At 71.2% G+C, this 56,304-nt stretch carries 54 protein-coding genes, 1 tRNA gene and 1 pseudogene (1 of these 56 only partly in view); 29 read left to right on the forward strand and 27 right to left on the reverse strand.

Annotated elements, in window-relative coordinates:
- Both BLR04_RS40870 and BLR04_RS25790 read left to right on the forward strand, forming a co-directional pair.
- Positions 1-441, forward strand: a 441-nt coding sequence (locus tag BLR04_RS40870) for a hypothetical protein (protein ID WP_218129156.1), incomplete at its 5' end; no start/stop codon positions are given.
- A gap of 43 nt (positions 442-484) precedes the next feature.
- Positions 485-751 (forward strand): hypothetical protein, encoded by a 267-nt coding sequence (locus BLR04_RS25790; RefSeq protein WP_090769950.1) that lies wholly within the window; start codon positions 485-487, stop codon positions 749-751.
- Between the two features lie 62 nt (positions 752-813).
- Here BLR04_RS25790 and BLR04_RS42820 read toward each other — a convergent pair whose 3' ends face one another.
- Positions 814-1,299, reverse strand: coding sequence for a peptidase inhibitor family I36 protein (locus BLR04_RS42820; RefSeq protein WP_143022196.1), 486 nt, complete (start codon positions 1,297-1,299; stop codon positions 814-816).
- Between the two features lie 309 nt (positions 1,300-1,608).
- On the opposite strand from BLR04_RS42820, the gene BLR04_RS25795 reads away from it, so the two are divergent.
- Positions 1,609-2,490 (forward strand): permease-like cell division protein FtsX, encoded by an 882-nt coding sequence (locus BLR04_RS25795; protein WP_143022197.1) that lies wholly within the window; start codon positions 1,609-1,611, stop codon positions 2,488-2,490.
- 207 nt (positions 2,491-2,697) lie between these two features.
- Here BLR04_RS25795 and BLR04_RS25800 read toward each other — a convergent pair whose 3' ends face one another.
- On the reverse strand, positions 2,698-3,204 hold the full coding sequence (locus tag BLR04_RS25800) for a hypothetical protein (RefSeq protein WP_090769954.1): 507 nt from the start codon (positions 3,202-3,204) through the stop codon (positions 2,698-2,700).
- Positions 3,205-3,910: 706 nt separating this feature from the next.
- Here BLR04_RS25800 and BLR04_RS25805 point away from each other — a divergent pair.
- The gene (locus tag BLR04_RS25805; protein WP_090769957.1) at positions 3,911-4,219 is read left to right on the forward strand and encodes a hypothetical protein; all 309 of its coding nucleotides are present in this window, start codon (positions 3,911-3,913) and stop codon (positions 4,217-4,219) included.
- A gap of 101 nt (positions 4,220-4,320) precedes the next feature.
- On the opposite strand, the gene BLR04_RS41925 is transcribed toward BLR04_RS25805, so the two are convergent.
- The 4 genes and pseudogenes from BLR04_RS41925 to BLR04_RS42825 all read right to left on the reverse strand — a co-directional run.
- On the reverse strand, positions 4,321-4,641 hold the full coding sequence (locus tag BLR04_RS41925) for a hypothetical protein (protein ID WP_245740514.1): 321 nt from the start codon (positions 4,639-4,641) through the stop codon (positions 4,321-4,323).
- 27 nt (positions 4,642-4,668) lie between these two features.
- Positions 4,669-5,613 carry an MFS transporter gene (locus BLR04_RS25810; protein ID WP_245740515.1) on the reverse strand — a complete coding sequence of 315 codons (945 nt, stop codon included), beginning with the start codon at positions 5,611-5,613 and terminating at the stop codon, positions 4,669-4,671.
- A gap of 235 nt (positions 5,614-5,848) precedes the next feature.
- Positions 5,849-6,352: a sensor histidine kinase gene (locus BLR04_RS41455; RefSeq protein ID WP_218129157.1), complete on the reverse strand. Its 504-nt coding sequence runs from the start codon at positions 6,350-6,352 to the stop codon at positions 5,849-5,851.
- A 36-nt stretch (positions 6,353-6,388) separates the two neighbouring features.
- A pseudogene (locus tag BLR04_RS42825) lies at positions 6,389-6,580 on the reverse strand (histidine kinase dimerization/phospho-acceptor domain-containing protein); the annotation flags it as partial.
- Between BLR04_RS42825 and BLR04_RS41930 the strand changes: the two are divergent.
- The gene (locus BLR04_RS41930) at positions 6,494-6,865 is read left to right on the forward strand and encodes an ABC transporter permease (protein WP_090769962.1); all 372 of its coding nucleotides are present in this window, start codon (positions 6,494-6,496) and stop codon (positions 6,863-6,865) included. The pseudogene BLR04_RS42825 and the gene BLR04_RS41930 sit on opposite strands and share 87 nt — an antisense overlap.
- A 147-nt stretch (positions 6,866-7,012) precedes the next feature.
- On the forward strand, positions 7,013-7,399 hold the full coding sequence (locus tag BLR04_RS39910; RefSeq protein WP_143022198.1) for a hypothetical protein: 387 nt from the start codon (positions 7,013-7,015) through the stop codon (positions 7,397-7,399).
- 127 nt (positions 7,400-7,526) lie between these two features.
- On the opposite strand, the gene BLR04_RS25825 is transcribed toward BLR04_RS39910, so the two are convergent.
- The 6 genes from BLR04_RS25825 to BLR04_RS25850 all read right to left on the reverse strand — a co-directional run bounded on the left by BLR04_RS25825 (position 7,527) and on the right by BLR04_RS25850 (position 16,931).
- Positions 7,527-9,326 carry a VWA domain-containing protein gene (locus BLR04_RS25825; protein ID WP_143022199.1) on the reverse strand — a complete coding sequence of 600 codons (1,800 nt, stop codon included), beginning with the start codon at positions 9,324-9,326 and terminating at the stop codon, positions 7,527-7,529.
- 148 nt (positions 9,327-9,474) lie between these two features.
- A complete protein-coding gene (locus BLR04_RS25830; protein ID WP_090769968.1) occupies positions 9,475-10,380 on the reverse strand; it encodes a magnesium chelatase ATPase subunit I in 906 nt (301 codons plus the stop codon).
- Positions 10,377-14,042 (reverse strand): magnesium chelatase subunit H, encoded by a 3,666-nt coding sequence (bchH, locus tag BLR04_RS25835; RefSeq protein WP_143022200.1) that lies wholly within the window; start codon positions 14,040-14,042, stop codon positions 10,377-10,379. The genes BLR04_RS25830 and bchH overlap by 4 nt, the downstream gene beginning before the upstream one ends.
- A gap of 5 nt (positions 14,043-14,047) precedes the next feature.
- Positions 14,048-15,058, reverse strand: coding sequence for an ABC transporter substrate-binding protein (locus BLR04_RS25840; protein WP_090769972.1), 1,011 nt, complete (start codon positions 15,056-15,058; stop codon positions 14,048-14,050).
- Positions 15,055-15,885, reverse strand: coding sequence for an ABC transporter ATP-binding protein (locus BLR04_RS25845; RefSeq protein WP_090769974.1), 831 nt, complete (start codon positions 15,883-15,885; stop codon positions 15,055-15,057). Before BLR04_RS25845 ends, BLR04_RS25840 begins: the two co-directional genes overlap by 4 nt.
- Positions 15,882-16,931 (reverse strand): FecCD family ABC transporter permease, encoded by a 1,050-nt coding sequence (locus BLR04_RS25850; protein WP_090769976.1) that lies wholly within the window; start codon positions 16,929-16,931, stop codon positions 15,882-15,884. The genes BLR04_RS25845 and BLR04_RS25850 overlap by 4 nt, the downstream gene beginning before the upstream one ends.
- 236 nt (positions 16,932-17,167) lie before the next feature.
- Between BLR04_RS25850 and BLR04_RS25855 the strand changes: the two genes are divergently transcribed.
- Both BLR04_RS25855 and BLR04_RS25860 read left to right on the forward strand, forming a co-directional pair.
- Positions 17,168-17,572: a hypothetical protein gene (locus BLR04_RS25855; protein WP_090769978.1), complete on the forward strand. Its 405-nt coding sequence runs from the start codon at positions 17,168-17,170 to the stop codon at positions 17,570-17,572.
- A gap of 99 nt (positions 17,573-17,671) precedes the next feature.
- Positions 17,672-18,778, forward strand: a complete 1,107-nt coding sequence (locus tag BLR04_RS25860; protein ID WP_090769980.1) for a serine hydrolase domain-containing protein — start codon at positions 17,672-17,674, stop codon at positions 18,776-18,778.
- Here BLR04_RS25860 and BLR04_RS25865 read toward each other — a convergent pair.
- Positions 18,775-19,797: a GlxA family transcriptional regulator gene (locus BLR04_RS25865; protein WP_090769982.1), complete on the reverse strand. Its 1,023-nt coding sequence runs from the start codon at positions 19,795-19,797 to the stop codon at positions 18,775-18,777. The two genes, BLR04_RS25860 and BLR04_RS25865, sit on opposite strands and share 4 nt — an antisense overlap.
- Before the next feature lie 231 nt (positions 19,798-20,028).
- Here BLR04_RS25865 and BLR04_RS25870 point away from each other — a divergent pair, with 231 nt between their 5' ends.
- A complete protein-coding gene (locus tag BLR04_RS25870; protein ID WP_245740517.1) occupies positions 20,029-20,658 on the forward strand; it encodes an HD domain-containing protein in 630 nt (209 codons plus the stop codon).
- A gap of 21 nt (positions 20,659-20,679) precedes the next feature.
- Positions 20,680-21,711 (forward strand): methyltransferase, encoded by a 1,032-nt coding sequence (locus tag BLR04_RS25875; RefSeq protein ID WP_090769985.1) that lies wholly within the window; start codon positions 20,680-20,682, stop codon positions 21,709-21,711.
- A 99-nt stretch (positions 21,712-21,810) separates the two neighbouring features.
- Here the strand turns inward: BLR04_RS25875 and BLR04_RS25880 are convergent, their stop codons facing one another.
- Positions 21,811-22,674: an LLM class flavin-dependent oxidoreductase gene (locus BLR04_RS25880; RefSeq protein ID WP_090769987.1), complete on the reverse strand. Its 864-nt coding sequence runs from the start codon at positions 22,672-22,674 to the stop codon at positions 21,811-21,813.
- Positions 22,675-22,888: 214 nt separating this feature from the next.
- On the opposite strand from BLR04_RS25880, the gene BLR04_RS25885 reads away from it, so the two are divergent.
- From BLR04_RS25885 to BLR04_RS25900, 4 genes are all read left to right on the forward strand, one after another.
- The gene (locus tag BLR04_RS25885; protein WP_176903283.1) at positions 22,889-23,998 is read left to right on the forward strand and encodes an acyltransferase family protein; all 1,110 of its coding nucleotides are present in this window, start codon (positions 22,889-22,891) and stop codon (positions 23,996-23,998) included.
- 88 nt (positions 23,999-24,086) lie between these two features.
- Positions 24,087-25,088: an aldo/keto reductase gene (locus BLR04_RS25890; protein ID WP_090769991.1), complete on the forward strand. Its 1,002-nt coding sequence runs from the start codon at positions 24,087-24,089 to the stop codon at positions 25,086-25,088.
- 68 nt (positions 25,089-25,156) lie between these two features.
- The gene (locus tag BLR04_RS25895) at positions 25,157-25,735 is read left to right on the forward strand and encodes a TetR/AcrR family transcriptional regulator (protein ID WP_090769993.1); all 579 of its coding nucleotides are present in this window, start codon (positions 25,157-25,159) and stop codon (positions 25,733-25,735) included.
- 42 nt (positions 25,736-25,777) lie between these two features.
- Entirely contained in the window at positions 25,778-26,257 is a 480-nt protein-coding gene (locus BLR04_RS25900; RefSeq protein ID WP_090769995.1) for a DUF5946 family protein, read from the forward strand.
- Here BLR04_RS25900 and BLR04_RS25905 read toward each other — a convergent pair.
- The 7 genes from BLR04_RS25905 to BLR04_RS25935 form a co-directional block, all read right to left on the reverse strand.
- Positions 26,245-27,969: a hypothetical protein gene (locus tag BLR04_RS25905; protein WP_090769997.1), complete on the reverse strand. Its 1,725-nt coding sequence runs from the start codon at positions 27,967-27,969 to the stop codon at positions 26,245-26,247. The two genes, BLR04_RS25900 and BLR04_RS25905, sit on opposite strands and share 13 nt — an antisense overlap.
- Before the next feature lie 224 nt (positions 27,970-28,193).
- Positions 28,194-29,438 carry a Gfo/Idh/MocA family protein gene (locus tag BLR04_RS25910; protein WP_090769999.1) on the reverse strand — a complete coding sequence of 415 codons (1,245 nt, stop codon included), beginning with the start codon at positions 29,436-29,438 and terminating at the stop codon, positions 28,194-28,196.
- Positions 29,439-29,451: 13 nt separating this feature from the next.
- On the reverse strand, positions 29,452-30,432 hold the full coding sequence (locus BLR04_RS25915) for an ABC transporter permease (RefSeq protein WP_090770001.1): 981 nt from the start codon (positions 30,430-30,432) through the stop codon (positions 29,452-29,454).
- A complete protein-coding gene (locus BLR04_RS25920; RefSeq protein WP_245740519.1) occupies positions 30,429-31,394 on the reverse strand; it encodes an ABC transporter permease in 966 nt (321 codons plus the stop codon). Before BLR04_RS25920 ends, BLR04_RS25915 begins: the two co-directional genes overlap by 4 nt.
- Positions 31,391-32,914 carry a sugar ABC transporter ATP-binding protein gene (locus BLR04_RS25925; protein WP_090770003.1) on the reverse strand — a complete coding sequence of 508 codons (1,524 nt, stop codon included), beginning with the start codon at positions 32,912-32,914 and terminating at the stop codon, positions 31,391-31,393. The genes BLR04_RS25920 and BLR04_RS25925 overlap by 4 nt, the downstream gene beginning before the upstream one ends.
- Positions 32,911-33,972: a substrate-binding domain-containing protein gene (locus BLR04_RS25930; protein WP_090770186.1), complete on the reverse strand. Its 1,062-nt coding sequence runs from the start codon at positions 33,970-33,972 to the stop codon at positions 32,911-32,913. Before BLR04_RS25930 ends, BLR04_RS25925 begins: the two co-directional genes overlap by 4 nt.
- A 122-nt stretch (positions 33,973-34,094) precedes the next feature.
- Positions 34,095-35,303: an ROK family transcriptional regulator gene (locus BLR04_RS25935; RefSeq protein WP_090770006.1), complete on the reverse strand. Its 1,209-nt coding sequence runs from the start codon at positions 35,301-35,303 to the stop codon at positions 34,095-34,097.
- Between the two features lie 81 nt (positions 35,304-35,384).
- Between BLR04_RS25935 and BLR04_RS25940 the strand changes: the two genes are divergently transcribed.
- From BLR04_RS25940 to BLR04_RS25950, 3 genes are all read left to right on the forward strand, one after another.
- The gene (locus tag BLR04_RS25940; protein WP_245740549.1) at positions 35,385-36,389 is read left to right on the forward strand and encodes an ROK family protein; all 1,005 of its coding nucleotides are present in this window, start codon (positions 35,385-35,387) and stop codon (positions 36,387-36,389) included.
- A 130-nt stretch (positions 36,390-36,519) separates the two neighbouring features.
- Positions 36,520-37,695, forward strand: a complete 1,176-nt coding sequence (locus tag BLR04_RS25945; protein ID WP_143022201.1) for a polysaccharide deacetylase family protein — start codon at positions 36,520-36,522, stop codon at positions 37,693-37,695.
- Between the two features lie 105 nt (positions 37,696-37,800).
- Positions 37,801-41,442 (forward strand): S8 family serine peptidase, encoded by a 3,642-nt coding sequence (locus tag BLR04_RS25950; RefSeq protein WP_218129158.1) that lies wholly within the window; start codon positions 37,801-37,803, stop codon positions 41,440-41,442.
- A 45-nt stretch (positions 41,443-41,487) separates the two neighbouring features.
- Here the strand turns inward: BLR04_RS25950 and BLR04_RS25955 are convergent, their stop codons facing one another.
- Complete coding sequence (locus BLR04_RS25955; protein WP_090770012.1) at positions 41,488-43,074, reverse strand: ADP-ribosyltransferase domain-containing protein; 1,587 nt, start codon at positions 43,072-43,074, stop codon at positions 41,488-41,490.
- A gap of 116 nt (positions 43,075-43,190) precedes the next feature.
- Between BLR04_RS25955 and BLR04_RS25960 the strand changes: the two genes are divergently transcribed.
- A complete protein-coding gene (locus BLR04_RS25960) occupies positions 43,191-43,859 on the forward strand; it encodes a macro domain-containing protein (protein WP_090770015.1) in 669 nt (222 codons plus the stop codon).
- Between the two features lie 4 nt (positions 43,860-43,863).
- Here the strand turns inward: BLR04_RS25960 and BLR04_RS25965 are convergent, their stop codons facing one another.
- A complete protein-coding gene (locus tag BLR04_RS25965) occupies positions 43,864-44,439 on the reverse strand; it encodes a TetR/AcrR family transcriptional regulator (protein WP_090770017.1) in 576 nt (191 codons plus the stop codon).
- 112 nt (positions 44,440-44,551) lie between these two features.
- Here BLR04_RS25965 and BLR04_RS25970 point away from each other — a divergent pair, with 112 nt between their 5' ends.
- Complete coding sequence (locus BLR04_RS25970) at positions 44,552-45,385, forward strand: SDR family NAD(P)-dependent oxidoreductase (RefSeq protein ID WP_176903285.1); 834 nt, start codon at positions 44,552-44,554, stop codon at positions 45,383-45,385.
- A 2-nt stretch (positions 45,386-45,387) separates the two neighbouring features.
- On the opposite strand, the gene BLR04_RS25975 is transcribed toward BLR04_RS25970, so the two are convergent.
- The gene (locus BLR04_RS25975; RefSeq protein WP_143022202.1) at positions 45,388-45,606 is read right to left on the reverse strand and encodes a hypothetical protein; all 219 of its coding nucleotides are present in this window, start codon (positions 45,604-45,606) and stop codon (positions 45,388-45,390) included.
- Positions 45,607-45,760: 154 nt separating this feature from the next.
- On the opposite strand from BLR04_RS25975, the gene BLR04_RS25980 reads away from it, so the two are divergent.
- Both BLR04_RS25980 and BLR04_RS25985 read left to right on the forward strand, forming a co-directional pair.
- Positions 45,761-46,549: a PAS domain S-box protein gene (locus BLR04_RS25980; RefSeq protein WP_143022203.1), complete on the forward strand. Its 789-nt coding sequence runs from the start codon at positions 45,761-45,763 to the stop codon at positions 46,547-46,549.
- Complete coding sequence (locus tag BLR04_RS25985; RefSeq protein ID WP_143022204.1) at positions 46,536-46,985, forward strand: hypothetical protein; 450 nt, start codon at positions 46,536-46,538, stop codon at positions 46,983-46,985. The genes BLR04_RS25980 and BLR04_RS25985 overlap by 14 nt, the downstream gene beginning before the upstream one ends.
- Positions 46,986-46,992: 7 nt before the next feature.
- Here BLR04_RS25985 and BLR04_RS25990 read toward each other — a convergent pair whose 3' ends face one another.
- Positions 46,993-47,979 (reverse strand): LLM class flavin-dependent oxidoreductase, encoded by a 987-nt coding sequence (locus tag BLR04_RS25990; protein ID WP_090770028.1) that lies wholly within the window; start codon positions 47,977-47,979, stop codon positions 46,993-46,995.
- Positions 47,980-48,053: 74 nt separating this feature from the next.
- Positions 48,054-48,635, reverse strand: a complete 582-nt coding sequence (locus BLR04_RS25995; protein WP_090770030.1) for a TetR/AcrR family transcriptional regulator — start codon at positions 48,633-48,635, stop codon at positions 48,054-48,056.
- A gap of 94 nt (positions 48,636-48,729) precedes the next feature.
- Between BLR04_RS25995 and BLR04_RS26000 the strand changes: the two genes are divergently transcribed.
- From BLR04_RS26000 to BLR04_RS26030, 7 genes are all read left to right on the forward strand, one after another.
- A complete protein-coding gene (locus BLR04_RS26000) occupies positions 48,730-50,529 on the forward strand; it encodes an MDR family MFS transporter (protein ID WP_090770032.1) in 1,800 nt (599 codons plus the stop codon).
- Positions 50,526-50,954: a hypothetical protein gene (locus tag BLR04_RS26005; protein WP_090770034.1), complete on the forward strand. Its 429-nt coding sequence runs from the start codon at positions 50,526-50,528 to the stop codon at positions 50,952-50,954. The genes BLR04_RS26000 and BLR04_RS26005 overlap by 4 nt, the downstream gene beginning before the upstream one ends.
- Positions 50,951-51,187, forward strand: coding sequence for an SPW repeat protein (locus BLR04_RS26010; protein WP_090770036.1), 237 nt, complete (start codon positions 50,951-50,953; stop codon positions 51,185-51,187). The genes BLR04_RS26005 and BLR04_RS26010 overlap by 4 nt, the downstream gene beginning before the upstream one ends.
- A gap of 12 nt (positions 51,188-51,199) precedes the next feature.
- Positions 51,200-51,667 carry a universal stress protein gene (locus BLR04_RS26015; protein ID WP_090770038.1) on the forward strand — a complete coding sequence of 156 codons (468 nt, stop codon included), beginning with the start codon at positions 51,200-51,202 and terminating at the stop codon, positions 51,665-51,667.
- Between the two features lie 29 nt (positions 51,668-51,696).
- Positions 51,697-52,428: a M15 family metallopeptidase gene (locus BLR04_RS26020; protein WP_245740521.1), complete on the forward strand. Its 732-nt coding sequence runs from the start codon at positions 51,697-51,699 to the stop codon at positions 52,426-52,428.
- Positions 52,429-52,439: 11 nt separating this feature from the next.
- Positions 52,440-53,285: an NUDIX hydrolase gene (locus BLR04_RS26025; protein WP_090770040.1), complete on the forward strand. Its 846-nt coding sequence runs from the start codon at positions 52,440-52,442 to the stop codon at positions 53,283-53,285.
- A gap of 65 nt (positions 53,286-53,350) precedes the next feature.
- A tRNA-Ser gene (locus tag BLR04_RS26030) sits at positions 53,351-53,437 on the forward strand.
- A gap of 44 nt (positions 53,438-53,481) precedes the next feature.
- On the opposite strand, the gene BLR04_RS26035 is transcribed toward BLR04_RS26030, so the two are convergent.
- Positions 53,482-55,770: a nucleotide-binding protein gene (locus BLR04_RS26035; protein ID WP_245740525.1), complete on the reverse strand. Its 2,289-nt coding sequence runs from the start codon at positions 55,768-55,770 to the stop codon at positions 53,482-53,484.
- A gap of 114 nt (positions 55,771-55,884) precedes the next feature.
- Between BLR04_RS26035 and BLR04_RS26040 the strand changes: the two genes are divergently transcribed.
- On the forward strand, positions 55,885-56,304 hold the start of the coding sequence (locus tag BLR04_RS26040) for an NAD(P)H-quinone oxidoreductase (RefSeq protein ID WP_090770042.1). 537 nt of this gene lie beyond the right edge of the window; the window shows 420 of its 957 coding nt (coding positions 1-420); the start codon lies at positions 55,885-55,887; the stop codon falls past the right edge of the window.

Here is a 56,304-nt window from a genome sequence, read left to right on the forward strand (position 1 = left end):
GCCCTGGTGCTGGTGAGCATTCCTCAAGCGATGGTGTGGAGCTCCCTCGCCGACGGGTCAGCCGAGTACTCGATCATGATTATGGACGGCAGCTGCTTCGGCAGTATGGAGGAGATCCTGCTAGGGCCCGCGGCGGCCGTTCTCATCCTGATCCCGCAGCCGATCGTGCTGGGGGTGGGCTTCGGGCTCTGGGCGCTACTGGCACTCACCGGGCACCGCCCGCTGGGCCGAGTGGTGGGCTGGCTGACGTTGGTGCCCCTCGTGGTCCGTGACCTGATGATGAACTGGATGCCCGTGCTTGGGTGCGCACAGTCTTCGGACAAGGTGACCGATCCCGTCACGATCACATGGGTCCTGTACACGCTCCTCCCTATCGTCCTGGTTCTGCTGGCGGTACGGGTGCGCCGAGCAGCGGCTCCGAAGGAGGAACAACCCGTATGAGGGCGCGCACGACCCCGCGGCCGTCACCGCCCGCCGAGAACGGGTGACGGCGTTCGACCTCGTCGCCGGGGAGGCGGACGAGCTGCTTCTTCGGTACGGGTACGGCGCATGCGACAGCGTTCAAGGGGCACGCGCTTACCAGGTGGTGGTTGTCGGCGTGGACGAGCGAAGGTCCAGCTCTGCTGGGATGTGCCCGGACGTACTCAAGACAGCCACGATCACCGTCACGCTCGCGCGGCTGCTGGGCGACCGCCTTGTGCTCGACCTCGGCACAGGGCTGCCGGTGTTACGTGGACTCGACAGGCGCTGATGGCCCGGCGACCGACCCGGAGCCCTGGCCGGATGCGCGGCTTTGTTCGCGAGCCGCATCGTTCAACATCTCGCCTGGATTCTGTCCATGCGAGGACCGAGCCTGTCGCTGTTGAGGTATTTCTCGCTCCAGTCCCTGAAGGAGACCTTGCGCCTTTCCGGTTTTTCGCTGTCCACAAAGCAGGCAGTAGTTTGGGCATCGAATGAGCCCACATGGTCGCGCAAATAGTCAGGGAGCGGGCCGTCAGGGGTGATTCCGGGAGACCATACCCATGATTTACCTCCGAATCCAGGCTCGGACCACAGGCAGATCGACCCACTTGCACATGTTGGGCGGTCGGGCGAAACACTCGCCGATGGAGTTGACGAGGCAGTGAGCGAAGCCGTCGCTCCATCCGGAGATGCGAACCGATCCCAGAGGAAGAATCCGGCGCCACCTACTGCGATAATCGTGCCGACGATCGCCCCTATCCCCTGCATGCGCGTCCATTTGAGGATGCCCTCTTTCTGGGCGCTCTGCGGACGTCCTTCGTCGTCGAATGTGCCCATATGGCCAAAACACCTCGCTGTACTGTCGCTCCAACGTCACGAGCATGGCAGCCAAAAGCTTCGCGAAGCAAGTGGAGCTCCTCTTGTCTCCACTCGCTATTTTCCGTTCAGTGGATAGGGAATGCATAGAAGGGCCGAGCACTATTCCGGCTTGGCTCACCTGAACGCCGTGAGAGCACTCCCATGCTCGGCAGGACGCTGTCGGGGATCAGATGCGATCATGCACTGTCCGGAACGGCCGGCGGCGAGGTCGAGGCGTCGATGTCGGCACAAGGTTCCGGGGACCCTGATCATGGAGTGAGGAGTTCGGTGAAGAGCTGGTTATGGCGGACGGCGGTCGCGACCGTCGTGGCGCTTTCTGGAATGGGCGGGCTGACCGGGTCGGCCATGGCGGACCCGGACATCACCATCACCGACAACTCGGAGATCGCGGTCTTCCTCTGTACGCCGTCTGCGTACGGGTGTCACAAGCGGTACGCCACGGCCAAGCAGCGGCGGGATGTCGAGACGTTCCTGAAGACCGTGCCCGAGGTGACCGAGGTGCGCTTCGTGAGCCGGGCCGCGTCGTACGCGAGTTTCCGCAGGGAGTTCGCCGGCCAGAAGAAGGTGCTGGCGGCTGTGCGGGCCGAGGACATGCCGGAGTCCTTCCGCGTACGGGTGTCGGGGGTGGCCGATCGCCTCCGGATCAGGGCCTTGGCGAATCGGCGGCCCGGAGTAGGGATCGCCGTCGACCAGGCAGAGATTCGTGCCATTGTTGCGGAATCCGAAAGCCCGGATATTTCGGTATTTCTGTGCATCAAGGACTCGGCCATGCCCGCCTGCCTGCGCGGACGGGGGAAGGCGAACAAGCTGCCGTCCACGGCCAAGGAGAAGCAGGCGATCGTGGCCGCCATCGAGCGGGTCCCCGGGCTCGTGTCGTACAGGTACGAGGATCAGGCGACCGCGTACCGGAACTTCGTCGAAAGCTACGCGGACAAGAAAGCGCTCATCGAGGCCACGAGATTGTCTGATATGCCGGACTCGTACCGGCTGTCGATGCGGCCCGAGGCCGACTGGGACTCCCCTTGCCGGCGGCTGGCGCGGATGCCGGGTGTGAGCATGGCGTACGACCAGAGCCGTTGGCTCCAAGAGGTGCGGCTGCATGCGGAGTACGGGCTTCCGGATGTCTGGCCGACCGGCATGTGCGCATGAGAACCCGGCGGGGCGGCCCTCCACGGGGCCCCGACCGGTTCCGCAGGAGGCCGGCCTTGTCCCGATCCCCAGCATGGACGGGGACAGAGCGACTGGCGAGGGGCGGCCCTGCGGAGGCCGCCCCTGCCGAATGCCGGGGCGGCCCCGGACATCCTCGGCATGTCACCCACGGGATCGTGGACGCCGAGCCGCCCGCTCTGTGGTGGTTCAGCGGGGACAGAAGTAAGGACTGTTCACTTCCCCGGCGAACCACCTACCGCGCGAGTCGTAGAACTTGACGAGCCCCCAGGCCTGGTAGCACTGGGTGCCGACGACGATGGAAGCCCCGTTGGTCCGGTAATAGCCGCGTCCCACGTAGCTGTTGTCGTTGGCGAGGTGCTGATTACCGCCTGTCTGGAGGTGGTCCTGGTAGTCGCGGCACGCGGCGACGGTGCGGCCGCATGCCCAGATCGCCACCGACATGGCCTTGGGGTAGCGCTCCGTCGCCAGGGTGGTGTTGGTGAAGGCGCAGACCCGGCTGCCGTTGCGGTAGACGTGCAGATAGGCCCCCTTGATGGTGGCTCCACCGCTTCTGGCGGTGATCGGGATGTGGCCGACGCGCTGCCCGACGCAGGGAGCGGCCGAGGCCTGTGCGGAGGCCGGGAGGAGGGCGCCGGCCAACACCATTCCCACGGCCAGGGCCGCGGTGGACGACAGACGCAGGAGGGTGGACATCGTAGACACGGTGGTCCTTTCTGTGGAGCGAGGCGAGAATATGGCGACCGGGTGAAAGCGGTCGTCCGGCCGTCATCGGTGCCTTTCGAGCCGGCCTGAGACCGATGCTGCTCATGCACCAACCCCTGCACCACCCCTTCAAGCTGCGCAAAGAAGGCAGCAATAACTGCAACAAACGCAGAGCGACGCGGAGGAGCACATGGCGCGAGGTGGACGCAAGGATCAACCGATCAACCGCGAGCAAGGACCGGTCGCGGAGTTCGTGGATGACCTGCGTCGGCTACGGGGTGCCCTGACCCTGAACGAGATAGGGCACCGCATGCAATACCACCCCAGCACCCTTTCTCGGCGACTCACTCCGAAGGAGTTGCCGCCGCAGGACTTCGTGGACTCCTACGTACGGGCATGCGGGCATGACCCTGGGCCGTGGATCGAGCGCCGGCGAGAACTCAGCCGATCTTCCACGGACCCGCAGGTGATCGAACCGGGCAGTGCGACTGAGACGCGGGAGGCGGCCACACCGTGGTGGAAAAGGCCTCATTATCTCGTTCCTGCGGCTGCCGTGCTTTTCGTACCGCTTGCTGTTTATCTGCTGCTCCCCGCCTCACCCTCCCTGGGGGACGAACAGAGCCCGGCGTCCGCTTCACGCGCCTCCGGCCCTCCCGTACCGGAGCCGGGCCGCGGCTTCCCCATCCGGATCGACCGGATGGCTTTCCGGATCTTCTCTCCCTGGTGGACCCAGACGAGTGCCGGCGACATCGAGTTCTGGTCGCTCAACGTCTGTCCGCAGGGCACCACGACCTACTGGGTGGCCGTGCACCCGACGCGCGAGGCTGTGCGGTTCGCCTGCAACACCTGGCAGTACCACAAATGGGCAGACGTCCCGGCGGGGACCTACCACCTGGAGATCTGGAAGGAGCACGACGGCCAGTCCATCAAGGGGTCCGGGGCCATGCGGTCCAGCGTGCCCATCGTCGTCCACCCCAAGTCGACCCCCACCCCGAGTTCGACCTGACCGGCGTCGGGCTGATCCGTGAGCGCTTCGGCGCCGGCAGAGCTGGAGCCGGCGGACGGACACGGCAGGTCGTCGAGTGCTTGCCTGCGCAGTGAGTCCGCCTATGCGGGCCCGGGGTGTGCGTCCGCCCCTGCGGCGTCGTGTTCGGATGGGGCGGCTTCTCCGGTGAAGGCGCGCAGTTCTCGGCTGAGTGCGGCAACGGCGGCGGTCATACCGATCAGGGCGCCCAGGAGGACGAGCGCCACCGCGCCGCCCAGTGCCGCAGCCAGTGCTCCGCCGAGGACCGGGCCGAACGGTTTGAGCGCCATGCTCCCCATGCTCAGGACAGCGCCCATCCGGCCAAGCATCTCTTCGGGGACCATCCGTGCGACCACCACGTTCAACACCACGTTCAGCGAGGGCGTGGACAGGGTGATGAACACCAAGGGAACCATGGGCCACCACGCGCCCTATGGCAGCGCCGTGGCCGCCAGCGCGGCGCCGAAGACCGTCAGGACGACCAGCAGCAGCCTGCCGGGCGGGAGGAGCTTTCCGAGGCGTCCCGACAGCAGCGCCCCTGCCAGTCCGCCGACACCGAGGCCGGCCAGGACTGCGCCGGTGGTGAGCGCACTACCGCCGCGTTCGCCGACAAGCACGATCAGCGGGATCAGGAACGCCCCGCCCAGCAGGTTGAGGACCATCACCGCCGCAGTGACCTCCCTCAGGCCCCGCCGGCGCCACAGCCAAGTGACGGCCTCGACCGCTTCCCGGCGCATGCCACCCTGGACCGGGTGCTGCTCTTCTCGTGTGGACGCCTGCGACCGGTTCGCCGGGCGACGCGGCACCTTCGCCAGAGCGTAGAAGATCGCGGCGGCGAGGAAGGTGACGGTGTCGACGACGAAGGGCACCGCACGCCCCAGGCTGTAGAGCAGGCCACCAAGCGGAGGGCCGACCAGCCCGGCGGCATGGGTGCGGGACTCCTCTTGAGCGTAGGCGCTGTGAAGTTGGCTTGTGGGGACGATCCCGCGAATGGCCGTGCCCACGACCGGCTCGATGAACGCAGCGCACAGCGCGTCGAGTACCGCCAGTGTGACGAAATGCCATATCTGCACCTGGTCGGCGAGAACCAGTGCTGCCAGCAGCGCTGAGACGACAGCCTGGAGGCCCTGGGCGGATATCAGCGTACGGCGACGGTCCCACCGATCCACCCAGACGCCAGCGGGTATCTGGACCAGCAGAAAGGCGACGGTGCGGGCTGCGGCAACGACGCCCGCCAGCCCTGGGGAGCCGGTAAGCGCGAGCACCAGCAGCGGCATGGCCAGTCTGGTGAGCTCTGGCCCCAGTTCAGACACCGCGCTGCCGATCCACAGCAACTGAAAACGCACGTTCCTGCGGAGCGGGACGATGTCGGTCACGGATCATCTTCCTTGGGCTGGGGGGGTGTGAGTCCTGGCCTGCGGTGTCGTTTCCGGATCAGGCTCCGGCTTCGAACAGGCGCGACCCGAGGCCGAGACCCGGAGAAGATACTCATCAGGCATGACGCTGTCCACTGAACAGCGCTGGCGGGCTATGCGCACTTTCGCGCCCGAAGCGAAGCTCGCGAAGAAGGTTCGGCGGTCAGATCGCCACGACGCGCGCCGGTGTGGGCGGTCAGGTGGAAGAAGAGCCCTCGGCACAGGGCGTGGGGCGTTCAGGACGTGAGGTTTTCGGTGGGAGGTGGCAGTGGACGGTCAGGCCGCCGCCTGGATTGGGTTGTGCCGTCACGGTCATCGCGTGGGCTCCCGCGATCGAAGCGACGATGGAAAGGCCCAGGCCGGAGCCGTTGGCGCTTCGCGTACGGTCGGGCGTCATCCGGCGGAAGGGCTCGAACAGCTCGGGAACGCGGTCCGGCGGGATCTCGGGGCCGGTGTTGGACACGACCAGCCCGTCATCCGGTGTCACGCGTACGTCCACGCTTCCGTCGGGCACATTGTGCCGGACCCCGTTCTCCACCAGGTTGGTCACCAACTGGGTGAGCAGTACGGGGTCCCCCGTCACGGTGGTGGGCCTGGACCGTAGCGTGACGCCGGGGAAGGCGGACACGACATCGGCGGCGACCCGGTCGAACCGCACGGCCTCGACCATGTCGAGGCCGTGGTCGCCGCGAGCCAGCACCAGCAGCCCGTCGATCAGGCGCTCCGTCCTCCGGTTGGCCTCCAGCAACTCCGCTCTGAAGCGCTCGATCCGGTCAGGTGTCGGGTCGGCCAGGCCGATCTGGATGGCCGCCCGCTGGATGGCGAGCGGCGTCCGCAGTTCGTGCGAGACGTTCGCGACGAATCCCTGCTCGTCGGCGGCATCGGCATAGCCAACGTCATGATCATCTCGGTGCTGGAACGCCGCCAGGAGATTGGCCTGCGCCGCTCCCTCGGGGCGACGCGTGGGCAGATCCGTCTGCAGTTCGTGGTCGAAGCGGTGGTTCTGTCACTGTGCGGGGGCGTCACGGGGACCGTCGTCGGGCTGGCCGTGAGCCTGCTCTTCGCCGCCGCGCAAGGCTGGCCCCTCGCCCTGCCCACGCAGGTCATCACCCTCGGTGTGACCGCGGCCGTACTGGTCGGCATCGTCTCCGGCCTCTATCCCGCCCGCCGCGCCGCCGCCCTCACCCCGACCGAAGCCCTGGCGACGGGATGAACGAACCCCTTCCATCGTCGGCTCGTCTCGGATGAGCAATGCTTCGCCTCGGGATGGCGGGCCGACGGCCCGTGCGGAAGAAGCGGCCTTGATCAGCCGGCTCCTGGCCCGAGATCATGACCGCTGGGCCGAGGAAGGGTTAGTGGCATGGCGCTGTCCCGTAAACACGTGCTACGCGACATTGTGGTCCCGCTCGTCGCCGGTTTGGCCACTCCACTCCTTCTGCTTGGCCTGCTTCGCCTCTTCTTCGGGCCCGAAGTACAGCGCGTGGACCCGACCGTGCTCAGAGAGTTACGCACTGTCGGCCGGGTCGTAGGCGAATACACCGAGACATTTCATCAGTACGAGAACTTCTACGTCGACAACACGTACCTCGTGGTGCATCTTGGCGGCAGCGCAAAGGGAGACGTACTCGACGAGGTCGGGCGGCGGCTGAAGCCCAAATGGCTGGGACACAGAAGAATGGGGGCCGCGCAAGCGCGAGCTTGTGCCGCCCAGAGAGACGTCCACCCTCGTTACGGTGCAGCCGCTTGAAACGGCGGACCTTGTGGATAGCGATTTTCGCGAGGCGGTCGTGGCCTCCAAGCTGCCTTGGGACGAGATGGTGTACATCACCCTCGCGGGTTAGAAAGCCCCGCCACACCCGGTAGCGGGCCTTTCATCAGTTGGTGAGGGCTTGGCGTAGCCAGCTTGTGGGGTCTGGGGCTCGGTGGGGGGTGACTGGGTCGAGGTGGATGGTTCGGCAGGTGGTGGCCAGGTGGCGGACCGTGCGGATGGCGTCGGACCTGGGGTCGCCGGTGAGGCCCACGTTGGCGCGGCCGTCCGTCAGGATCATGACGTCCACCTGCTCGGGGTCGTAGCGGCGGGCCGTCTGCGCGGCGAGGTCGAAGGCGGAGGCGAGGGGGGTTCCGCCGCCGGTGGGCAGGGCGCGCAGGGCGTCGCGGGCCCGTGTGGTGCTGCGGGTCGGCGGCAGGCCGGTGACCGCGTGCGGGCCGCGGGCCAGCACGATGCAGACGGTCGAGCGTTCCCGGTACGCGCGGTCGAGTTCGGCCATCGCGATGGCCTTGGCTCTGCGGATCATGTGCTGCGCCATGGAGCCCGAGGCGTCGACGATGACGATCAGGAGGCGTCCGCCGGGGAGTCGGCGGGTGCGGCCTCGCAGGTCCTGCGGGTGGACGATCAGTGCGCCGCCGGGGCGTCCTCCTCTGCCCCGCTGCCAGGGGAGGGCGGCGGTGAGGGTGGCGAGGACGTCCGCGCGACCTCCTGCTGCCTCGATGGGGACGACGCGCCGGCGGCGGCCGCGCGTCGGGTGGTCGCCGGGGGCTCCTTGTCTGCCGTCGAGGCGGTTGCGGACCGCGTGGTGGCGGGCGCGTCCATGACGGTGGTGTCCGGACGGGATCGTGCCTGGTGGCTGCGGAGGCTGCGGTGGTTGCTCGGGGGCTTCGGCGCTCTGCCGGTCGTCGGCGTTTCCGGTGGACGGGTCGGTGGCCGGTCCGGTCGGGGGTCGGCCGGTCGTGTCCGCCTCCGGAGCGCCATGCTCCTGCCCGGACTCGGAGCCGGGGTCGGGGTCTGGTTCGGGGTTCGGGCTCGGGTCGGGGTTGGGGCTGGGATCTGTGTCTGGGTCGGGGTTGTGGTCGTTGCTCGGGTCCAGGGTGGTGTCGGGGTTGCGGTCGCTGCTCGGGTTCGAGGTGGTGTCGGGGTGGGGGTTCTGGGCTGGGCTTGAGCGGGCGTGGCACACCACCCGTTCGATCGTGTCCAGGATGGTCGTGCAGCCCGTACGTACGAGTGCTTGGGCGAGGCGGCACGCGCCGAGGTCGATCGCGTGATCTGCCAGCCCGTGTCTCGTGAGGAGCGCGACGACCTCGTCCGCGCTTGGCGCGGACGTCGTGCCGGGCGGTTCGGCGTCGCGCGGCACGGACGGGTACGGCTCCGACAGGGCCGAGCGCAGGACGTCGGCGTCGCCCGGACGGTGGGGCAGATGGAGGACGGCGGTCAGCCGGGACGCCAGGGCGGCCGGGATGTCGGCCAGGGTCGGCGCCTGAGCCAGGATGCGCGGCGCGCGTGCCAGCGCCGCGGCCTGGGCGGGGCTGAGCAGGTGGGCCGTCGGCAGCAGGAGGGCGCCGTGGCGGGCGCGTTCCAGCAGGGCGCCGTGCCCGGCGTGTTCCAGCAGGGTGCCGTGCCCGGCGTGTTCCAGGAGGGTGCCGTGGCGGGCGCGTTCCAGCAGGCCGGGCTTCCGGGCGCCGGTCCACGGGTCCGTCTCCGTGTGCAGGTCGGAGAGGTCCGTGCCGGGTCCGGCCGACGGCGCGCCCTCGATTCCGGCGTGCTCGACGATGGCGTGCCAGACCCGCTCGCGCAGCATCGGATCACCGGTCAGCACAAGCCCGAAGCCCTCGCCGCCGATCCACGCCCGAACCACGGACGCCTCGACCGCCGTCACACCCGAGGTCCACAGTTGAGTCACGAAAACCTCCGCTGTCGTATCACCGGGCTCCGCACCGCGGTCACAAGCACATCGGTCGGCGTCTCGCCGGGGGGCCACGCTCGGGCCCAAGGCCCCTCGGCCGGCGCCTCGTCGGTGAGCCGCATCCCGCCCACGGGCTCCTCGGCGTTCACAGCAGGTCCGCCAGACGGGCGTCCACGTCGGAGGGGGTTTCGTACGGGGTGCGGGGGATGCGGTGGCGGAGGGCGGCCAGGGCTACGGCGCGCAGGTCGGTGGTGTCTGCCCTGTCTGCGCCGCGCAGGCTGGCGTGGGCGCGGGCCGCGCGGGCGAGGACGAGTTCCGCGCGGTGGCCCATCGCCTTGGCCGCCACGCACAGCCGGACCACCCGGTCGAGGAGGTCGTCCGGCAGGGCCACGGATTCCAGGCGGCGCCGCGCGTCCGCGACCGCCTCGCCCAGCGCCTGCTCCTGGGGCGCGTACCGGTCGAGGAACTCCTCGGGGTTCGTGTCGTAGGCGAGGCGGGCGCGGATGATCCGGGCCCGTACCTGCTGGTCGGCGATGGTGGAGACGGTGGTCGAGAGGCCGAAGCGGTCCTCCAGCTGAGGTCGCAGGTCGCCCTCCTCTGGGTTTCCCGACCCGATGAGGACGAAGCGGGCCGGATGCGTGTGGCTGATGCCGTCGCGTTCCACGCGGTTCACCCCGCTCGCCGCCACGTCCAGCAGCAGGTCGACGAGATAGTCGTCGAGCAGGTTGATCTCGTCCACGTACAGGAAGCCGCCGTGTGCCTCGGCGAGCAGGCCCGGCGCGAACCGCCGCTCCCCCTCGGCCAGTGCCGCCTGGATGTCGAGGGCGCCAACCACGCGGTCCTCGGTCGCGCCGAGCGGCAGGTCGACGACGGGCGCGGGCAGTCCGCTCCTGGACAGGAGCGCGCCGAGCGCACGCACCGTGGTGGTCTTGCCGGTGCCGCGGTCGCCGAGGGCGAGCACGCCGCCGATCCCGGGGTCGACCGCGCTGAGCAGGAGACACTGTTTCAGCTCGTCCTGCCCGAGTACCGCGGTGAAGGGGAAGTTGGTCATGCCACTCCTTCCGCGACGGCGTCGAGGTGTTCGACCAGCTCGTCGAGGTGTTGTGAGTCGTCGGTGGACGGCGTCCACAGGCCGCGGTCCCTGGCCTCCGCGAGCCGGTTGGCGAACCGCAGCACGGCGAGCGGGTTGCTCTCCTGCATGCGGGTGCGCAGGTCGTCGTCGAAGAGGTACGTGTGCGCGGCCGCGGTGAACACCCACTCCTCGACGGCGCCGGTCGTCGCCTGCATCCCGAAGGTGTTCTCCAGACGTACGGTCACCGCGTGCACGCCTTGGTACCCGTGGGCGAGCTGGGCCTCGTACCAGCGGGGGTTGAGCAGGCGGGTGCGGGCCTCGAGGTTCATCGTCTCGGTGAGCGTCCGCAGCTTGGGCCGGGCCTGGTAGCCGTCGGCGACGAGGACGTCCGGCTCCCGGCCCGCGGTGTGGGCGACGGCGGCGGTGAGCCCGCCCAGGTACTCGTAGTAGTGGTCGACGTCGCCGATGGAGTTCTCCGCGGAGTCGATGCTGTGGAAGGTGACGGACGCGGTGGCGAGGCTCGCGCGCAGCAGGTCCTCCCGCCGTTCGCCGAGGGCGTCCGCGCCCCAGGCGTGGCCCATGCGCCGCAGGTACACCTCGGCGAGGTCGCCCCGTTCGTCCCAGGCGGAGGCGTCCACGACGTGGTTGACGCCGGTTCCGTACTGGCCGGGCGGTGTCGACCACAGTCGCGTCGCCGCCTGGTCGAGGCTCAGGCCGAGCCGCGCGCTCTGCGCTCTGGCGTGGGCGCGCAGGTGGTTCCACTCGTCGGGCTCGTCGGCCGCCGCGACGGCCCGGAAGGCCCGGTCGAGCAGGGTGATGGTGGTGGGGAAGATGTCGCGGAAGATCCCCGACAGGGTGGCCACCACGTCGATCCGCGGCCGTCCCAGCTCCGCGAGGGGGATGAGACGGAACCGCTCGACGCGGCCGGCGGCGTCCGGGAGCGGTTCTACGCCCAGCAGGGCGAGGATCTGCGCGACGGTCTCGCCGCCGTTCTTGACGTTGTCGATGCCCCACACCACGATGGCGACGGTCTCGGGGTACGCGCCGGTCCGCGCGCGGGCCTCTTCGAGCAGCTTCTCCGCCATGGCGGCGCCGCGGAGCATCGCGGTCGGCGTCGGGACGCGCTGCGGGTCCAGGGCGTGCAGGTTGCGTCCGGTGGGCAGGGTCTCCATCCGGCGTGAGGGTTCGCCGCCCGGTCCCGGACGGACGAAACCGCCGTCGAGCGCGTGCAGGAGCGCACCTACCTCGTCGTTGTCCTGGAGCAGGTCGCGCATCTCCGTCAGGAAGCCGATCCAGCCGTCGCGCACCGACGGTGGAACGGGAAGCTCCGGAGCCGGGCCGTCGTCCAGGACCGCGCCGACGACGGCGTCGAGGGCGGCCTCCACCGCGAGGCGTCCTGGGTCGTCCGGCGGCAGGTCGGTGATGGCGGCGCCTTCGGTCAGCGCGGTCTCCAGCGCCTCGGTCAGCGCGGGCAACCGGCGCTCGGGGCGCGGGTAGTCGGCGCAGGCCCGCAAGGTCGCGCCCGCCTCGGACGCCGAGATGCCCCTGTCCACCACGTGCATGCCGAGCGGGATGAGCGTCTGCTCGATCTCGTCGACGGCGCTCTGCAGCGCGGCCAGCCTCGCGTGCGGGTCGTGCGGATGCCCCACCCGCAGTTCGGCCTCGGCGGCGAGCGCGTCGATCGCGTCCATCCTGGGGGTGATGTCACCGCCGCTCGCGGTGATGGCCCTGGCGTCGCGGATCTCGTCGCCGAGATCGGACAGGACGCCGTACAGGCCGGCGTTGTCGAGCGGCGGGGTGAGGTAGCTGACCAGCGTCGCGTTGGAGCGGCGCTTGGCGATGGTGCCTTCCGAGGGATTGTTGATGCAGTAGAGGTAGAAGTGCGGCACGGTGCCGACGAGCAGCGACGGCCAGTCCTCCGGCTTGAGACCGGCCTGGGCGCCGGGCATGAACTCCAGAGCGCCGTGCGTGCCGACGTGTACGAGGGCGTGCGGGTCGAACTCGTGGTGCAGCCAGGTGTAGAACGCGGTGAAGCTGTGGCTCGGGGACGCGTCCGGGGTGAACAGCAACGCCATGGGGTCGCCTTCGTAGCCGTGTGACGGTTGCACCCCGATGAAGACGTTGCCGAGCCGGACGCCCCGGATGCCGATGGAGACGCCGTCGGTGTCGAGTTCGCCGGGTGGGGGTCCCCAGAACCTGCTCACGCGCTCGACCTCCTCGCGGGCGGCGCGGTGGTAGCGGGCGGCCGGGTAGTGGTCGGCGATCGCGGTCGCGCTGCGCACGCCTCCTCCGTCGGAGGTGACGGCGAGGCCGAGGAGGTCCTCGGGGGTGTCCGGGACGTCCACGGTGTATCCGCTGTCGCGCAGGCGCAGCAGGGTGCGGTGGAGCGAGGCCCAGACGTCCAGGTGGGCCGCCGAGCCGACCGAGCCGCGGTCCGGCGGATAGCTGAAGACGACGAAGGCCACGCGCTTGTCGGCGGCGGGCATCCGGCTGAGCGCGACGGTGCGGGCTACCGTCTCGGCGATCCGCCGGATGTGTTCCTTCACCCCGGTCAGGGCGTCGCCGTCCTCGTCGCGTCCGGCGTGGACGAGTGACAGCACTCCGCCTTCGAGTTCGGGAATGGCGATCTGCATGGCGACGGATCTCGGGGCGAGGCCGACCGGCGACTCCCGCCACTGCTGCACGCTCTGGTGGAACAGCGGGACGACGGCGAAGTGGGGGGTGTCGCGTTCGGCGAGGAACCGTACGTCGAAGGCGACGTTCGGCTGACCGTGGGCGCCGGACAGGGTGAATCCGGTGGCGTTGACGCACACGTCGATGTCGGGGACCCGCGTCACAGCCTGGAGGTCGCCGTCCTGGTCGAGGGTGCCGAGCCAGCCGACCACGTCGAGTCCGTGCTGTTCGAGTGCGGCCACGAGAGCCCGCAGGTGCGCGTCGTTGCCGGACGTCACCTGCGTGGGGTAGCAGGTGAGCAGCACCCGGCCCGCGCCGGGCTTCGTGGTCGCGGGGGTCCACGTCTCGACCACTCCAGTGTCGGGGTGCCAGAAACCATGCTGCCGTACGGGTTCCGGCCAGCCCGGGTCGTCCTGCGCGTCCGGGCGCAGGACGTGGACGAGCGCCGCGACGCCGACGGCGACGTTCTCGGCGGTGAGCTGGTGGAAGGACGAGACGATCTGGGCCAGCCGCCGCAGGTCGCCCGCCTCCTCGGGCACCAGGGGCCCCAGCCGGCCGAGCGCGCCGAGCACGGTCGCCGCGTGCGGCGGCAGGGGGTCGGGAGCGGCTGCCGCGACGAGCCGGTACGCGGCCTCGGCGCGCGGCGACCCGGCGTCGAAGTCACCGAGCCGCGCGAGGCCGAGCACGTCGGCGGTGTTCGGCATGACGGGGACGACTGCCTTCGGGCCTGCGGCGATCTCGCACAGCGCGGACGCCTCCACCGGATCGTGGACGCCGCTGACCAGCAGGGCGTCCGCGCCGGACAGCGCCGCCGCGATCTCGGCCCGGCCTTCGTCGGTCGTCAGCAGGTCGCGGGTGAAGGCCCGCCGGTCGACGGGGACGGCGCCCGCATACCGGGCGAAGCCGTCGTGGAGGGGCAGCGCGGAGTGCCCTTCGAAGCCGATGGTGACGATGGTGGTGGGGGTCATGGCGGTCACCGGGTCGTGGTGGGGTGCAGCCAGCCGGCGATGTCCTTCAGGCCGTCCACGAGCTCCACCCCGCCGATGCCGTAGATCTTGCTCGCGCTGAACAGCCTGACCTTGCCGTCGCGTACGGCCGGGAGCTTCCGTACGGCCGGGTTGTCCATGACGGCGCTGAACGACTTCTCGCCGGCGCCCATCACGTCGATCAGCATGATCATGTCGGGGTCCGCCGCGACCACCTGCTCGGGGCTCACCGGCATCGTGTGGGTGTATCCGGCCTCGACCGCGGCGTTCACTCCCCCGGCCGCGTCGACGAGCGCGGACGTCAGCACGTTGGTGGCGCTCACGTACACCTTGCCGCCCATGTTCGGCATGATCAGCACGGACGGGCGCTCCGTGACGGAGGCCACCTGCTCGCGCACCGCGGCCATGCCGCTGTCGATGCGGGAGACCAGTTCCGCTGCCTTGGCCTCGGCGTCCAGTGCCCTGCCGATGAGCGTGATGTTGTCGGCGACGTCCTTCGGCGTCTGCCAGTTGTTGGTGAGGGTGAGGACCGGGACTCCTGCCTGGGTCAGCGCCGCCGACGCGTCGGTCTCCCCCGTGTGCCGTGCGGTGACGACGACGAGATCGGGGTTCCACGACAGGACCTGCTCGGGGTCGGGGTTGACGCCGTCCGGGATGACGTGGGGGACGTGGGCGAAGTCCTGCACGCGCACGCTGGTCGACGGGCGCTGGGACGAGCTGGGGACGGCGATGACCGGGCCGATGCCCACGAGTTCGTCGACGGCGGTGGCCGCGTCGGGCGAGAGCACCGCGATGCGTTCCGGCCGGGACTTCAGCACCAACGGCTGGTCCTGTCCCGGCACGGGGAGGGAGAGGGGATAGGCGGCTGTGGAGGTGGCCTGCGCAGGGGTGGCCTGCGTGGAGGTGGCCTGTGTGGAGCCGCATCCGGCGAGGAGGGAGACGGCCGCGACCGACAGCAGCAGGCGCCGGGCGGCCCTGCCTGGTGAGGTGAACATCATCTGATTTCCTGAATCTGACTGGCGCCGCCCTCGGGCGGCGCTGTTTCGAGGTTGTGCAGCGCGGTGACCCTGCGCGCGCGGGTGTCCTCGTCGTCGCGCACCGTGGCACGGACCCGGTAGGTCCCGGCGAGCCGCGCCTCCGTCAGGACGTGGTCCGGCTCGCCACTGGCACGGACCCGTCCCCCGTCGAGGAGCACGACGCGGTCGCAGAAGCGTGACGCGTGGTTGAGGTCGTGGAGGACGACCGCGATGCCGCGCCCCTGGGCGGCCTGGTCACGCAGCAGCCGCAGCACGTGCAGCTGGCGATGGAGGTCGAGCGCGGCCGTCGGCTCGTCGAGCAGGATCACCCGGGGCTCCTGGGCCATCGCCCGCGCGAGCTGGACGAGCTGGCGCTCCCCGCCGGAGAGCCTGGCGACCGGCGCGGCCCCCAGGTGCGCCGCGCCCACCGTGTCGAGCGCCGCGTCGGCCACGCGGTAGGCGGCCGCGGGGGTGGGGCCGACCCGGTGGTGGCGGGCGTACCTGCCCATCGCGACCACCTCGCGCGCCGGGAGGTCGAACGGCATCGCGGTGTCCTGCGGGATGTAGGCAAGGAGCCGGGCCAGCTCACGCGGTCTGCTTCTGGCCACCGGCAGGTCGCCCAGCCGGACCTCTCCCGAGTAAGCGGGGAGCATGCCCGCCATCGACCGCACCAGGGTGCTCTTGCCGGCGCCGTTCGGGCCGATGAGGCCGACCACCTCACCCGCGCCGACGTCCAGGCTCACCTCGTCGACGACGCGCCTGCCGGACAGCCGTACCACCAGTGCGCGTACGCGGAGCAGCGCGTTCACCTGCCCGCCTCCTGCCCTTGGGGGCGCAGGACGAGCAGCAGCAGGATCGGCGCGCCGAGCAGCGCCGTCACCACTCCGGTCTGCAGCGACACCGGGGAGAACAGCAGGCGCGCGACCAGGTCGGCGACCGTGAGGAACAGCGCGCCGAACAGCGCGGACGCGGGCAGGAGCAGCCGGTGGTCGCTCGACACCGCCAGCCGCACGATGTGCGGCACGACGAGACCGACGAAACCGATGATGCCGGTCACCGAGACGATCGCACCGGTGACCACGGCGGCGACGAGCAGCAGGAACCGCCGGGTGCGGACGGCGTCCAGGCCGACGGAGCGCGACTGCTCGTCGCCGAGCAGCATGACGTTGAGCTCGCGGGCGCACATCAGGATGACCGCGCAGCCCACGAGCGCGGGTGCCGCCGCGGGCGCCAGGTCGGACCAGCCGGCGGCCGAGAGGTCGCCCTGCAGCCAGAAGACGGCACTGCGGACGGTCTGCGCGTCGGGGGCGTTGCTGATGATCGCGCCGACGACGGCGCCCAGGATGGCGGTCAGCGCCGTACCGGCCAGCAGGACGGTGATCGGCGAGCGGTCCTTGCGGAACGTGGCGATCGTCTGGACCACCACGAGCGCCACCAGCGAGCCGCAGAAGGCGGCGGCCGGCAGGGTCCACCGGCCGAACGCGTCCGCGCCGGTGACCAGCACCAGCACCGCGCCGACCGCGCCGCCGCTGGAGACGCCGGTGATGCCCGGGTCGGCCAGCGGGTTGCGGAACAGCGCCTGCATCATGGCGCCGACCACGGCGAGCCCTGCTCCGGCGACCATGGCGAGCAGGACACGGGGCAGCCGGATGTCGCTGACCACCGACGCGAAGCGCTCCGGTACGTCGGCGTGGATGCCGATGCCGTTCAGCAGGATCCGGCAGGTGTCGAGGAAAGGGATCCGTACGGGACCCAGGGAGATCGCGACCACCGCGGCGACGACCAGCAGGACGGCGAGGACCGGGAGCGCGGAGACCCGTCGCCACTTTCCGACCCAGACATGGCTACCACTCATTGACTTGTACGACTCAACTCTCCATACCAACCCAAAAGCCGTGGAACGCTCGAAACCCTAACACAAGAAACGAAAACCGTTTTCATTTCACCGGGTGCGTGCGGTGTCAGTCGCCATGTCAGGGCGGCGACAGGGCGGCATCAGGGCGGTCGGCGAAGGTTGGAGCCATGAACGGGGCGGCCTGACAGCTCAGGCAGCACCATCACGGGTCCGATCACCTGCACGAAGGAGCCACCATGTCCGTCACCCTCAACGACCAGGACACCCAGACCCTGCGCGTCGCCGCCTGGGGCGCCGTCTCGCTGATGTCGGCCGCCGGCGCCGCCGGCTCGGCGCACCGAGCCGGCACCGAAGGCTCCATCGCCCTGACGTCCGCGACCGGGCTGGTCGGTCACGCGCTGTCGAAAGCGCCCAAGGGCGTGAAGTACGGCAAGACCGTCGCGGAACTCGCCGACCAGGTGCTGCCGGCCCTGACCGCATCCATGAACCTGCTCAGGCAGCAGGCCACGGCCGAGGCCGACAACTTCCGCCGCACTGTCGTCGTCGCCGTCGAAGCGGCCACCCGCAACCAGAAGGGCGACCCCAGCCCCACCATGGCCGAGATGGCCCGCAAGATCATCGTCGCGCTCGACGCCGCCTGATCCGATGCCGGCTCCTGGTCACGGGGTCCCTTCCGGACCCCGTGACGGCGGGCCAGGCCCCGCCCACCACCCACCACCCTCGCAAGGGAGCACACCGCCGTGTCCGTCACCATGAACAACCAGAACCAGCAGGACCGCCCGGAGCTGCAGGCGATCATGCAATGGCTCGTCGATTCCGGGATGACCGGCATACAGCTGCGCGTGCACGACGCGCGAGGCGAGTGGGCCGGCAGCGCCGGCGTACGCGAGCTGGGCGAGACCGCCAAGCCACCGACGAACGGGTCGTTCCGGATCGGCAGCACCACCAAGACCTTCGTCGCGACCCTGGTGCTGCAGCTGGCGGCCGAAGGCAGGATCGAACTGGACGGCCCGGTGGCCGACCACCTGCCCGAGTTCGGGCTGGACCGGCGGATCACCGTCCGGATGCTGTTGCAGCACACCAGCGGGCTGTTCAACTTCACCGGCGAGTACTACGAGGACGGCACGATCGCGCCGGGAATCGTCTGGGCGGGCCGGGAATGGGTCGAGGGCCGCTTCAGGACCTATCAGCCGCAGGAGCTGGTGGCGCTGGCCCTGGCCAAGCCGGCCCGGTTCGAGCCGGGTGCCGACTGGAGCTACTCCAACACCAACTACGTGCTGGCCCGGCTGCTGATCGAGAGTGTCACCGGCCGCTCGTTCGCCGAGGAGCTGCAGCGGCTGATCCTGGGGCCGCTCGGCATGTCGGACACCATCGCGCCGGGCACCTCGACGGAGCTCCCCGAGCCGCACGCCCACGCCTACTACCGCTACGAGGACGGCGGCCAGGAGAGGACGGTCGACGTCACCAGCCAGAACCCCTCGTGGATCTCCGCCGGCGGCGACATGATCTCGACCACCCAGGACCTGCACACGTTCATCTCGGCGCTGATGGGCGGCCGGCTCCTGCCGGCCTCGCTGCTGGCCGAGATGCGCGACCCGCACCCGAAGATCGGTTACGGCCTCGGGCTGTTCGCGCAGGAACTGAGCAGCGGCGGCACCGTCTTCCACCACAACGGCGGCATCGACGGCTACGCGGCGCTGATGTACAGCACGCCCGACGGCGACATGACCCTGACCGCCTCGCTGACCTATGTCGACGACGCCGCACAGTCCCTGGCGGGGACGTTCCAGCAGTCGCTGCAGAAGCTCGTCGACGAGGTGTTCAACGGCGCGCGGCCAGGGCGCTAGCCCGCGTCGGGGCGGCGGGTGGTGGTGAAGCGGCGTTGGTAGGCGGCGGGGCTGATGGAGAGCTTCCTGGCGAAGACGCGGCGCATGCTCTCGTAGCTGGGGAACCCGGCGAGTGTCGCCGCTCGGGTGGCGGTGTGTCCCTGGTCGAGCAGCGCCCTGGCCATGTCGAAGCGGATGTTCTCCACATAGCGGGCCGGTGTCGTGGACAGCTCGTCCTGGAAGATCCGGGTGAGGTGGCGGGTGCTCACGTTGAGGTGTCTGGCGAGTTCGCCGGGTGAGTGGTCGTCGCCCGGGTTCGCCGTCACCAGGTCGGTGATCTTGCGGAGGGCCGGTGAGCGCGGCGGCGGCCCCTGCAGCGGCGCCGAGAACTGCGACTGGCCGCCAGCGCGCTGCATGTACACGACGAGGGCGCGGGCGACGTCGCGTGCCAGGTCGGGCCCGTGGTCGTCCTCGACGAGGGCGAGCGCCAGGTCGATGCCGGCGGTCACCCCCGCCGACGTGTACATGGCCCCGTCGCGGACGTAGATCGCGTCCGGCTCGACGTGGCACGTCGGGTACCGGGCGGCGAGGACGTGCGCCACCTTCCAGTGCGTGGTCGCGCGCCGGCCGTCGAGGAGGCCCGCGGCGGCGAGGACGAACGCCCCCGTGCAGATCGACGCGACGCGGCCGGCCTTCGCCGCCAGTGTCCGCGCGGCGTCGGACAGGTTGTCGGGGACCGGCGCGACGCGCGGGTAGAGGTCCGACCCGGGCACCAGCACCGTGTCACAGGCAAGCTCCGGCGAGACGGCGCCGTCGGCCGCGACCCGTACTCCGAGGCTCGTCGTGACCTCGGCGCCGGTCGGCGACAACAACTCGATCCGGTACGCGGCCCCGAACCGATTCGCCTCCTTGAACACCTCCGCCGGACCTGCGACGTCCAGCAGCGTCACCCCGTCGTAGGCGAGCACGGCGACGCGATGGCCGGCGCCGCTCGAAGCCGCTCGGCGGCCGGCCGGGTGCGGGTGCGGCGCAGGTGGCATGGACACGGACCCTTAGTAGCACACCGCCATGAAAGCCCGGCCGCGCACCTGAGGCCGTACCTCAAGCCGTCCCGATCTCACGGGGGTGTGGCTCGGCCTCGGGGCCGGGCGGTGTGGGGGTGTCTGGATATGGGTGGTTTGTGGCCGTACGGAGGCGGCGCCGCGCACCGACAGGCGGGCAGCATGGCCAATCGGACATAAGGCTTATTACATCCGAAAGGCCCAAATATCGTGACAACGGAACTGAAGATCCCCGACACGGCCGCGGCCGATGAGGTGACCAGGCTCATCCAGGAGACGACCAATCCGCTCATCTATCACCACTCCCGGCGGGTCTACTTCTTCGGCCTGATGCACGCCCGCAAGCTCAACCTGAACCCGGATCCCGAGCTGCTCTACCTGGCCGCCATGTTCCACGACACCGGCCTGCTGGCACCCTTCGCCGACGTCGAGCAGCGCTTCGAGGTCGACGGCGCCGACCACGCGCGCGCGTTCCTCCTGGACCGGGGCTTCTCGACGTCCGCCGCGCAGACCGTCTGGACGGCGATCGCGCTGCACACCACGCCGGGCGTCCCCGACCGGATGGGCCCGGAGATCGCGACCCTGTACCTCGGCGTCCTGACCGACGTGCTCGGGTTCGACCTAGAAGGGCTGGAAGGCGACCAGCTGGCCGGGGTCCTCGCCGTCCACCCGCGAGGCGACTTCAAGAACGAGTTCCTGCGGGCCTACCTGAAGGGGATCAAGGACCGCCCCGAGACCACGAACGGCACCGTGAACTCCGACGTGCTCGAACACTTCATCCCCGGCTTCCGGCGCACGTCGATGGTCGAGCGGGTCCTCGGAGCACCCTGGCCGAGCTGACCGCCCCACGCAGACACTTCCATGAGCATCGACGTACGGAGCACCATGAACCCCGAGGACTCCCACCGGCTGCTCCAGATGATCAGCGGCCACGCGGTGGCGCAGATCGTCCGGACCGCGGCGACCCTCTCGATCGTCGACCACGTCGCCGCCGGGGCGCGTACGGCCGACGAGGTCGCAGCACGGGCGGCCACGCATCCGGCCACGACCTACCGCCTGATGCGCGCGTGCGCCTCGATCGGGCTGCTCGCCCACGAGGGGGACGGCGAGTTCGCCACCACCCCCATGGGCGAGCTGCTGCGGGAGGGGGTTCCTGGGTCGCTGCGCGACACCACCCTCCACCTGGCGGGCTACTCGACGTGGCTGAGCTGGGCGTACCTTCCCGACGCCGTACGCGAGGGCAGGTCGCAGGTGCGCAGGGCGCTGGGCACGGACCAGTTCACCTACTTCGCCCAGCATCCGGACGAGGGCGACGCCTTCGCCGCCAGCGGGGCGAGCATGTCGGAGGTCGTGGCCGCCGAGGCGGCGAGTTTGCTGGACCTGTCGGGCATCTCGTCGGCCGTCGACGTGGGCGGCGCCAACGGCCGGCTCGTCCTCGGGCTGATGCGCGAGCATCCCGAACTGCGCGGCGTCGTCCTCGACCTCCCGCACGTGACCGGCGCGGCGGCCCGTGCCGCCGCGGCGCTCGGCCTGTCCGACCGGTTCAGCGTGGTGGACGGCGACTTCTTCGACGCGGTTCCCGCCGCGGACCTGTACCTGCTGAAGTGGATCCTGCACGACTGGGACGACGAGGCGTGCGTCCGCGTGCTGCGCAACTGCCGGGCCGCGGCCCGGCCGGGAGCGCGGGCCGTCGTCTTCGAGGCCGTGCTCGGCGAGGTCGGCACGCCCGACTTCGGCGCCGTGGCCGACCTCAACATGCTGTCGGTCACCGACGGAGGCAGGGAACGGCACCTGCACGAGTACGACGCCCTGTTCGAGGCCGCGGGATGGCGCCGGGTCTCGGCGCGGTCCACGCGCTCACCGCTGTGGATCATGGAACTCGAGACCGCCTGACGCCGCCGTACAGGAAGGAACGGCGACGTCCTCGACCGCTCGGCCGCGCTCGTACGCGCGGCCGGCGCGCTCCCGGCAGGACGGTCATCAGGGTGACCGCTAGATGGTCGGCGGCCCCTGCTCGACGCGGCGGAGCACGGGGCCGAGCTGGTCGAGGTCCTTGCCGCGGATGTGCTGGCGTTCGTCCCACCAGGTCGCGCCGGCGTCGGCGAGCGGGCCGATCAGGTCGCGCGCCCTGGCGGGGTCGGCGGGGCTCTCCCCGCCGACGACGATGTCAAAGGGGGTGTCGCGGCCGGCGTCGCGGTGCTCGTGGACGAAGGCGGCGAGGTCGCGGACCTCGTCCGCGGGGGGCGCCTCACCGTGCGTGGCGGAGGCGAACAGCGGCACCGCTCCGTCCCAGCGCGCGGCTCGGCGCATCGGACGCCGGCGCGGCCAGTACCCGGCGATCCAGACGGGCGGGTGGGGGCGCTGCACCGTGGCGGGCAGCAGCGTCACGTCGCGCACCTGGAAGTGGCGCCCCTCGTGGTTCACCGGCTCGCCCGACCAGTAGCTCCGCAGCAGGTCCAGCCCCTCGTCCAGGCGTTCGGCGAGCACGACGGGGTCGGTCGGCTCGCCGAAGCTGCCGTACTCGTCGTCGATCGGGGCGCCCAGGCCGGCCCCGAAGATGACCCGTCCGCCGCTGAGCGCGTCGAGGGTGGCCACCTGGCGGGCGAGTTGCTGCGGGCGGCGGCGGGCGACCGGGGTGATCAGCGTGCCCAGCCGGATGCGGGAGGTCACCAACGCCGCGGCGGTCAGCAGCATCCACGGATCGCCGAAGGTCCGTCGTGCCTGCTTGCGGTGGACGATGTGGTCCCAGACGAACAGGGCGTCCCACCCCGCCTGCTCGGCCGCCACGGCCACCGATGCGACGGTCCTGGCGTCCGCGAAGTCCCCGAAGTTCGGGATGTTGATCGAATAGCGCACCTTGGCATCCTCCCTCAGCCGTCCGGGGCCGCGATGCTCCACGTGAAACATGGGCCCGATCGGCGGGATGGCCGTCCGTCTGGGGCATTTCATCCCCCGATAACCGCCGACGCACCATATGCCGTCTAGCTTCACGCTAGTGCCATACGATGAAAAATCTCCCCCCTTTGGCAGCGCTGTTCCACCCATGCCGCCCCCGAAGACAGGTTGGATTTTGAGAGTTCGGACCCCCGCCCGACCACAGTTGGCCACCCTCCCCCGCCAGGACCGGTTGTACGAGATCGACCTGTTGCGGATCATCGCGGCCGTCGCGGTGATGGTGTACCACTACGGTTTCGCCGACTACGCCGGCGGGCTCACGAAGGAGCAGTACGCGGGGCTGGACGTCGTGGTCCGCTACGGCTACCTGGGCGTCGACCTGTTCTTCCTGATCAGCGGCTTCGTCGTCCTGCTCAGCGCGTTCGGCAGGACGCCCCGCCAGTTCGTCACCTCGCGGGTCACCCGGCTCTACCCGGCCTACTGGGTCGCCGTCACCTTCACGGCGCTGACGCTGGTGCTGCTCAGCCAGGGACAGTTCACGGTCACGCCGCTGCAGTTCGCCGCGAACGCCACCATGGCCAACTCGCTCGTCGACCAGCCGAACATCGACGTCGTCTACTGGACGCTCTGGAGCGAACTGCGCTTCTACGTGCTCGTCTTCGCCCTCGTCTGCTTCGGGGTCACCAAGAACCGCGTGCTCTGGGCCCTGTGGACCTGGCTGGGCATCACGTTCCTGCTGCACGCCTCGGTGCTGCCGGGAGCGGCGCAGAACCTGCTGTCGCTGGTGTTCCAGCCCGACTGGGCGCAGTACTTCATCGCAGGCATGGCCCTGTGCCTGGTGTACCGGTTCGGGCCGTCGCTCCAACCCGTCCTGATCTTCCTGATCTCGTACGGCTACGCCGTCGTCGTGGCGCTCGACTTCGCCGACGACGTCGCGGCGCGTTACCAGACCACGATCAACCTCATCGTCGTCCTCGCCTTGGTGGCCGCCGCGTTCGCGGTGATGATGTACGTCGCGCTCCGGCTGACCGGGCGTTTCGCGCGGCCGTGGTTCGCCGCGCTCGGAGCCCTCACGTACCCCCTCTACCTCGTGCACGACCGGGTCGGCGTGGTGCTGTTCAACCGGCTGGACACCGTGCTGAACCCCTGGGTGGTCCTCGGTCTCGTCGTCGCTCTCATGGTGGGGCTGGCCTGGGCCGCCCATCGCTACGTCGAACGCCCCTTCGCCCCGGTGCTCAAACGCGCCGTCACCCGAGTCCTCAGCGCGAAGCCCGCCTCCACCTGACGACTGACGAAATTCGTTTTTCGTCAGTCGTCAGGTAGTGTTCCAGGTGTCGGGCATGCCCGCCCGGCCTCACAGAACTGGAGCAGCCATGCAGAAGCGCACGTTGGGCGCCAACGGCCCGCAGGTGTCCGTCCTCGGGCTGGGCGCCATGGGCATGTCCGACCTGTACGGCCCCGCCGACGATGCCGAGAGCGTCGCCACCCTGCACGCCGCGATCGACGCCGGCATCACGCTGATCGACACCGGCGACTTCTACGGCTCCGGCCACAACGAACTGCTGATCCGCGACGCGCTCCGGCAGCGGAACCGCGACGACGTGGTCATCAGCGTCAAGTTCGGCAGCCGCCGCACGCCGGACGGCGCGTTCCAGCCGGCCCCCGTCGAGACCGACCCCGTCGCGGTCAAGGACCGGCTCGCGTACACGCTGCGCCGGCTCGGCACCGACCACGTCGACATCTACCGTCCGAGTCGGCTCAACCCGGACGTCCCGATCGAGGACACCGTCGGCGCCATCGCCGAGATGGTCCAGGCCGGGTACGTCCGCCACATCGGCCTGTCGGAGGTCGGCGCGGAGACCCTGCGCCGGGCGGCCGCCGTGCACCCGATCAGTGACCTGCAGATCGAGTACTCCCTGCTGGTCCGCGGCGTCGAGCAGGCGATCCTGCCCGCCGCCCGCGAACTCGGGACGGGCATCACCGCGTACGGCGTGCTCGCCCGCGGCCTGCTGTCGGGACACTGGACGCCTGAACGCGCCCTGTCCGGCAACGACTTCCGCGGCATGGTCCCGCGCTTCCAGGGCGACAACCTCACGGCGAACCTGGCCCTGGTCGAGGCCCTGCGCAAGGTGGCCGACACCATCGGCGCGAGCGTCGCGCAGGTCGCCATCGCCTGGGTGGCCTCCCGTGGCGCCGACATCGTGCCGCTCGTCGGCGCCCGCAACCGCGTGCGCCTCCAGGAGTCGCTGGCCGCCGCCGACCTCGTCCTCAGCGACCACGACCTGGCCGCGATCGAGGCCGCGGTCCCGGCCGGGGCCGCCGCGGGCGAGCGCTACCCCGCCGCCCAGATGGCCCTGCTGGACAGCGAACGCTGAACGATTCCGGGCTGCCGGCGGACCGTAAACTGCACGGTGCCCGACCCCGTCAGCACTCAGGAGGCCCCGTGGCCGACACCGTTCTCACCAGGCAGCAGATCCTCGACGCCACCGAGGACGTGCTGCGACGGTACGGACCGGCCAAGGCGACGGTCGCCGACGTCGCGCGCGCCCTGACCGTCAGCCCGGGCAGCATCTACCGCCACTTCCCGACCAAGTCGGCCCTGCGCGAGGCCGTCGCCGGTGACTGGCTCGACCGCGTCCACGGCGGCCTCAAGGAGATCGCGGCGCTGGACACCCCCGCGCCCGAACGCCTCAGGCAGTGGCTGACGACCCTCTTCCACTCCAAGAAGACCCACGCGCGCGACGAACCCGAGCTGTTCGGCATCTACACGCTCCTGGTCACCGAACACAGCGAGGTCGGCGTGGCCCACGTCCAGGACCTCGTCGCGCAGATCCGAGTGATCATCAGCTCGGGCATCGAGCGCGGCGAGTTCACCGGGTGCGACGCGGGCGTCGCGGCCACCGCCGTCTTCTCGGCGACGGCGCAGTTCCACAACCCCCTGCACGCCCGCGAATGGTCCTCCCCCGACATCGACCGCACCTTCGAAGCGGTGACCGACCTGTTGCTCGCCGGCCTGAGGTAAACGCGTCGACAGAGTCGTCGCCCGCCGCCTAGGGTGCCGCCCATGGCAGATGACCGGTGCGCCTGCGGCGCGGCCGCCGGGCCGCTGGGCCTGTGCGCGGACTACTACCACGCCATCCTGGCCGAGGAGCAGTCCGACCCCGAGATGTACTCCTGGCACGCGCCCGTGGTCTGCGCGTACCTCCTGCAGCATCCCGCCGAAGGGCACCGACGGTACCTCGACTTCCAGTTCCGCCTGCTGCAGCTCTACCTGGACCAAGGGCTCGACGCCCTGCATCGCGTGTCAGCTCATCAGGTGGCGCGCAACAACCACCGCTCACGCTCGAGCTACGACACGAGGTCCTTCGAGGGGTACGCCCCCCTTCCCCAGGACGGCTTTCCCCAGGGCTTTCGCGCCTCTTTCAGCGGGTTGCCGGCCGTGGACAGCAGCTTCGTCTTCGACGGGCATCCGGCGTACGGGCGACGTATCCAGACCATCGCCGAGGCGACCCTGGAGGCGTGGCGCACCGGTCAGCCACGATGAACGACCTTCTTCGTGGAACGGCCGGGGTAGACGACGATCAGGTGCTCCTCGGCGGACATGTCCGGGTGGCGCGGGCGCAGGCGTGAGTAGACACGCATCCGGTACGGGCCGGGGCCCGCGACGGCGAGGTTGGGCAGCGGCTCGACCGCCCCGCTGTCGCCGCCCTCCGGGTACGGCGGCACGACCAACCGGCCACTACGGCTCCGGACGCCCACCTCCACCACATCGCGCCAGCCCTTGAGACGGAGCGGCGGCGCCGACCGGAACGCCTTGACCGTGAGACACATCGGCCTGTCGGTGTGGGTCAGCACGACGGCGGCGCTGCCGGCAGCGTCGACGATCCCGTCCTCCGGGAAAGGGTCTTCTTCTCCGATGCCGTCCCGGTCGTCCCGGACGGCGTAGCCGCCTCCTTCGCCGAACAGGTACGCGGCCGTACCCTGCCTTCTGCCCCGCATCCTCGGCCAGGGGTCGGTGCAGCGGTCGCTCATCGCGGCGACCTCGGCCTCCCACGCCACGTACTCGCGCGCCCGTTCCTCCTGGTCCCGCATGGTCTCGACCCGCTGCCGGGCGACGACGTCGGGACACAGGAACTCGAGCGCATCGAGTCCGGCCGGGGTCAACACACCCTCCCGGTGGTCTCCCGCGCACAGCCGATCGCCGTACGCGAGGACGTGCTGGTCCGGCTCGTCCTCGCCGAACACCGGCCTGTCGAAGACGCCCGTCCTGGCCAGGCAGAGGTACGCCTGCCGCCGGTCCACCGGCCGGGTGTCGGCGTAGGGGCGGACCTGGTCGCCGCAGCCCACGTCCGTGCCGGTGAAGCTGTACCTGGCGCCTTCCTCGGCGCCGACCGCGGCGAGCGGCAGCGCGAGCGCGACGGCGAGCGGCAGCCGCGAGCCCCGGGCGGCGGCAGGCTGAGCGGCGGCGGGCTGCGGGGCGGACGTGCCGAGCTCGTGAGCGGTACGCGCCAGCCACACCGCGTTGACCAGGCCGATCGCGCCCACGGCGAGCGGCGCACCGGCGAACGACACGTACCCGGCCACGGTGGCGAGCAACGGGACGGCCAGCGGGCTGACCATCACGACCCGCCCACAGGTGATCGTGGTTTCACTCCAGCGTCCGTCGCGTCTCTGTCCGATGATCAGCAGCACCAGACCACCCATGCTCGCCACGCCCGGCAGGGCGAGCAGCACCGGCGTGCCGGCGCCGCTGAGGATCAGCGCCCACGAAGCCGGAACGCCGCCCAGGACGAGCACGAGGACGCTCACCCGGAGCCAGGCCGAGACCCCCGAGAAGACCCGCACCAGCAGGACCACCGTGACGACCCACACGGCATAGCCCAGAGCCGCGTCATAGACCCCGGACACCACCGCCTCGACCAGCTCCCAGAGCACCAGATCACCGGCGACACCGACGTAGAGCAGCCGCCGGAGCCACACCACGTCACGCGGCAACCCCTCGGCGAGCGGCAGCGCCGGACCCCGCAACACCTGCCAGAGCACCCAAGCGTTGAACCCGCACTTCGCGGCGAGCAACAGCCATAGCCAGCCGTCCTCCTCCCCGGAGGGGACGTACGTCAAGGCGCCCGCAGCCAACACCGACAGATCTCGGGTGACGGCAGCGAACACCCCCGCGCCGACCATCGCCACCAGGTAAACCCCGACAACGAGGGCAGCCACCCGCCCGAACCGGTACCGGCCGACATTCCGCAGCACGCTGCGGATCATCCCAGCGCCATGCCCCCGAAACCTGCCATGACCGAGATCGTTATAAGCCGGTCACGCCACCACCATGCCGACAGGCCGGCGCACCCGCCACGAGCACGGCCACCTCGGCCGGCCGCGACGAAGAGTGCCGGCGGAGGCGCTCGACAGGGGTACTCGTCAGGACTCTGCTGAGTTCCGGCGGCGGGCGACGTCCATCGCCGCCGCAGAGGTGGTCAGCCGTTCCGCCACGTCCCCTGCGCCACCGCAGGGACGAACGCGTCCAGGCCGGACACCGGGAAGCGTACGGTCTCGCCGGTCTCGGCGGACAGGTACGCGGCCATCATGAGCTCGCTGACCTCGACCCCATGTTCCAGGCTCTCGCGCGGCTGCCGCCGGGCGAGGAAGTCGGCGCTCACCACACGGTTCTCGGTCGTGTACCCGTACGTCATGGCCTCGTCGGACACGATCGGCAGCAGCCCCTGCTCCGCGCCCTGCTTCTCGACGAGGTCCTCGCCCTCGGGCGAGCGGATCTCGCGGCTGAGGAACAGCTGCGCCTCGGTGCTCAGTGTGCCCGCGCTCAGCGAGTACTCCGGGCCGAGCAGCTCGAACGTCAGCCGCAGCCCCGGCCCGACGTAGCTCCACGACGTGGTCGCCTCGACGACCGTCTCCTCGCCGTCGCCGTTGCGGAACGTGATGGTGGCGTGGGCGTAGTCCTCGGCGGGCCGCCGGGCGTAGTCGACGCCGAACCGCTCGGCCAGTTGCGCGGCGTGCCGCTTGCGTGACCACTTGAGCGAGGCGATCTGCGCGCTCACCGACACGGGGGTGAGCCAGTCCGACTGGTCGGCGCCGGGCGGCGTCAGCAGGTAGCGTCCGGCTTCGATCGAGTGGCACATCATGTCGCTGAGCACGCCGCCGCCCTGCCGCGTGCCGTCCCAGAACCAGGCGGCGTGCGGGCCGCTGTGCTCCTCGGCGCAGCGGGCGAGGTAGGGCGTCCCGGCGAGCGCGGCCCCCCTGGTCCACAGCAGCTCGTGTCCGCGCGTCACCGCGGGCGCGTACACCTGGTTCTCCAGGTACGCGTGCAGCAGCCCCGCGCCCTCGACCAGCTCGAGCACGCGGCGGGCCTCGGCGAGCGTGCGGCCGAGCGGCTTCTCGACGGCGATGCCGACGAGCGAGGCGCGTCCGGACGTGACCTCGTCCGCGATGGTCTCGACGACGGCGAGCCTGGCGTGGTTCGGCGCCACCACCCAGACGGCGTCGACTCGCGGGTCGCGGACAAGTTCGCGCAGATCGGTGTAGGCGCGGGCGTCGCCGACCCGCAGCTCGCGGCAGCGGTCGGCGAGCGCCTGCGCGCTCTCGGCCCGCGGGCTCTGGACGGCCACGATGTCGCCGTCGCGTACGCCGGTCCACGACGTGACGTGGAAGTTCGCCATGAATCCGGCGCCGACGATGCCGACCCCGAGGCGTTCGCTGTTCTGCATCGTGGAAGGACCCCTAACTTCGAAGGCGTCGCTGCCGCCCGTACAGCGACAGCAGGACGAGCAGGACGACGCCGTTGACGACGGTGCGCCCGGCACCGCCGATGTCCAGCGTGGTGAGCAGACCCTGAAGGACGGTGAGCACGATCGCGCCGACCGCGGTGCCGGCGTACCCGCCGATGCCGCCGGCGAGCATCGTCCCTCCGATGACGACGGCCGCCACCGACGGCAGCATGTACTGGTCGGCCAGGTCGAGGAAGACCGACTCGGTGTAGCCGAGCAGCAGGATGCCGCCCAGCCCGGCGAACGTCGCGGACAGCACGTACGCGACGATCAGGGTGCGGTCGGCCCGGACGCCGCTCAGCTCAGCGGCGGTGCGGTTCGCCCCCACGGCGAACAGGTTCCAGCCGAACGTCGTGCGGCGCAGCAGCCAGACGGCGAGCAGGCCGAGCGCCGCCCACAGGAACAGCAGCCCCGGCAGGTCGAAGATGAGCCGGCCGTTGACCAGCGACGTGAGCGCGGGCGCGGCCCGTCCGCTGGCCTGCCCGCCGGTGTAGGCGAGGATCAGGCCCTGCACCACGCCGATCATGCCGAGCGTCATGACGAACGGCGGGATGCGCAGCAGCGTCACGCCGAGCCCGTTGACCAGCCCGATCGCCGCGGCGACCGCGAGCGCCAGGGCCACGGCCGGTACGAGGTCACCGTCGTCGCCGGCCATCACCCGCGACCCGATGATGGCCGCGAACGTGGCCACCTTGCCGACGGACAGGTCCACGCCGCCGCCACCCGCGATGATCACGATGGTCTGGCCGATCGCGATGACGCCGAGGAACGCCGCCACCCGCATGAGGTTGACCAGTTGGCCGTACCCGGCGAACCCGGGCGAGACGAGCTCCCCGGCGATCACGAGCGCGACGGCGATCGCGCCCGCCAGCGCCACCGGCCCCGGCCGCCAGGACAGGACCCGCCGCGGCGCCTCCACGGTAGGTGCGCTCATGCCGCCGGCCTCCTCTTCTGCAGAGCCGGGATCCCGGCGAGGGCGAGCGCGAGGATGATCACGGCGCCGTTGACGAGCTGGCGGTACGTCGTCGGCACGTCGGCGAAGAACACGATGTTCGTGACCAGCGCGAGCACGATGGCGCCGAGGATGGACCCGCCCGCCCCGCCGCGCCCGCCGGCCAGCGCCGTGCCGCCGAGCACCACCGCGGCGACCGACGCGAGCGTCAACTCGTTGCCGACGAACGGGTCGCCGGAGCCGGTGTTGGCGAGGACCGCCAGCGCCGCGAGCGCCGCGAACAGCCCGCCCAGCACGTACGCCAGGACCCGCGTCCGCGCGACGGGCACCAGCGACGCGTACGCCGCCTCCGGGTCGCCGCCGACGGCGTAGACGTGCCGCAGCACGCGGTGCCGGCGCAGCACCCACCAGAGCAGCGCGAGCCCGAGGATCGCGAGCAGCGCGACCGGCACCCCGAGGACGGCGTCGCGGTACACCGTGGTGACCTCGATCGGTACCGAGCCGCCGGGGGTGGGCAGCACCACGAGCGCCAGCCCGGAGAAGACGAAGCTCGTCGCGAACGTCGCCACGATCGGCTGCAGCCGCAAGAGCGCGACGACCAGCCCGTTCAGCGCGCCGCAGGCCAGTCCGACGCCCAGCGCGGCGGCCACGGCGAGCGGGAGCCGGTCGAGCCGCCCGTCGAGGAGCTGGACGGCGGCGACGGCGGACAGCGTGACCTGCGCGCCGAGCGAGAGGTCGATGCCGCCGCTGAGCACCACGATCGTCTGCCCGACGGCGATCGCGACCAGCGGGACGAACGTCGCGAAGTTGGAGGTGAGCGCGTAGGCGCTCCAGAAGTTCGGCTGCAGCGCCGAGTTGACGACAACGGCCGCGACCAGCATCGCGACGGTCGCCGTCCCGGACAGCTGCACGCCGGGCAGCCTGATCTCGCGCAGGACGTTCACAGCGACTCCCCAGGGGCGAGCCGCAGCGCGCTGGACACCAGCCGGTTCTCGGTGACGGCCGCCGCGGCCAGCTCCTCGGCGACGGCGCCCTCGAACAGCACCAGCACGCGGTCGCTCAGCTCGGCCAGCTCCCGGTTGTCGCTGGAGTTGAGGACGACGATCGCGCCGTCGTCTGCGAGGGCGCGGACGATCGCGTAGATCTCCTCCTTGGCGCCGACGTCGACGCCCTTGGTCGGGTCGTCGAGCAGCACCACGCGCGGCTGGTCGAGCAGCCATTTGCCGATGACGACCTTCTGCTGGTTGCCGCCCGACAGCGTGGACACGGGGTCGGCCGGCGAGCCGAGCTTGATCTGCAGGCGGTCGACCATCGTCCGGGCGGCGCGCCGTTCGGACGACGCGCGCAGCGCGAACCTCCCCAGCGCCCGGCGGTGCATGCTGGCCAGCGACAGGTTCTCCTGGATCGGCCGGGAGGCGAACATGCCTTGCCTGCCGCGGTCGCCGGGCACCAGCGCGATCCCGGCGCGGGCAGCCCTCGCGGGGGAGGTCAGCGGCAGCGGCTCGCCGTCCAGCAGCGCCTCGCCCGCGGTGATCCGGGCGGCGCCGAACAGGGCGAGCAGGAGCTCCGACTGGCCCTGCCCCTGCAGCCCGCCGAGTCCCAGCACCTCGCCGCCGCGTACGGTGAAGGACACGTCGCGCAGCCGGTCGGTGGTGAGCCCGCGCACCTCGAGCACCGCCGCTCCGGCTCCCGCCGGCGGCGGGGCCACGGCGAGGTCCGCGGGGTGCGGCAAGTCGCCGACCATGAGCCGGACCAGCTCGTCCTCGCCGGTGGCGGCCAGCTCGACGGTGCCGACGGTACGCCCGTTGCGCAGCACCGTCGCGCGGTCGCACAGCGCGAACACCTCGTCCAGCCGGTGCGAGGTGAACAGTACGAGCACGCCCGCCGCGCGCAGCTCCCGCACCACCTCGAACAGCACCTCGACCTGCTCCTTGTGCAGGGACGCGGTGGCCTCGTCCAGGACGAGAACGCGCGGCTCGCGGGCGAGCGCCTTCGCGACCTCGACGATCTGCTGCTCGCCGGGCCCGAGCGTGCCGGCCGGCCGATCCAGCGGCAGCCGTCCGGAGAACGCGGCGGCGAACCGCTCCAGCGCGGCGGCGGCGCGGTCGCGGGCGGCGCGGTGGTCGAGGAACCCCCACCGGCGGACCGGCTCAAGACCGAGCACCACGTTCTGCGTCACCGTGAGGTCGCCGACGATGCTGAGCTGCTGGTGGACGGCGGCGACGCCGAGCGCGTGCGCGTCGCGCGGGCCGCCGATGCGCGCCGCCTCGCCGTCGATCCTGATCTCGCCGGAGTCGGGGACGACCGTGCCGGCGAGCGTCTTGTCGAGCGTGCTCTTGCCCGAGCCGTTGGGGCCGAGCAGGGCGTGCACCTCACCGCCCACCGCGGTGAGGTCGGCCCCGTCGAGCGCCTGGACGCCGCCGTACCGCTTGCGGACGCCGGTCATCTCCAGGAGCGTGCTCATTGGAAGTATTCCGCTGCCTGTTCGGGGGTGAGCGAGCCGTCGAGGCTGTAGGCGTCGCTCTCGCCGCCCGCGGCGCCCCAGTGCTGCTCGAAGTTCGCCTGATCGACGGTGTACGGGATGGGAATGGTGACGGTGTTGCCGTTGATCTTCCCGCCGGCGAACGTCTTGCCGTCAAGAGCGTTGACCGCCATGTGCAGCGCGGAGACGGCGCCGCCTGGCGGGTTCACCACGCCGATGCTCTCGAACCCGTCGGCGCGCGCCTGGTTCCACAGCCGCATGAACCCGACCCGGGCCTCGCCGGAGATCTTGATCTGCTTCAGCCGGTCGGCCGCCTGGACGGCGCGGAACACGCCCTCTGCCATGCCGTCCTGCGTCCAGACGCCGTCGACGTCGGGGTAGGTGGCCAGCAGGTTCGTCATCACCTGCTGCCCGGTCGCCTGGTCCCAGTTGCCGTCGGCCACGCTCAGCACGTTGACCTTGGCGTCGGCGAACACCTGCTTGGCGGCGTTCCAGCGCATCTCGTTGGCCGGGTGGCCGGCGATGCCGTTGACGACCACGATGTCGCCGCCCTCGCCGACCTGCCCGGCCAGCCACTTGGCGGAGATGCGGGCCCATTCGGCCTGGTCGATGACGACGTTCGTGACGTCCTTGGAGGTGACCGCCTGGTCGATGGCGAACACCTGGATGCCCTGCTGCTCGGCCTCGCGGAAGACGGCGTCGAGGGCGGTCTCGGAGTTGGGGTTGACGATGATCGCGTCGACGTCCCGGTTGATGAGGTTGCGGATCTGCTGGATCTGGCCGTTGACGTCGGTGTCGGCGCTCTCGACGACCAGTTCGTCCACGGCGCCCTGCTTCTGGTACTCGGCGAACGCGGCCTGCAGCCCTTCCACCATCTGCGTACGCCACTCGCTACCGACGAACCCGTTGCTGAGCCCGATGGTGTACGGCCGCCCGCCGCCCCCGCCCGAGCCGCCGTCCGAGCTGCCGCACGCTGCCAGGATCAGGGTCAGGACGCCGGCCGCGGCACCCGCGCGCCACCTTCGACTCGGTCTCGGCATCAGGACCACCTTTCCTCGGCGACTTTTCAACCAGCACGAGCAATAAGTGGCCCCATGGTGCCCCACGGCCGGTGGTGCCGTCTACCGTTCGGGAGGGCCTTTCCTGCGGCGGGCGGTCGCCGTCAGCGGGTCGCCTGGACGTACGCGAAGTCGCTCACCAGGCGCGCGGCCAGCTCGGCGGCGCCGATGATCGCGGCGTCGTCGCCCAGCGCCGAGGCGGCCATGCGCGGCACGTGCGGGATGCGGCCGACGAGCCGGTCGCGCAGGCCGGGGGTGATGAGATCGGCCGCCCCGCCCATCTCGCCGCCGACGATGACCAGCTCCGGATCGAGCACGGTGCACAGGTTGGCGACGGCCAGCGCGACGTAGTCGAGCGTCTCCTCCAGCAGCGCCCGCGCCTGGACGCCCCCGCTGCGGACCAGGTCGAACACGTCGGCGGCGGTGAGCGGCCGGTCGGCCGGCGCGGCGATGCCGCGCTCGCGGGCCTGCCGGGTAAGCCCCGCCGAGCCGACCCTGCTCTCCAGGTCGCCGAAGCCGGGGAAGAACCGGGTCAGCGACGAGCGGCCGAGCAGCATGTAGCCGATCTCGCCGGCCGCCGCGCGCGACCCGCGGTGCAGCCGCCCGCCGGTCATGATGCCGACGCCGATGCCGGTGCCGAGCACCAGGGCCACCAGGTCCTGGACGCCCTGGCCGGCGCCCCGGTGGTGCTCGCCCACGGCCAGCAGGTTGGCGTCGTTCTCGACCACGACCGGCAGCCCGGTGCGGTCGTGCAGCAGCGAGCCGACCGGCACCTCGCGCCAGTCGAGCGCGGGCGCCCAGGTCACGCGCCCCTCGGCACCGTCCACGACGCCCGGGACGGCGACCCCGACCGCCTGGCTCCGCTGGCCCCGCTCGCCCGCGGCGGCGCCCAGCTCGGCGGCGACGGACAGCGCCTCCTCCAGGCGGATGGTGGCGCGGTCGGCGGCGTGCAGGACGTCCGGCACCACCGGGCGGTTGACCCGGTGGACGATGGTGCCGTCGAAGTCGACGAGCGCGCCCTCGGTGCGGGTGGCCCCCACGTGGACGACGGACACGAGGTGGGCCCGCCCGCTGTAGCGCAGCAGGATGGACGGCCGCCCGCCGGTCGACGGCTGCTGTCCGTCGGTGACGACCAGACCCTTGCGCAGCAGCTGCCCGGCCAGCCGGTTGACGGTGGCGGCGCTGAGGCCGGTGCGGGCGCCGATCTCCTGCCGTGACAGCGGCCCGTGCCGCCGCAGCACGTCGAGGATCGCGGTCTGGTTCACCCGCGAGACGGTGCCGGCGTTGGCCGTCGAGGAGGTCGGACCCGACATGACTGCTCCCCCTGAGTTTTCTATCAGGCTGATACTATCCGTCCCCGACCCGCTTGAGACTGGGAGACTCCGCCCGTGGTGATGCGCGGAACCGACCGTACCGGCCTGGCCGGACCACTGCGCCGGGCGCTGGCCGAGAACGGCTGGCTGCCGTCGGGGGGCGACGTCCCGGCGGGCTCTCCCGGGGCGACCGGTTACGTGGTGGGCGTGGACCTGGGCGGCACCAAGGTGCACGCGGTGCTCTACGACCCCGTACGGCACCGGCTGCTGGACCGCGTCGAACGAACCGATCCGCGCGGCGGCACGGCCGTGACCAGCCAGATCGCCCGGATGGTGGAGGAGCTTTCGAGGGACGCGCCGGCGGGCGAGGCCGCCGGGTGGCCGCCGCGGGTCGCGGTGGGGTGTCCCGGCGCGCCCGACCCGGTCACCGGAGCCGTCGGCCACGCGCCCAACATCCCCGGCTGGGACGACATGAACGTAGCCGCCGACCTCGAGGCACGGCTGGGCGTTCGGCCGCTGATGTACAACGACGCCAACCTGGCCGCCTGGGGCGAGCACGTCTGGCAGCCGGACGGCGGCAGCGACCTCGCGTTCGTCGCGGTCGGCACCGGGGTGGGGCTCGGCCTCGTGCTCGGCGGCCGGATGTACACCGGCAGCCGCGGGCTGGCCGGCGAGGTGGCCGACCTGCCGCTCGGCGCCGACCCGTTCGACCCGGCCAACCTCGTGCACGGACCGCTGGAGCAGCAGGTCAGCGGGGGTGGTGTGGAGCGTCGCTACCAGGAGCTGACCGGTGTGCGACGGCCGGCCCCCGAGGTGCTCACGGCCGCGACCGGCGGCGACGCGGCGGCCGCGCAGGTGCTGGACGAGCTCGGACGGCTCCTCGCGCTGGCACTGCGGGCGATCCGGGCGATCGTCGACCCGGCGACGTTCGTGCTCGGCGGTGGGATCGGCGCACGCCCTGAGACACTGGCCGCCACCCGGCGCTGGCTCGCCGTCACGGACGGCGTGTCACCGCAGGTCAGACCCAGCACGTTCGGCCCACGCGCCGCAGTGGCCGGCGCCCTGGCCGCCGCCGCGCTGTCCTGACCGCCAGGCCACTTATTTATCACCAAGACCAAAAAGTCACGTACCCGACCGCCCACGACGCGATCACCCCCAGGTACCTTCACAGAGATCAGCCGCACTCGGCATGCCCCCGACCCCGAAGGAGCGGCGCATGACCAGAACGCTGAAGGCACGGACAAGGCCCGGGAAACGCACCCTTCTGGCAGCCCTGACAGCCACCGCCCTGACCACCCTCCCAGCAACCGCCTCCGCCTCCGCCGAGAACACCACCACGACCCCGATGACGACGTACGCCCAGACGAGCGCGAGCCAGGCTGCGCAGGTGGGCGCTGATGCGTGTCCCGGTGGGTGGTCGGGCGAGGGCACAGTGTGGTTCGGGCCTCCGCGGATCGACACGGGGATCCGCAATCCTGATCGTGGCGACGGCTGCACGTTGCTCGACGTCGTCTGGCAGGAGGAGCCGTTCGCCACGCACGGCGCCTTCGTGTCCACCGTGGGCCGTGTCACCCGCGCGTTCCACGCATCAGACCTCCTGAGCGCGCGCGAGGCGGGCGAGATCCGCGCGGCCGCCGCCCGCTCACGCGTCGGCGGCCCCCACGACCGCTCCGTCCAGAACACCTGCGCCGACCGGGTGGCGCTGACGTTCGACGACGGCCCGTCGTTCTACCGCGGACAGACGCTCGCCATCCTGCGCGACAAGCAGGTCACGGCGACGTTCTTCGACGTGGGCATGCGCGTCGACGCCAACCCGCACCTGGCGGCGTTCGAACGGCAGGAGGGCCACCTGGTGCTCAACCACACCTACGAGCACCCCAACCTCAACGAGGTGACCGTGCCGAGACTCCGAGAGGAGATGAACCGCACGGAGGAGGCCCTGGACCGGGCCGGGGTCGAGCGGCCGTTCGCCGGCATGCGCCCGCCCTTCCTCGCGGCGAACGAGCAGGTGCGGGCCGAACTGACGCGGCTCGGCTTCACGGTCGTCAGCGGCGACATCGACGCGTCCGACTGGCTGCCCGACCGTCCGGCCAATCAGCTGCGGGCCGACATCGCCGCGGGCATCGCCGAAGGACGGCGCAACATCTTCCTGCACGACGGCCCCATCGACACCGTGGCAGGCCGGGAGCTCATGAAGGCGCTGCCCCTGATCATCCACGACATCCGCGCGGCGGGCCTGTGCTTCGGGACGTTCGACAGCACGGGCGCGATCGTCGCCGACCGGTACGTCTCCAGCGGCGAACCGATCCCGACGGTGGTCGACGCGGTGCCGTACCTGCCGCTGCTGTTCGGCGGCGGTCTCCCTCCGGAGCCGTACGTGATCGTCGACTGAACCGTCGCACCTGTACGGATCTGAACGCAGCAGGCCTGTGGATGCCACATACATGCCATTTGCGACAATCTGCTGCCACACTCACGATCAACGTACAGGGACGATGTGAAGCACTTACCCACCCGCCTCCGCACGCCGGCCACCGCCGGCATCATGGTCCTCGCGCTGGCGAGCACCCCCGCCCTCGCGAACCCCCCGCAGGCCACGACCACCGCGGCCCCGCCCGGCACCCACCAGGTCACCCTCATCACCGGCGACGTCGTCACCACCCGCCGAACCGCCGACGGCGGGACGGTCGTCGTCCAGGGGCCGGGCGGTTCACCGGCCCGCGCCCGCGTCATGGAGTCCGGCGACGACCTCTACGTCTACCCCGACTCGGCCCTCCCCTACGTGGCCCAGGGCATCCTCGACCGGCGCCTGTTCAACATCACCGACCTCGTCGAGGACGGCTACGACGACGCCCACCGCGACCGGCTCCCGCTGATCGTCTCCTACGACACCGGCGACAACCTGCGCGCGAGCACGCCTCCGGGCACGACCCGGGTCCGCGACCTCGCCGCCGTCCAGGGCGCGCTGCTCACCCAGACCCGCACGGAGTCGGACGACTTCTGGCAGGCGGTCACCGCCGCCGCGCCGGCCGCCGCCCGGACGAAGCCCGGCTTCGGCGCCGGCATCGCCAAGATCTGGCTGGACGGCGTCGTACGGGCCGACCTAGCCGACTCCACCGCCCAGATCGGCGCCCCCGAGGTGTGGGCGGGCGGCGGCACCGGCCAGGGCGTGGACGTCGCCGTCCTCGACACCGGCGTGGACACCGGCCACCCCGACCTCGCCGACCGCATCGCCGCCGCGAAGAGCTTCGTACCGGACCAGACCGTGGAGGACCGCAAGGGCCACGGCACGCACGTCGCCTCCACCATCGCCGGCACCGGCGCCGCCTCCGGCGGTACGGAGAAGGGCGTGGCTCCCGGCGCCGAGCTGCACATCGGCAAGGTGCTCGGCGACGACGGCTTCGGCCAGGACTCCTGGGTCATCGCCGGCATGGAATGGGCGGCCGTCGACCAGCACGCCAGGATCATCAACATGAGCCTCGGCTCGAACACCCCCTCGGACGGCACCGACCCGCTGAGCGAGGCGGTCACCCGCCTGAGCGACCTGACCGGCGCCCTGTTCGTGGTCGCCGCCGGCAACACCGGCACCCCGTACAGCATCGGCGGCCCCGGTGCGGCCGACGCCGCGCTGACCGTGGGCGCGGTCGACTCGAGCGACGACGTGGCGTTCTTCTCCAACACCGGCCCGAGGGTCGGCGACGGCGGGCTGAAGCCGGAGATCACCGCTCCCGGCGTCGACATCCTCGCGGCGCGTTCCCAGTACGCCGAGGGCGAGGGCGCGTACCAGACGATGAGCGGCACCTCCATGGCCACCCCGCACGTGGCGGGCGCCGCCGCGCTGGTGGCCGCCGCCCGCCCCGAGCTGACCGGAGCCCAGCTGAAGGACGTGCTGACCAGCAGCTCCGTGCGCACCCCCACGTACGACGCGTTCCAGGCGGGCAGCGGCCGGCTCGACGCCGCCGCGGCGGTGCGGGCGGACGTGTTCGCCTCGGCCACCGCGTTCGCCGGACAGGTCGCGGACGGCTCCCCCGCCGTCCGCCCGGTGACCTACACCAACACCACCGGCTCCCCGGTCACGCTCGACCTGGCTGTGGAGGCGCAGAACGCCGGCCTGTTCAAGCTGTCCACCGAGCAGGTCGTCGTGCCGGCGCACGGCACCGCCGAGGTCACCGTCACGATCAACAGCTCGGGTGAGGGACGCCACAGCGGCCAGATCGTGGCGACCGACGCCGCCGGCAAGGTGGTGACGCACACCGCGGTGTCGCTCGGCGACGTGGCGCACAAGCTGACCATGGTCTTCAAGGACGCCGCGGGCAAGCCCATGAGCGGTGTCGTCGAGCTGCTCAGGCTGGGCGACCGCGAGCCAGGGTTCTACATCATCGACGAGTCCGGCACGGGCGAGGTCTACCTGCCCGGCGACGTGTACTCGGTGCTGTCCTTCAAGGACGTCCAGGGCGTGCACGGGCCGCACTCGCTCGGCATGGCGCTGCTCGGCGACCCCGAGGTGACCCTCGACCGGGACAGGACGGTCACCCTCGACGTCCGCAAGATCCGCCGGGTCGACATGACCACCCCGCAGCCGACCGAGTCGACCTACCAGCGTCTCGAGTACCACCGCGCGCTGGGCGAGGCGTCCTGGCGCGACTACATGGAGACGCAGACCAGCTACGACAGCCTCTGGGCCCAGCCCACGACGGCCAAGGTGCGCAACGGCGACTTCTACCTCGCCGCCCGGTGGCGCAAGGAGCTGCCCGCGCTCCGCGTCAGCTCCCCTACGACGGACTTCACCGACGTGCTGCGGCAGGACTCGGTCACGCCGCTGCCCACCGGCAGGCACCGCCTGCCCGTCGTCTTCGCGGGCGACGGCGCGAGCGCGGACTACGCGGGGCTCGACGCGCGCGGCAAGGCCGTCGTGGTCCGCCGTAACGGCCGGGTCGGCGACGCCGACCAGGCGGCGGCCGCGGCGCAGGCGGGAGCGAAGCTGCTGCTCGTCGCCAACGACGAGCGTGGACGGCAGATCCGCGGCTACAGCGCCGACCCGTGGACCCCCGTCCCGATCGACGTCGCGCTGCTCAGCACCGACGAGGGCGAGAAGCTCATCGAGCAGGCCCGCGCCGGGACCACGCTCACGGTCGAGTCGCAGCCCGTCAGCCCGTACGTCTACGACCTCATGCGGACCTGGCACAACGAGATCCCCTCCGACATGGTGGTGAAGGGCGGCCCGAAGAACCTGGCGCGGGTGGACGTCACCTTCGCGAGCCCCGACAGGACGCTGGGAGGCGGCGAGTACCGCTTCGACTGGCCCGACTACTCGAACTGGGGCATCGGCACCACGATGCGGGAGCCGGTGAACGGCAAGCGCGTCGACTGGGTCTCCACCGGCGGCGCGTACAGCTGGGGCCAGGAGGCGTACGTCGACGGGCTGCTGTACGAGATCGAGCCCAAAACCACCTACCGCCCCGGCAGCACCCAGGCACAGGAGTGGTTCAAGCCGATCGAACGTCCCCATCTGAACGACAACTACAAGCTGCCGACCCGCAGCGGGAGCTGGCTGAGCTTCGACGTGCCCGGCTACGGCGGGTCCGACCACGTCGGCATGTCCATGGACTACCAGCGCACGAGGCAGACCCTCACGCTGTACCAGGGCGACCGGCAGCTCGGGCAGGGCACGGGCACGGTCGTCGGGGGCACCGCTCCCGACCCCGGCGGGCTGCCCTACCGGCTCGTCGTCGAGAACAGCAGGGACGCGGCGGTCAGCCCGTACTCCTCCAGCACCCGCACCGAGTGGACCTTCACCTCCGAGGCCCCGGCGGAGGACGTCCAGGCGGTGCTGCCGCTGGTGCAGCTCCGCTACGAGATCAGCACCGACGACGCGGGCAGGGCCGCGCGGAACGCCGTGCTGACCGTCTCGGCGGCGTCGCTGCCCGGGGCCGTCGGGGCCGGGCGGCTCGGAAAGGTCTCTCTTGAGGTGTCGTACGACGACGGGAAGACCTGGCAGCGGCCGAAGGCCGGCCACGACGGGGAGTTCCGGCTGCACGCCCCGAAGGGGGCGTCGTTCGTGTCGCTCAGGGCCGGCGCGGGTGACTCGGCGGGCAACGCCGTCACCCAGACGGTCATGAGAGCCGTCGGACTGCGCTGACGCGGCGGCCCGCCATCGCGTGATGGCGGGCCGCCGTCAGCTTGGTCAGGCCACGGCCGCCTGGTCGGGCAGCTCGGTGAGCCGCACGGTGCACAGCCCGCCGCGGGTGGTCGTCACGTCGACGACCTCGAGCTGCGTGCCGGGGGCCAGGATGTACTCCTCCTCGCCGGTGAACGCGGAGAAGTCGCGGATGCCGACCGCGCGTACCGGGTGCACCTCGAACAGCGTGCGCTTGCCGCGCCGACCGAGGAACGACTGCGCCACCGCGAGCTCGGACGTGCAGGACGACACGCCCCACCAGGTCACCGTCCGGCCCACGGGGTACTGGGCGCGCAGGTCGAGCGCGACCCCGCGCCACAGCGGCTCCCGCCGGGCGGGCAGCCGGGAGACCGCGGAGAACAACAACCGCAGGTACGGCAGGTACGGGACGATCCGGTCACGGTCCGGGTCACGGAGGGTCGCGTTGATCTGCCGGTAGAACCCCGACTCGCAGGTGTAGAGGTGCAGCGCCGCGATCTCGTCGGCGGTGAGCCCACCGGAGGCGTTGCTCCGCGCGAACGCGTACGACTCCTGGACGTACCAGTCGAGACCGGACAGCACCTTGGCCACCGGGGCGACGGCGTCGGGGAAGGCCATGAGCGGTGTGTCGAACACCCCCGTGATCGCGGGGAGTTCGAGACCCTCGTCCTTGACCCCGGCGAGGCGTTCCAGGTAGAGCTGGTGCAGCTCGATCGTCGAGGCGATGAACGCCCCCATGCGGTCGGCCGTCTCGGCAGGGGCGTGCTCGTTCCACCCCTTGGCGGGCAGCCAGTCGATCGCGTCGGCGCCGAGGTCGGCGAGCGCCGCGTTGACGGCGCCGAAGTGGTCGCCGTCGCAGAAGATGTCGCCCTGCGCCGCCGGGTTGGCGTGGTCGATGTGCCTGACCTCCACCCCGGGGTACTTCTGCTGGACCCGGAGCACGACCTCCTTGAGGCTGCGCGCGTGCACCCCCCACCACGCGAACACGACACCGCGGTCGGCCTCGTCGGGGGCCTCCTGCTTGGCCCTGAGGATCTCCTCGACGATCTTCTCGACCACCGGCCGCCAGAACGCGGTGTGCCGGTCGGTGGGCAGCGCGCCGTCGCCGCTCGCGGTGAGCGCGGCGTTCAGCAGCAGCACGCCCTGCGTGAGCATCGCCTGGAACCACTCCGGCGGCTGGACGGTGTCGTGCTCCTTGAGCAGCGCCCGGATGGCGGCGATCGGCGTCTTCTTGGGGATGCCGTGCTTCCACATCGCCGCCGCCTTGATGATGCAGCGGATCGTGATGACCTTGCCGAACGTGCTGTCGGCCCAGTTGTGGAAGGTGTTGTCGAACATGGCGATGCCGGTCGCGCTCTCGGCTCGCGGGTACGGGTTCTGGCCGAAGACGACGACCTTCCACTTGTGCGGCGGGTTCGGCTTGAGCGCCTGGAAGGTCAGCTCTCGCACGGGCACGATGCCCGAGCCGCGTTCCTGGCCGATGAACGCGGGCGCGTCCGGCTGCGCCTCGATGACCGGGCGCAGCAGGGGCAGCCACGGCTCGCCGCCGTCCTTGAAGAGCTCGGCCAGGGCCAGCCGGTCGTCCGGCTCGGGGGTCGTGGGGGTGTCGCGCATCGAGGGGGGCTCCCGAGGTGGGTCTCGCGATGAAATATCAGTCGAAGATCTATTTTGTCGGCCTCGATCGGTAATGTCGTCCCCGTTCAGACCCCCTTCCTCTCACGGAGTGCGCCATGACCGTCAAGCCCGTCCCCCAGCCGCTCAGAGTGGTGCTGGTCGACGTCAACGCGAAGGTGGTGCAGTCGTGGCTGGCCGCGTTCGCCGACACCCCGGAGATCGAGATCCACAAGGGGTCGCTCCTCAACGAGCACGTCGACGCCTGGGTCAGCCCCACCAACGCCCAGGGCCGCATGGACGGCGGAGTCGACAAGGTCATCAAGAACCACCTCGGCGCGGGCATCCAGCTGCGCGTCCAGCGGGCGATCAAGGACCGGTTCGGCGGCTCGCTGCCGGTGGGCAGCGCCGTGTGCGTGCCGTCCGGGGCGACCAACCCGAAGTTCCTCATCTCGACGCCGACGATGGTGGCCTCGGCGCAGGACGTGAGCCAGACGCTCAACGTGGCGCTCGCGTGCGCCGCCGCCTTCCAGGCCGTCCACATGCAGAACGCCGCGCAGCCGGGCAGCATCCGGTCGGTGGCGCTGGTCGGCATGGGAGCCGAGACCGGCCAGGTGCACCCGCGCGTGTGCGCCAATCTGATGTGGACGGGCTACACCCTGTTCAACGACCACTGCTTCACCAGCTACGACGAGCTGCGCGCCACCATCCTGGAGCAGCTCGGCGCGGTCGAGAGCCGTCCCGAGGAGCGCGTGCGGATCAAGCCGCCCGTCACCCCGCAGAGCTGACGGCTCAGCGCAGCAGGGCCGTGACGAGCGAGGCGGCCGTGGACCGCAGGCGCGCGGGGTCCTGGTGGACCCGTTCCATCACGACGATGCCCCGCGTCATCGTGATGAGCACGCGGGCCGCCTCCTCCGGCGGCAGGGCGAGCCGCGCGCGGGCCTCCTCGGCCGAGAGCCGCTCGCGCAGCAGCCGTTCCATGCCGTCGAGCAGGTCACGCACCGCGGTGCGGATGCGTTCGTCGTCGGCCCTGGTGTCGACCACGGTCTTCGTCGTCAGGCATCCCCGGGGCGGGACACCCATGGTCATGGACGTGATCGTGAAGTCGAAGAAGTCGTGCAGCGCCTGCTCGACGTCGGGGTGGGCGAGCGCCCTGGCCGTCTCTTCCAGCATCTCCTCGGCGTAGCCCTCGTACGCCCGCAGGAACAGCGTCTCCTTGTCGCGGTAGGCGTTGTAGAGCGACCCGCGCAGGACGCCGGACGCGGTCGCGATGTCCTGCATCGTCGTCGCGCCGTAGCCCTTCAACCAGAAGACCTCACGGGCCCGCTCAAGCGCGCGCCGCTCGTTGAACTGCCGCTGTCCCACCATGCGAAAAAGCCTACGGTTTGTTTGACACTCTCGTCAAAGTATGCTTGCCTGCCAATTGACAGGTGTGTCAAAAATACGCTGTGACCTGGCACAACACAGGCAGGAGCCGTTCATGAGCCCGTCCCGCCTCGACCTCGGCCACCGCAAGGTCCTCATCACCGGAGCAGGCAGCGGCATCGGCCGCGCCCTCGCCCTCGAACTTGCCGACCGGCAGGCGCTGCTGGCCCTGGCCGGCCGCCGCCCCGGCCCGCTCGACGAGACCGCGGCCATGGTCGCCCAACGCGGCGGCTCGGCCGTCGTCGTCACCACCGACCTCACCGAGGCGGGCGAGCCCGACCGCGTGGTCAACGAGGCGGCCATCGCGCTCGGCGGCCTCGACGTGCTCGTCAACAACGCGGGCAACGTACGCGCCGCGCCGCTGGAGGACATCGACCCCGCCGACATCGAGTCGATGATCCGGCTCAACCTGCTCGCCCCGATCCTCGCGACCCGGGCGGCGCTGCCGCACCTGCGCGAGGCCGGCGCACGGCACGGGAACGCGGCCATCCTCGGCATCGCCTCGGCCTCCGCCCTCGTCGGCCAGCCCTTCTACGCCACGTACGCGGGCACGAAGGCGGGGCTCGCCCGCTTCGACGAGGCGATCCGGCGCGAGCTGTACGGCAGCGGCGTCCACGTCGCCACCGTCTACCCCGGCCCGGTGGACACACCCATGATGACCACCAGCAAGGCCGGCGCGGACCTCGGCTGGGCCCAGCGCCCTGCCCCCGCCGTGGCCGCCGAGATCGTGGCCGCGCTGGAGCGCCGCGAGATCGACATCAACACCCAGACGCCCGAGCGCCGCAGCACCGAGGAGCTGAACGCCCGCGACCCGCTGGCCCTCGACGCCGCCATCGGGGCCAGGCTCGCCGAGCTGCGCGCCGCCGTCAGCGGACACCGCAGCATCTGAGGTCAGACGACGGGCGCCAGCCGCTCCTGATCCTCGAGGAGCGCGACGACGGTGGCGAGGTCACCCGCGCTCACCGTCTGGTGCAGGCCCCGGTGGATGTCGTCGTCGGTGAGACGGACGCCACGCCGGGTCGCGTAGTAGATGCCCTCGTCGCTGACGAACAGCGACCAGTCGGGGAACGCCGCGCGCACGGCGTCCACATCGTCGCGGAGTGTAGTCATGCGGTCACAGTAACGAACCGCCGCGAGCTGGTCCAGCCTTAACGGTTATGCCGGAAACGGCCTGTCATGATGCCTCTTCGGACGGAACTGCCCGCTCGCGCACCACTCCACGAGAAACGCCATTCCGCTTACGATCTGCATTAACGTAATGACCGTGTGTAACGGATCGGTTCTCGGCACGTTTCCGCTCCGCCGCGTCCTGCGACGCGTCGGGCGGCGCGGCGCCTCGCTGGGTTTCGTCGGCCTGCTGTGCCTCGCCGTCGCCGGGTCGTTGCTGTTCGCGCCGCCCGGCCTCGCCGCCACGCCCGCCTACACCGTCCTGACGGCCATCGCGCCGCTGCCCGCCTGGGCACTCGCCTGGTACGCCACCGGCGCGCTGTGCCTGCTGCAGATGTTCGCCCGCTCCGACCGCATCGCCTTCGCCGCCGCCACCGCACTGCTCCTGCTGTACGGCCTGATCCACCTGATCTCGACGTTCACCGGCGACAACCCGCTCGGCTGGGTCGGCGGCGCGGTGTGGCTGGCGTTCGGCGGCTGGATCGCGCTGATCGCCACCTGGCCCGAGTGCGCGCACCAGCCCGACCTGCTGCCCGGGGCGGCGCCCATGAACGCGGCCGTGGTCGTGGCCGACGCCGCCGGGGTCATCCAGTCGTGGAGCCCGCAGGCCGCGGCGATGTTCGGCTGGAACACCGAGGAGGCCGTGGGCCGCCCGCTGACGATGCTGATGCCGCCCCGCCTCCGTGGCCCGCACATGGCCGCGCTCGCCCGGGTGTGCGCCGACGGACATTCCGAGCTGACGGGCCGCCTCATCCCGCTCGTGGCCATGCGAAGCGACGGCAGCGAGTTCCCCGTCGCGCTGACCGTCAACGCCTGGCACGGCGACGACGGCATCACCTACACCGGGGTGATCCAGCCCATGGGAGCCGGCAATGCTGTTGAGTGACATCATCATCCAGATCGCCATCGGCATCGTCCCGCTCGGCGTCGCCTACCTCGCCTTCCGGTCCGCCACCGACGCCAACCACAAGACCCAGCAGACCACGATCCTCCAGGTCGAGCGCCAGGCCGAGCTCGAGCGCTCGAAGGTCGACGCCGAGGCGTTCCTGCGCGCCAAGACCATCTACGAGGACGCGCTCAACCAGATGGAGAAACAGCTCCACCGGATCCAGGACCAGGCCAAACAGGTGAGCACCGACCTGGCCCACGAGCAGAGCTCCTCGACGGCCATGCGCGAGCAGATCCGCCGCCTGCAGGCCCAGATCCGCGCCCTCGAACGCACGGTCTTCGCGCTGCGCGCCCAGCTCCTCGCGGCGGGCCTGTCACCGGCGCCGACGTCCGAGCTGACCGGCCCCTACCGGGTGCCACAGCGGCAGGAGTGAGGCCCGGTCAGCCGGTGAGGCCGTAGACCTGGGCGAGCAGTTCCGCCGAGCGCAGCCACGCCTTCCGCTCGGGCGCCGAGAAGGCCACGATGAGCTCGTCGGCCCCGGTGTGCTCCGCGAAGCGGTCGACGTACGCCTTCACCTCGCCGGGGTCGCCGACGGCGGAGTACTTCGCCATCCGCGCGATCTGCTGACCGGCCGGCGACGCCAGGATCATGTCGGCCTCCTCGGTCGTGAACGTGCGCCCCCGTCCGAGGAACTTGCTCACCCGCTGCCGCTTGGAGTCGAGGAACAGCTGCTGCGCCTCCTCGGTGGTCTCGGCCGCGATCACGTTGAGCGCCGCGATCAGGTACGGCTCGTCGAGCTGCGCCGACGGCTTGAACTCGCGCCGGTAGAGCGCGACCGCCTCCTCCAGCGCGTCGGGCGCGAAGTGCGAGGCGAACGCGTACGGCAGCCCCAGCATGGCGGCCAGCTGGGCCCCGAACAGGGACGAACCGAGGATGTACAGCGGCACGTTCGTGCCCTTGCCTGGCGTGGCGTGCACGCCGGGGATCAGCGTCTCGCCCGTCAGGTAGCCCTGCAGCTCCAGCACGTCCTGCGGGAACGCGTCGGCGGACGTCGGCGTGCGGCGCAGCGCCCGCATGGTCTGCTGGTCGCTGCCGGGTGCGCGGCCGAGACCGAGGTCGATGCGCCCGGGGTGGAGCGTCTCCAGCGTGCCGAACTGCTCGGCGATGGTCAGCGGCGAGTGGTTCGGCAGCATGACGCCGCCCGCGCCGAGGCGGATCGTCCGGGTGTGGGCGGCCACGTGGGCGATGAGCACGCTCGTGGCCGACGACGCGATGCTGTCCATGTTGTGGTGCTCGGCGTACCAGATCCGCTGGTAGCCGAGCTCCTCGGCGCGCTGCGCCAGCGTGACGCTGGCGGCGAAGCTGTCGCCCGCCGTCTCGCCCTCGCCGATGTGCGCCAGATCAAGGATGGACAGCGGGAGAGCCATCGTGTACGCGCCTTTCGCAGAGCCGGTTAGACCTGGACAAGCAACAGCCGCGCCCGCCCGGTTATTTCACCTCGTCATTCCACGGCGCCCTGTGGCCCATCGGCCAGGCACGCCTCGAAGACGGCGGTCAGGCGGTCGACGTCGGCCCGCGTCGGCGTACGGGGGCCGATGCGGCGGCGCATGGCGCTGACGCCGAGGAAGATCGAGGTGGCCATCCTGGCCCGCGCCCCCGCGTCGGGCCCCGTGAGCCTCGCTTCGAGCGGGCTGAGCACCGCGGTGATCAGGCGCTCCCTCGCGACGTCGCGCACCTCGGGGTGGCTGGCGAAGCGTTCGAGCGTGCGCACGATCGGGCTGTCCGACGGGTGTTGCATGCGTTCTGCGGTGTACTCGGCGAGGCGGCGCGGCAGGCTCTCGAGGTCGCCCTCGAACAGCGTGTGCAGGTCGGGCTCGCCCTGGAGGACGGCGGCGAACAGGCCCGCCTTGGAGCCGAAGTAGCGCCCGACGAGGGCGATGTTGGCCTCCGCCGACGCCGCGATCATGCGTACGGTCACGCGTTCGTAGCCGTGCTCGCCGAACAGCGTGCGCGCCGCCTGCAGAATCCGCTCCCTGGTGGCCTCTCGGTCGCGTGGCCTGGCCTCGCTCACCTGGGGACTCATGCCCGCACTCTACTCAACGAACCAGGGCTTGCCGGACGGCTAGTAAACGAGCGTATACTCGGTTGGGACGACGCCGGGAAAGGGATGTGGTGCCGTGGTGCCCGAAGCACAGGCCGCGTCCCCCGCGAGGCGGCACTACACCCACCGCGAGATCCTCGAAGTCATGTCCGGGCTCATGCTCGCGATGCTCACGTCGATGATCTCCACCTCGGTGGTGGGCACGGCGCTGCCGACGATCGTGGGGGAGCTCGGCGGCCAGGACCAGTACTCGTGGGTCGCCAGCGCGACCATGCTGACGATGACCGTGTCCACGCCCCTGTGGGGCAAACTGTCCGACCTGTTCGGCCGCAAGCTGCTCTTCCAGACCGCTCTCGGGCTGTTCGTCGCGGCGTCCCTGGTGGCCGGCCTGTCGCAGGACATGGGGCAGCTCATCGCCGCCCGCGCCGTGCAGGGGCTCGGCGTCGGCGGGCTGTCGGCCCTGTCCCAGGTGATCCTCGGCGACATCGTCTCCCCGCGCGAACGCGGCCGCTACTCCGGCTACATGGGCGCCGTCTTCGGCATCTCCACCGTGGCAGGACCGCTCCTCGGCGGCTTCATCGTGGACGCCGAGTGGCTCGGCTGGCGCTGGTGCTTCTACGTGGTGGTGCCGTTCGCGGCGGCGGCCTTCATCGTGATCCAGAAGGTGCTCAAGCTCCCCCGCGTCAAGCGGGACACCTCGATCGACATCTGGGGCGCCACAACGATCACGGCCGCCGCGAGCGCGCTCATGCTGCTGCTGACGCTGGGCGGCAACGACTTCGCGTGGAACTCGGTCTGGACGTACGCCCTGTCGGCGTTCGGCCTGCTCATGCTGGCGCTCGCGGTGCTGTCCGAGCGCACCGCGCGCGACCCGATCCTGCCGCCGCGGCTGTTCCGCAACCGTACGTTCGTGCTGACCGGCCTCGCCTCCCTGTTCGTGGGCATGGCGATGTTCGGCGCGATGATCTATCTGCCGCAGTACCTGCAGATCGTCAAGGGCCTCAGCCCCACGAACTCGGGCCTGATGACGTTGCCCATGGTCTTCGCGCTGTTCGTCTCCGGCGTGATCTCCGGCAAGATCGTCACCACGACCGGCCGGTGGAAGGTGTTCCCGGTCGTCGGCATGCTGCTCGTGGCGCTCGGCCTGTTCCTGCTGTCGCGGCTGCACGTCGAGTCCAGCCAGTGGACCATCGGCCTCGACGTGGGCGTCCTCGGCGTCGGGCTCGGCCTGTCGATGCAGATGCTCATCCTGGCCGCCCAGAACGGCTCCGAGCTGCGCGACATGGCCGCCACCACGGCAGGCGTGTCGTTCTTCAGGTCGCTGGGCGGCGCCGTCGGCGTGGCGGCGTTCGGCGCCATCCTGAACAGCCGCCTCAAGGACGAGATGGCCGAGATGCTGAAGGCCGCGCACATCGCGGTCCCCGGCGGCTCCGACGTCAAGCTCGGCAGCCCCGCGGCCATCCAGCACCTGCCAGGACCGATCAGGACCATCGTGCTCGAGTCGTTCACGCGCGGCCTCGAGACCGTGTTCCTGGTGGGCGTGCCCGTCGCCCTGCTCGGCTTCCTGGCCGCCGCGCTGCTCAAGGAACTGCCCCTGCGCGGCGGCAGCGCACCCGAGCCTGCGCCGCTCACCAGGGACGATCTGGTGCTCGCCGGCCTGCTGCTCGAACTCGTCGCCCAGCGCGTCGAACGCGCGAACGGCGAGCGCTCCGCCCTGCTCACCGCGGTCGCCAGGATGGCCCCTCCCGACGAGCGTCCCGAACGCGAGCGGGCCAGAGCGGTGGCCAGGACCATCCTGCGCCCCACGTCGCGGGCTCTGATCGCGCAGGCCTCGCCGCCCCGGAAAGACCTCGTCTCAGGAGGAACCTCACCATGATTCGCACGTTCGTGGGAGCGGTCGTCGCGGCCCTGGCGATGCTCGCCGGGCTGTGGCTGATGATCGCGCCCTTCGCCCTCGGCACGCAGCCCGAGGGCGCGGACTGGACGAACGCCACCCTGACCGAGTTCTTCACCGGTCTCGGCGTGGCCGTCGTCGGTCTCGCGGGCGCGGTCGCCTTCGCGCTGGCCATCCGCGAGACCCTGGTCGCGCGCGGGCTGGTGGAGCCGAGGCGCAAACCGGAACCCGAGCCCGAGCCCGTGGTGGCGTCCGTCCCGTCGCAGGTGTCATCCGCCGAGCTGGCCGGTCTGCTGGCCCCCCTCGTCGAGGCGCTGCGCGAGGACCTGCACCACGGCCCCCGCGCGAGCGGCGAGCACCGCCACAACGGCACGGGCCCCCTGGTCGCAACGGAGGAGAACCGATGAGAGCCAAGCTGGGCGTCAGCGCCCTCGTCCTGCTGTTCCTCGGGGGCCTGTGGCTGGTCGCCGCGCCGTTCGTGGTCGGCTACCAGTCGCGCGGCGACGAGTACGCCGACGCCACCGTGAACGACCTGTGGATCGGCGGCGGCCTCGCCGCGGTCGGGTTCGTGGCCCTGGTGACCTACGCGGCCGACCTGCTGCGCGAACTCGCCGCCCGCGGCACGCACGCCGACCACTGACCGGGACATGTCGTGTCCCGCACAGGCGAGGACCCTCGCTGGGAACCAGGCCCGGCCCTCAGCGGGCACTTCGAGATCGGCAAGGACGGCGCGCGCCTGCTCGTCGTCGGCTACGACGGATCGGAACCGAGCAGAAACGCCCTCGCGTACGCGGCCGGGCTCGCCCGCAGGGACGACGCCGCGCTCCTCGTCGCCTTCGTCGAGGCGCTCATCACACCCACACTGTGGTTCCTCGCCGGGTCGCCGATCATCCCCGACTCGGCGGTCGACCTGCGCGACGACCTGCGCACCGAGCTCGTCGGCTGGCCCGTCCCTTGGGCGTTCGTGAACGTGCGCGGCGACACCGCCCGCCAGCTGGAGGCGCTCGCGGAGGCGTACAAGGCCGACGCCATCATCGTGGGACGCTCGCGCTCGTCGTGGCACTCGGTGGCGGCCAGGCTGGCCAAGCGGGCCCGCCGTACCGTGCTGGTGGTGCCCTGACCAGCTACGACGTCGCATATGGTGGCTGGATGAAGCGCACAGCCGCCATCGCGTTCGCGGTGATCGCTTCGGTCGCGTGCGGCGCGGCGAAGCCGGCCGCTGTCCCGACGCCGTCACCCACACCGACCTCGACGTCAACCACCTCGACTTCACCGGCACCCACCGCCACGCCGAGCCCGAGCCCGAGCGCCCCGCCCGAGTTCACCGCCGCGGTCGCGCGGGTGTCGCGTGACCAGCTGCCCTACTCCTGGCGTCCCGGCTGCCCGGTCAGCTACCGCGACCTGCGCCTGGTCACGCTGACGTACTGGGGGTTCGACAACCGGCCGCACACCGGCGAGCTGGTCGTCCGCAAGAACGTCACCGACGACATCAGAAAAGCCTTCAAGAAGCTGTACGACCGGCGCTGGCCGATCAGGCGGATGAAGCTGGTCGACGCCTACAAGGCCAGCGACTTCGACTCCATCGAGGCCGACAACACCTCGGCCTTCAACTGCCGCCGGGTCGACAACTCGCCCAACTGGTCCAACCACGCGTACGGCGAGGCCATCGACATCAACCCTCGTGAGAACCCGTACGTCACCGCGAGCGGCGGCACCTCCCACGCCAACGCCAGGAAGTTCACCAAGCGCCCGCTGCAGGGCAAAGGCGTGATCAACCCCGGCGACCGGGTCGTCAAGATCTTCTCCCAGGTGGGCTGGGAGTGGGGCGGGTACTTCTCCGGCGACAAGGACTACCAGCACTTCAGCAAGGGCGGCGGCTGAGAGGAGCACTGATGGCGGCGCGCGACGGCGACGGCTGGGCCGAATGCGCCCAGGGCCACCGGCACTGGGGCGTCCACGGCGCCTCCGGGCTGCTGGCCGTCCACCACGACGCCCTCGGCGTGCCGCACGTGCTCATGCAGAAACGCTCCTGGTGGAGCCACCACGGCGGCACCTGGGGGCTGCCCGGGGGCGCGCGCGACAGCCACGAGGACGCCGTCGCCGGCGCGCTCCGCGAGGCCCGCGAGGAGGCGGCGCTGCGCGCGGAAGAGCTCCGGGTGCAGGGCGTCTACCTCGACGACCACGGCGGGTGGACGTTCGAGACGGTGATCGCCGCCTCCGCCGAGCTGCTCGCCGCCGCGCCCGCCAACAGCGAGAGCACCGAGATGCGCTGGCTGCCGCTGCCCGAGATCGCCCGGCTCCGGCTGCATCCCGGGTTCGCCGCCACCTGGCAGCAGGTCCAAGGCGCCATCCGGCCCGAGACCATCGTGCTCGACGTGGCCAACATCGTCGGCGCGCGCGCCGAGCGCGGCTGGTGGAGCGACCGGCTCGGCGCCGCCACCCGGCTGCTCCACGACGTCGCCGGGCTCCGGCTGGAACACCCGGTGCTCTCCCGGTGGTACCCGCGGATCGTGGCCGTGGTGGAGGGCGCCGCCAGGAGCGCCCCCGACGTGCCCGGCATCCAGGTGGCCGCGGCCACCGGCAGCGGCGACGACGCCATCGTCGACGTGGTCCGCCGGGCCGAGCCGTGGGAACGCGTCCTCGTCGTCACCGCCGACCGTGCGCTGCGGCAACGCGTCGGCGAACTGGGCGCCGAGACCGCCGGCCCGAAATGGCTGCTGTCCCGGCTGCGCCGGTAGCCGGAGATCGACGGCATCCGGACGTACATCCCCGCCGCGCAGCCGCTATCGTGGTTTCCGCACCGGGAGGGTTCGCATAGTGGACGAGTGCAGCCGCCTTGAAAGCGGCCAGGTCAGCGATGGCCTCGTGGGTTCGAATCCCACACCCTCCGCTCCCGGTACAGCCGCCCCGGCCCGGGGCCGGAGCGGCTGACCCTCACTTCCCCGCGAAACCGTCGCCCACGCTGGCCGCCAGCCTCAGGTACGCCTCCCGCGTCGACTCCTGCAGCCTGTCGAGGTCGATCTCCGCGCCCTCCTCCAGATGCGGGTCGTACGGCACCCGCACGACCGCGCGGCACCTGGCGGCGAAATGGGCCTCCAGCTTCTTGATGTCGACCGCCGACTTCGAGCGCGGCCGGACGCTGCACAGCACCACGGTGGCGCTCTTCACCAGGTCGCCGTACTCGTGCGCCTCCAGCCAGTCGAGCGTGGCCGAGGCCGCCCGGGCGCCGTCGACCGACGGCGAGCTGACCAGCACGATCTGGTCAGCCATGCCGAGCACGCCGCCCATCGCCGAGTGCAGCAGCCCGGTGCCGCAGTCGGTGATGCAGATCGAGTAGAAGTTCTCCAGCACCTCGGCGACGGCCTGGTAGTCGGCCCCGCTGAACGCCTCGGAGACCGACGGGTCACGGTCGGAGGCCAGCACCTCCAGGCGCGAGGGCGCCTGCGAGGTGAACGCCCTGATGTCCACGTACCGCTTGACCTGGTCGCGCTCGTTCAGCAGGTCGCGCACGGTGGCGGACGTCTCCAGCGTCAGCTTGTCGGACAGCGTGCCCCGGTCGGGGTTGGCGTCGACGGCGATGACGCGGTCGCCGCGGACCTGGGCCAGCGTCGCGCCCAGCCCGACCGTCGTGGTGGTCTTGCCCACGCCGCCCTTCAGGCTCAGGACGGCCACGCGGTGGTGACCGCTGGTGACGGGCGTACGGGCTCTGGTGAGCAGTTCGCGGCGGCGGCGCTCCTCCGGCGGCTCACCCGGCTTGATCCAGCCGCCGGACGCCTTGTACACCACGCGGCGCCACCCCTTGGAGGGGGCGTTACGGCGTCCGCGCAGCAGCGTGTCCGGGTCGAGGCTGTCGACCGACGGCCGTCCGGTGACCGGCGGCCGCGGCGGCGCGGTGAACACGTGCACCGGAGCATTGCTGTTCCGCCGCGACACCGGCTCCCGCTCAGCACCCCGCCACTCGGCCTCCCGCTCCTCAGGAGGCCACCCGGCCTGGCGACCCGCCTCCTCGTCAGCAGACCGCCCCGCCCGACGACCGGCATCGTCGTCGGCGGGCCACCCGGACTGGCGACCCGCCTCCTCATCGGCGGGCCACCCGGACTGACGACCGCTCTCGTCGTCGTGCCGCCACTCGGGCTGACGACTTGCCTCGTCGTGCCGCCGCTCGGACCGAGGGCCGCTTCCCTCGTCGGCGGACCGCCACTCGGACCGCGCGCCCCACTCGTCCGACGCCGCGTCGTCGTCCCGCGCCTCGGCGGGACCGCCGACGTCGATCCGCTCCTGCGGGCCCGTCCAGCCGCGCACCTCATCGGGAGCGACCGCCGGCTCGGGACGGGCCTGCGGACCGGTCCAGCCGCGCACCTCATCGGGGACGGGAGCCTCGTCCAGGTCAGGCCGCGAGGACGGCGACTCCGCGCGGTCCTCGCGCGGCTCGCCCCACGGCGAGCGCTCTTCCGACGGGTCGGACTCCCGCTCTGCCCACTGCGGCAGGCTGGTGCGGGGCAGCGTCTCGGACGTCCCGGCCCACTGCGGCAGGTCACCGCGCGGCCCGGCCGGCGAAGAATCGGCCGGCCGCGCGGAACGCTCCTCCTCCGGCCGCACCGGCTCGGGCCACTGCGGCGGCTCGTCGCGCGGCGGCGTGGCCGCCCAGGTGAACCGCTCGCCGTCCTCCCGGACGATCTTCCCGGTGACGTCGTCGGACACCTCGGCCTCGACGGCGCCGTCGACAGGGCCGTCGACAAGGCCGTCGGCAGCGCCCTCGACAGGGCTCACCTCGGGAGCCGCGTCGGCGGAGGGCTTGTCGAACCACGACCGCGCCCCCGCGTCCGTCTCCTCCTGCCGGTCGTCCGGCGAGGAGAGCGGAGGCGGAGTGAACGACAACCGGTAGGTGTCGGTGTCGTCGGGCCGCGGCAGCGGCTTCAGCGGCGCGTCGAACGCGTTCCCGGCGCCCTCGACGGACGCCTCCACGGCGCCGCCTGCCGGAAGGTCCCCTGAAGTGCCGTCCTCGGCCGCGTCGCGCGCCGAAGCCGCCGTACGGAACAGCGGCGGCGTGGGTGCCTCGTGCTCGGGCACCAGCCGCCAGGGGTCCTTGGGGTACGGCGAAGCGGCCGGCTCGTCCGCCGACGCGGCAGGAGCTCCGACGGAGACCGGAGTCTCCTCCTCCTTGATTGCGTCAAGCCAGGCCAGCTGCTCCTCGAGAGATTCTTCTCGATCGTGTCGTGCCACCGTGTTCCCCCTCGGGTGGGTCTAAAGGGGCAGCAAATACCTTGCAGGTTAACGTGAGCGCTTACCGAGCAGTCCGGCAACTCACCACTTCTTTGCCCGGCTACCGTGGTTCACATGCGAGCCATTGAGATCACCGAGCCCGGCGGACCCGAGGTGCTGAAGTGGCACGAGGTGCCCGAACCGAGCGTCGGACCAGGAGACGTGCTCATCGACGTGACCGCCTCGGCGGTCAACCGCGCCGACGTCCTGCAGAGGCAGGGTTTCTACGATCCGCCCCCCGGCACGTCCCCCTACCCGGGGCTCGAGGTCTCGGGCGTGGTGGCGCAGGTCGGCGCCTCCGTCGAACAGTTCAAGCCGGGTGACGAGGTGTGCGCCCTGCTCGCCGGCGGCGGTTACGCCGAGCGCGTGGCGGTGCCCTGGCAGCAGGTCATGCCCGTACCCGAGCGGGTGTCGCCGCGCGAGGCCGCGGGCCTGCCCGAGGTGGCGTGCACCGTGTGGTCCAACGTCTTCATGATCGGACGCCTGCGCAAGGGC

Source organism: Nonomuraea maritima (genome assembly GCF_900100395.1).
GTDB lineage: Bacteria > Actinomycetota > Actinomycetes > Streptosporangiales > Streptosporangiaceae > Nonomuraea > Nonomuraea maritima.

Coding starts and splice junctions, on each gene's coding strand:
- BLR04_RS25930 (WP_090770186.1), bottom strand. CDS start 33,972: ATGCCGAGACCGAGTCGAAGGTGGCGCGCGGGTGCCGCGGCCGGCGTC.
- BLR04_RS26025 (WP_090770040.1), top strand. CDS start 52,440: ATGGCGGCGCGCGACGGCGACGGCTGGGCCGAATGCGCCCAGGGCCAC.
- BLR04_RS25985 (WP_143022204.1), top strand. CDS start 46,536: ATGCTGTTGAGTGACATCATCATCCAGATCGCCATCGGCATCGTCCCG.
- BLR04_RS25910 (WP_090769999.1), bottom strand. CDS start 29,438: ATGCAGAACAGCGAACGCCTCGGGGTCGGCATCGTCGGCGCCGGATTC.
- BLR04_RS25940 (WP_245740549.1), top strand. CDS start 35,385: ATGCGCGGAACCGACCGTACCGGCCTGGCCGGACCACTGCGCCGGGCG.
- BLR04_RS25960 (WP_090770015.1), top strand. CDS start 43,191: ATGACCGTCAAGCCCGTCCCCCAGCCGCTCAGAGTGGTGCTGGTCGAC.
- BLR04_RS25925 (WP_090770003.1), bottom strand. CDS start 32,914: ATGAGCACGCTCCTGGAGATGACCGGCGTCCGCAAGCGGTACGGCGGC.
- BLR04_RS25970 (WP_176903285.1), top strand. CDS start 44,552: ATGAGCCCGTCCCGCCTCGACCTCGGCCACCGCAAGGTCCTCATCACC.
- BLR04_RS25830 (WP_090769968.1), bottom strand. CDS start 10,380: ATGACCAACTTCCCCTTCACCGCGGTACTCGGGCAGGACGAGCTGAAA.
- BLR04_RS25935 (WP_090770006.1), bottom strand. CDS start 35,303: ATGTCGGGTCCGACCTCCTCGACGGCCAACGCCGGCACCGTCTCGCGG.
- BLR04_RS25945 (WP_143022201.1), top strand. CDS start 36,520: ATGACCAGAACGCTGAAGGCACGGACAAGGCCCGGGAAACGCACCCTT.
- BLR04_RS25805 (WP_090769957.1), top strand. CDS start 3,911: ATGGCTTTCCGGATCTTCTCTCCCTGGTGGACCCAGACGAGTGCCGGC.
- BLR04_RS25990 (WP_090770028.1), bottom strand. CDS start 47,979: ATGGCTCTCCCGCTGTCCATCCTTGATCTGGCGCACATCGGCGAGGGC.
- bchH (WP_143022200.1), bottom strand. CDS start 14,042: ATGACCCCCACCACCATCGTCACCATCGGCTTCGAAGGGCACTCCGCG.
- BLR04_RS25965 (WP_090770017.1), bottom strand. CDS start 44,439: ATGGTGGGACAGCGGCAGTTCAACGAGCGGCGCGCGCTTGAGCGGGCC.
- BLR04_RS26010 (WP_090770036.1), top strand. CDS start 50,951: ATGAGAGCCAAGCTGGGCGTCAGCGCCCTCGTCCTGCTGTTCCTCGGG.
- BLR04_RS25900 (WP_090769995.1), top strand. CDS start 25,778: ATGGCAGATGACCGGTGCGCCTGCGGCGCGGCCGCCGGGCCGCTGGGC.
- BLR04_RS25955 (WP_090770012.1), bottom strand. CDS start 43,074: ATGCGCGACACCCCCACGACCCCCGAGCCGGACGACCGGCTGGCCCTG.
- BLR04_RS25975 (WP_143022202.1), bottom strand. CDS start 45,606: ATGACTACACTCCGCGACGATGTGGACGCCGTGCGCGCGGCGTTCCCC.
- BLR04_RS25855 (WP_090769978.1), top strand. CDS start 17,168: ATGTCCGTCACCCTCAACGACCAGGACACCCAGACCCTGCGCGTCGCC.
- BLR04_RS25840 (WP_090769972.1), bottom strand. CDS start 15,058: ATGATGTTCACCTCACCAGGCAGGGCCGCCCGGCGCCTGCTGCTGTCG.
- BLR04_RS25850 (WP_090769976.1), bottom strand. CDS start 16,931: ATGAGTGGTAGCCATGTCTGGGTCGGAAAGTGGCGACGGGTCTCCGCG.
- BLR04_RS25915 (WP_090770001.1), bottom strand. CDS start 30,432: ATGAGCGCACCTACCGTGGAGGCGCCGCGGCGGGTCCTGTCCTGGCGG.
- BLR04_RS25995 (WP_090770030.1), bottom strand. CDS start 48,635: ATGAGTCCCCAGGTGAGCGAGGCCAGGCCACGCGACCGAGAGGCCACC.
- BLR04_RS26020 (WP_245740521.1), top strand. CDS start 51,697: ATGAAGCGCACAGCCGCCATCGCGTTCGCGGTGATCGCTTCGGTCGCG.
- BLR04_RS25890 (WP_090769991.1), top strand. CDS start 24,087: ATGCAGAAGCGCACGTTGGGCGCCAACGGCCCGCAGGTGTCCGTCCTC.
- BLR04_RS26005 (WP_090770034.1), top strand. CDS start 50,526: ATGATTCGCACGTTCGTGGGAGCGGTCGTCGCGGCCCTGGCGATGCTC.
- BLR04_RS25865 (WP_090769982.1), bottom strand. CDS start 19,797: ATGCCACCTGCGCCGCACCCGCACCCGGCCGGCCGCCGAGCGGCTTCG.
- BLR04_RS42820 (WP_143022196.1), bottom strand. CDS start 1,299: ATGGGCACATTCGACGACGAAGGACGTCCGCAGAGCGCCCAGAAAGAG.
- BLR04_RS25800 (WP_090769954.1), bottom strand. CDS start 3,204: ATGTCCACCCTCCTGCGTCTGTCGTCCACCGCGGCCCTGGCCGTGGGA.
- BLR04_RS39910 (WP_143022198.1), top strand. CDS start 7,013: ATGGCGCTGTCCCGTAAACACGTGCTACGCGACATTGTGGTCCCGCTC.
- BLR04_RS25875 (WP_090769985.1), top strand. CDS start 20,680: ATGAGCATCGACGTACGGAGCACCATGAACCCCGAGGACTCCCACCGG.